This window comes from Streptomyces sp. AMJ-169 (genome assembly GCF_055597585.1).
Window position 1 is genome coordinate 1 of record NZ_JBVLTJ010000016.1, and the last position, 55,805, is coordinate 55,805.

The 55,805-nt window shown below is 70.1% G+C and carries 56 protein-coding genes and 2 pseudogenes (1 of these 58 running past the window's edge); 40 read left to right on the forward strand and 18 right to left on the reverse strand.

The annotated features are described in order from the left end of the window. The first annotated feature begins 1,139 nt into the window (after positions 1-1,139). Entirely contained in the window at positions 1,140-1,688 is a 549-nt protein-coding gene (locus ACYUD3_RS31650) for a GNAT family N-acetyltransferase (protein ID WP_470977395.1), read from the forward strand. 198 nt (positions 1,689-1,886) lie between these two features. Here the strand turns inward: ACYUD3_RS31650 and arfB are convergent, their stop codons facing one another. Next, on the reverse strand, positions 1,887-2,330 hold the full coding sequence (gene arfB / locus ACYUD3_RS31655; RefSeq protein ID WP_470977398.1) for an alternative ribosome rescue aminoacyl-tRNA hydrolase ArfB: 444 nt from the start codon (positions 2,328-2,330) through the stop codon (positions 1,887-1,889). Between the two features lie 197 nt (positions 2,331-2,527). On the opposite strand from arfB, the gene ACYUD3_RS31660 reads away from it, so the two are divergent. Then, positions 2,528-3,103: a TerD family protein gene (locus tag ACYUD3_RS31660; RefSeq protein WP_470977401.1), complete on the forward strand. Its 576-nt coding sequence runs from the start codon at positions 2,528-2,530 to the stop codon at positions 3,101-3,103. Positions 3,104-3,252: 149 nt separating this feature from the next. Here the strand turns inward: ACYUD3_RS31660 and ACYUD3_RS31665 are convergent, their stop codons facing one another. The 3 genes from ACYUD3_RS31665 to ACYUD3_RS31675 form a co-directional block, all read right to left on the reverse strand. After that, positions 3,253-3,462: a hypothetical protein gene (locus tag ACYUD3_RS31665; RefSeq protein WP_470977404.1), complete on the reverse strand. Its 210-nt coding sequence runs from the start codon at positions 3,460-3,462 to the stop codon at positions 3,253-3,255. A 329-nt stretch (positions 3,463-3,791) separates the two neighbouring features. After that, entirely contained in the window at positions 3,792-4,163 is a 372-nt protein-coding gene (locus ACYUD3_RS31670; protein ID WP_470977407.1) for a hypothetical protein, read from the reverse strand. Positions 4,164-4,244: 81 nt separating this feature from the next. Then, positions 4,245-4,679 carry a glycine-rich domain-containing protein gene (locus ACYUD3_RS31675; protein WP_470977410.1) on the reverse strand — a complete coding sequence of 145 codons (435 nt, stop codon included), beginning with the start codon at positions 4,677-4,679 and terminating at the stop codon, positions 4,245-4,247. 209 nt (positions 4,680-4,888) lie between these two features. Here ACYUD3_RS31675 and ACYUD3_RS31680 point away from each other — a divergent pair, with 209 nt between their 5' ends. From ACYUD3_RS31680 to ACYUD3_RS31690, 3 genes are read left to right on the forward strand one after another with little or no spacing between them, the layout of a single operon-like run. Continuing rightward, on the forward strand, positions 4,889-5,026 hold the full coding sequence (locus tag ACYUD3_RS31680) for a hypothetical protein (RefSeq protein WP_470977412.1): 138 nt from the start codon (positions 4,889-4,891) through the stop codon (positions 5,024-5,026). A 43-nt stretch (positions 5,027-5,069) separates the two neighbouring features. Continuing rightward, positions 5,070-5,531, forward strand: a complete 462-nt coding sequence (locus ACYUD3_RS31685) for a DUF6879 family protein (protein WP_470977415.1) — start codon at positions 5,070-5,072, stop codon at positions 5,529-5,531. Then, positions 5,528-6,376: a helix-turn-helix domain-containing protein gene (locus ACYUD3_RS31690; protein WP_470977418.1), complete on the forward strand. Its 849-nt coding sequence runs from the start codon at positions 5,528-5,530 to the stop codon at positions 6,374-6,376. The genes ACYUD3_RS31685 and ACYUD3_RS31690 overlap by 4 nt, the downstream gene beginning before the upstream one ends. On the opposite strand, the gene ACYUD3_RS31695 is transcribed toward ACYUD3_RS31690, so the two are convergent. Both ACYUD3_RS31695 and ACYUD3_RS31700 read right to left on the reverse strand, forming a co-directional pair. Continuing rightward, positions 6,348-6,536 (reverse strand): DUF397 domain-containing protein, encoded by a 189-nt coding sequence (locus tag ACYUD3_RS31695; protein ID WP_470977421.1) that lies wholly within the window; start codon positions 6,534-6,536, stop codon positions 6,348-6,350. The genes ACYUD3_RS31690 and ACYUD3_RS31695 overlap by 29 nt on opposite strands. A gap of 11 nt (positions 6,537-6,547) precedes the next feature. After that, on the reverse strand, positions 6,548-7,399 hold the full coding sequence (locus tag ACYUD3_RS31700; RefSeq protein WP_470977963.1) for a helix-turn-helix domain-containing protein: 852 nt from the start codon (positions 7,397-7,399) through the stop codon (positions 6,548-6,550). A gap of 227 nt (positions 7,400-7,626) precedes the next feature. Here ACYUD3_RS31700 and ACYUD3_RS31705 point away from each other — a divergent pair, with 227 nt between their 5' ends. The 3 genes from ACYUD3_RS31705 (at position 7,627) to ACYUD3_RS31715 (ending at position 9,645) form a co-directional block, all read left to right on the forward strand. Next, positions 7,627-8,061 carry an ATP-binding protein gene (locus tag ACYUD3_RS31705; protein ID WP_470977424.1) on the forward strand — a complete coding sequence of 145 codons (435 nt, stop codon included), beginning with the start codon at positions 7,627-7,629 and terminating at the stop codon, positions 8,059-8,061. Positions 8,062-8,105: 44 nt separating this feature from the next. Beyond that, complete coding sequence (locus tag ACYUD3_RS31710) at positions 8,106-8,750, forward strand: GNAT family N-acetyltransferase (RefSeq protein ID WP_470977427.1); 645 nt, start codon at positions 8,106-8,108, stop codon at positions 8,748-8,750. Between the two features lie 394 nt (positions 8,751-9,144). Next, positions 9,145-9,645, forward strand: coding sequence for a hypothetical protein (locus ACYUD3_RS31715; protein WP_470977430.1), 501 nt, complete (start codon positions 9,145-9,147; stop codon positions 9,643-9,645). Between the two features lie 249 nt (positions 9,646-9,894). On the opposite strand, the gene ACYUD3_RS31720 is transcribed toward ACYUD3_RS31715, so the two are convergent. The 5 genes from ACYUD3_RS31720 to ACYUD3_RS31740 form a co-directional block, all read right to left on the reverse strand. After that, positions 9,895-10,992, reverse strand: coding sequence for a hypothetical protein (locus ACYUD3_RS31720; RefSeq protein ID WP_470977433.1), 1,098 nt, complete (start codon positions 10,990-10,992; stop codon positions 9,895-9,897). A 4-nt stretch (positions 10,993-10,996) separates the two neighbouring features. Next, on the reverse strand, positions 10,997-11,665 hold the full coding sequence (locus ACYUD3_RS31725) for a pentapeptide repeat-containing protein (protein WP_470977435.1): 669 nt from the start codon (positions 11,663-11,665) through the stop codon (positions 10,997-10,999). Positions 11,666-11,899: 234 nt separating this feature from the next. Beyond that, positions 11,900-13,282: an NAD(P)/FAD-dependent oxidoreductase gene (locus ACYUD3_RS31730; RefSeq protein ID WP_470977438.1), complete on the reverse strand. Its 1,383-nt coding sequence runs from the start codon at positions 13,280-13,282 to the stop codon at positions 11,900-11,902. Positions 13,283-13,323: 41 nt separating this feature from the next. Further along, the gene (locus ACYUD3_RS31735) at positions 13,324-13,974 is read right to left on the reverse strand and encodes a rhomboid-like protein (RefSeq protein WP_470977966.1); all 651 of its coding nucleotides are present in this window, start codon (positions 13,972-13,974) and stop codon (positions 13,324-13,326) included. A gap of 169 nt (positions 13,975-14,143) precedes the next feature. Continuing rightward, complete coding sequence (locus ACYUD3_RS31740) at positions 14,144-14,341, reverse strand: hypothetical protein (RefSeq protein ID WP_470977441.1); 198 nt, start codon at positions 14,339-14,341, stop codon at positions 14,144-14,146. A gap of 135 nt (positions 14,342-14,476) precedes the next feature. Here ACYUD3_RS31740 and ACYUD3_RS31745 point away from each other — a divergent pair, with 135 nt between their 5' ends. After that, the gene (locus ACYUD3_RS31745; RefSeq protein ID WP_470977444.1) at positions 14,477-16,972 is read left to right on the forward strand and encodes a SpoIIE family protein phosphatase; all 2,496 of its coding nucleotides are present in this window, start codon (positions 14,477-14,479) and stop codon (positions 16,970-16,972) included. Positions 16,973-17,027: 55 nt separating this feature from the next. On the opposite strand, the gene ACYUD3_RS31750 is transcribed toward ACYUD3_RS31745, so the two are convergent. Beyond that, positions 17,028-18,860, reverse strand: coding sequence for a trypsin-like serine peptidase (locus ACYUD3_RS31750; protein ID WP_470977446.1), 1,833 nt, complete (start codon positions 18,858-18,860; stop codon positions 17,028-17,030). 304 nt (positions 18,861-19,164) lie between these two features. On the opposite strand from ACYUD3_RS31750, the gene ACYUD3_RS31755 reads away from it, so the two are divergent. The 3 genes from ACYUD3_RS31755 (at position 19,165) to ACYUD3_RS31765 (ending at position 22,052) form a co-directional block, all read left to right on the forward strand. After that, positions 19,165-20,379, forward strand: coding sequence for a cytochrome P450 (locus tag ACYUD3_RS31755; protein ID WP_470977449.1), 1,215 nt, complete (start codon positions 19,165-19,167; stop codon positions 20,377-20,379). Then, positions 20,376-20,570: a ferredoxin gene (locus ACYUD3_RS31760; RefSeq protein ID WP_470977452.1), complete on the forward strand. Its 195-nt coding sequence runs from the start codon at positions 20,376-20,378 to the stop codon at positions 20,568-20,570. Before ACYUD3_RS31755 ends, ACYUD3_RS31760 begins: the two co-directional genes overlap by 4 nt. 111 nt (positions 20,571-20,681) lie before the next feature. Then, positions 20,682-22,052, forward strand: a complete 1,371-nt coding sequence (locus tag ACYUD3_RS31765) for a cytochrome P450 (protein ID WP_470977455.1) — start codon at positions 20,682-20,684, stop codon at positions 22,050-22,052. Positions 22,053-22,069: 17 nt separating this feature from the next. Here ACYUD3_RS31765 and ACYUD3_RS31770 read toward each other — a convergent pair whose 3' ends face one another. After that, positions 22,070-23,005, reverse strand: a complete 936-nt coding sequence (locus ACYUD3_RS31770) for an oxidoreductase (protein WP_470977458.1) — start codon at positions 23,003-23,005, stop codon at positions 22,070-22,072. Between the two features lie 12 nt (positions 23,006-23,017). Continuing rightward, positions 23,018-24,730, reverse strand: a complete 1,713-nt coding sequence (locus ACYUD3_RS31775; protein WP_470977461.1) for a cholesterol oxidase substrate-binding domain-containing protein — start codon at positions 24,728-24,730, stop codon at positions 23,018-23,020. A 629-nt stretch (positions 24,731-25,359) separates the two neighbouring features. Here ACYUD3_RS31775 and ACYUD3_RS31780 point away from each other — a divergent pair. Together ACYUD3_RS31780 and ACYUD3_RS31785 are read left to right on the forward strand one after the other, a co-directional pair. After that, positions 25,360-26,235: a hypothetical protein gene (locus tag ACYUD3_RS31780; protein WP_470977464.1), complete on the forward strand. Its 876-nt coding sequence runs from the start codon at positions 25,360-25,362 to the stop codon at positions 26,233-26,235. A 146-nt stretch (positions 26,236-26,381) separates the two neighbouring features. Further along, the gene (locus ACYUD3_RS31785; protein WP_470977467.1) at positions 26,382-27,308 is read left to right on the forward strand and encodes a DUF5655 domain-containing protein; all 927 of its coding nucleotides are present in this window, start codon (positions 26,382-26,384) and stop codon (positions 27,306-27,308) included. A gap of 100 nt (positions 27,309-27,408) precedes the next feature. Here ACYUD3_RS31785 and ACYUD3_RS31790 read toward each other — a convergent pair whose 3' ends face one another. After that, positions 27,409-28,437, reverse strand: coding sequence for a hypothetical protein (locus tag ACYUD3_RS31790; RefSeq protein ID WP_470977470.1), 1,029 nt, complete (start codon positions 28,435-28,437; stop codon positions 27,409-27,411). 426 nt (positions 28,438-28,863) lie between these two features. On the opposite strand from ACYUD3_RS31790, the gene ACYUD3_RS31795 reads away from it, so the two are divergent. Beyond that, entirely contained in the window at positions 28,864-29,946 is a 1,083-nt protein-coding gene (locus ACYUD3_RS31795; protein WP_470977473.1) for a hypothetical protein, read from the forward strand. 98 nt (positions 29,947-30,044) lie between these two features. Here the strand turns inward: ACYUD3_RS31795 and ACYUD3_RS31800 are convergent, their stop codons facing one another. Then, positions 30,045-30,350, reverse strand: a complete 306-nt coding sequence (locus tag ACYUD3_RS31800; RefSeq protein ID WP_470977476.1) for a hypothetical protein — start codon at positions 30,348-30,350, stop codon at positions 30,045-30,047. Between the two features lie 218 nt (positions 30,351-30,568). On the opposite strand from ACYUD3_RS31800, the gene ACYUD3_RS31805 reads away from it, so the two are divergent. Further along, on the forward strand, positions 30,569-32,455 hold the full coding sequence (locus ACYUD3_RS31805; RefSeq protein WP_470977479.1) for an Hsp70 family protein: 1,887 nt from the start codon (positions 30,569-30,571) through the stop codon (positions 32,453-32,455). 56 nt (positions 32,456-32,511) lie between these two features. Here ACYUD3_RS31805 and ACYUD3_RS31810 read toward each other — a convergent pair whose 3' ends face one another. Then, the gene (locus ACYUD3_RS31810; RefSeq protein ID WP_470977482.1) at positions 32,512-32,994 is read right to left on the reverse strand and encodes a hypothetical protein; all 483 of its coding nucleotides are present in this window, start codon (positions 32,992-32,994) and stop codon (positions 32,512-32,514) included. 330 nt (positions 32,995-33,324) lie between these two features. Next, positions 33,325-34,071, reverse strand: a complete 747-nt coding sequence (locus ACYUD3_RS31815; protein WP_470977485.1) for a DNA-methyltransferase — start codon at positions 34,069-34,071, stop codon at positions 33,325-33,327. A gap of 580 nt (positions 34,072-34,651) precedes the next feature. Between ACYUD3_RS31815 and ACYUD3_RS31820 the strand changes: the two genes are divergently transcribed. The 24 genes and pseudogenes from ACYUD3_RS31820 to ACYUD3_RS31935 all read left to right on the forward strand — a co-directional run. After that, positions 34,652-35,794 (forward strand): C40 family peptidase, encoded by a 1,143-nt coding sequence (locus ACYUD3_RS31820; RefSeq protein ID WP_470977488.1) that lies wholly within the window; start codon positions 34,652-34,654, stop codon positions 35,792-35,794. Between the two features lie 89 nt (positions 35,795-35,883). After that, positions 35,884-36,192 (forward strand): DUF6112 family protein, encoded by a 309-nt coding sequence (locus ACYUD3_RS31825; RefSeq protein ID WP_470977971.1) that lies wholly within the window; start codon positions 35,884-35,886, stop codon positions 36,190-36,192. Continuing rightward, positions 36,192-36,881, forward strand: a complete 690-nt coding sequence (locus tag ACYUD3_RS31830; RefSeq protein WP_470977491.1) for a hypothetical protein — start codon at positions 36,192-36,194, stop codon at positions 36,879-36,881. Before ACYUD3_RS31825 ends, ACYUD3_RS31830 begins: the two co-directional genes overlap by 1 nt. A 27-nt stretch (positions 36,882-36,908) precedes the next feature. Further along, entirely contained in the window at positions 36,909-38,282 is a 1,374-nt protein-coding gene (locus tag ACYUD3_RS31835; protein WP_470977494.1) for an SCO6881 family protein, read from the forward strand. 136 nt (positions 38,283-38,418) lie between these two features. Continuing rightward, the gene (locus tag ACYUD3_RS31840; protein WP_470977497.1) at positions 38,419-39,891 is read left to right on the forward strand and encodes an SCO6880 family protein; all 1,473 of its coding nucleotides are present in this window, start codon (positions 38,419-38,421) and stop codon (positions 39,889-39,891) included. A 32-nt stretch (positions 39,892-39,923) separates the two neighbouring features. Further along, complete coding sequence (locus ACYUD3_RS31845; protein ID WP_470977500.1) at positions 39,924-40,376, forward strand: DUF6238 family protein; 453 nt, start codon at positions 39,924-39,926, stop codon at positions 40,374-40,376. 27 nt (positions 40,377-40,403) lie between these two features. Then, the gene (locus ACYUD3_RS31850) at positions 40,404-41,936 is read left to right on the forward strand and encodes an ATP-binding protein (protein WP_470977502.1); all 1,533 of its coding nucleotides are present in this window, start codon (positions 40,404-40,406) and stop codon (positions 41,934-41,936) included. A 3-nt stretch (positions 41,937-41,939) separates the two neighbouring features. Next, positions 41,940-42,404, forward strand: coding sequence for a hypothetical protein (locus ACYUD3_RS31855; protein ID WP_470977505.1), 465 nt, complete (start codon positions 41,940-41,942; stop codon positions 42,402-42,404). A 26-nt stretch (positions 42,405-42,430) separates the two neighbouring features. Then, positions 42,431-43,120 (forward strand): hypothetical protein, encoded by a 690-nt coding sequence (locus tag ACYUD3_RS31860; RefSeq protein ID WP_470977508.1) that lies wholly within the window; start codon positions 42,431-42,433, stop codon positions 43,118-43,120. A 154-nt stretch (positions 43,121-43,274) separates the two neighbouring features. Then, complete coding sequence (locus ACYUD3_RS31865) at positions 43,275-44,627, forward strand: hypothetical protein (protein WP_470977511.1); 1,353 nt, start codon at positions 43,275-43,277, stop codon at positions 44,625-44,627. Next, complete coding sequence (locus ACYUD3_RS31870; RefSeq protein ID WP_470977514.1) at positions 44,624-45,037, forward strand: hypothetical protein; 414 nt, start codon at positions 44,624-44,626, stop codon at positions 45,035-45,037. Before ACYUD3_RS31865 ends, ACYUD3_RS31870 begins: the two co-directional genes overlap by 4 nt. A gap of 68 nt (positions 45,038-45,105) precedes the next feature. After that, complete coding sequence (locus tag ACYUD3_RS31875; protein WP_470977517.1) at positions 45,106-45,813, forward strand: hypothetical protein; 708 nt, start codon at positions 45,106-45,108, stop codon at positions 45,811-45,813. A 26-nt stretch (positions 45,814-45,839) separates the two neighbouring features. Continuing rightward, on the forward strand, positions 45,840-46,337 hold the full coding sequence (locus tag ACYUD3_RS31880) for a hypothetical protein (protein ID WP_470977520.1): 498 nt from the start codon (positions 45,840-45,842) through the stop codon (positions 46,335-46,337). 166 nt (positions 46,338-46,503) lie between these two features. Beyond that, the gene (locus tag ACYUD3_RS31885) at positions 46,504-47,781 is read left to right on the forward strand and encodes a hypothetical protein (RefSeq protein WP_470977523.1); all 1,278 of its coding nucleotides are present in this window, start codon (positions 46,504-46,506) and stop codon (positions 47,779-47,781) included. Positions 47,782-47,869: 88 nt separating this feature from the next. Continuing rightward, on the forward strand, positions 47,870-48,532 hold the full coding sequence (locus tag ACYUD3_RS31890) for a hypothetical protein (RefSeq protein WP_470977526.1): 663 nt from the start codon (positions 47,870-47,872) through the stop codon (positions 48,530-48,532). A 107-nt stretch (positions 48,533-48,639) separates the two neighbouring features. Continuing rightward, the gene (locus ACYUD3_RS31895) at positions 48,640-50,427 is read left to right on the forward strand and encodes a type IV secretory system conjugative DNA transfer family protein (RefSeq protein WP_470977528.1); all 1,788 of its coding nucleotides are present in this window, start codon (positions 48,640-48,642) and stop codon (positions 50,425-50,427) included. Then, the gene (locus ACYUD3_RS31900) at positions 50,424-51,347 is read left to right on the forward strand and encodes a hypothetical protein (RefSeq protein ID WP_470977531.1); all 924 of its coding nucleotides are present in this window, start codon (positions 50,424-50,426) and stop codon (positions 51,345-51,347) included. The genes ACYUD3_RS31895 and ACYUD3_RS31900 overlap by 4 nt, the downstream gene beginning before the upstream one ends. A 29-nt stretch (positions 51,348-51,376) precedes the next feature. Then, entirely contained in the window at positions 51,377-51,616 is a 240-nt protein-coding gene (locus tag ACYUD3_RS31905; protein WP_470977534.1) for a hypothetical protein, read from the forward strand. Beyond that, positions 51,613-52,785 carry a DnaB-like helicase N-terminal domain-containing protein gene (locus ACYUD3_RS31910; RefSeq protein ID WP_470977537.1) on the forward strand — a complete coding sequence of 391 codons (1,173 nt, stop codon included), beginning with the start codon at positions 51,613-51,615 and terminating at the stop codon, positions 52,783-52,785. The genes ACYUD3_RS31905 and ACYUD3_RS31910 overlap by 4 nt, the downstream gene beginning before the upstream one ends. A 125-nt stretch (positions 52,786-52,910) precedes the next feature. Beyond that, positions 52,911-53,012, forward strand: a pseudogene (locus ACYUD3_RS31915) (DNA cytosine methyltransferase); the annotation flags it as partial. A gap of 121 nt (positions 53,013-53,133) precedes the next feature. After that, positions 53,134-54,036 (forward strand): annotated as a pseudogene (locus tag ACYUD3_RS31920) (DNA cytosine methyltransferase); the annotation flags it as partial. A gap of 93 nt (positions 54,037-54,129) precedes the next feature. Next, the gene (locus tag ACYUD3_RS31925; RefSeq protein WP_470977540.1) at positions 54,130-54,735 is read left to right on the forward strand and encodes a DUF4913 domain-containing protein; all 606 of its coding nucleotides are present in this window, start codon (positions 54,130-54,132) and stop codon (positions 54,733-54,735) included. Then, positions 54,732-55,499 (forward strand): glycosyl hydrolase, encoded by a 768-nt coding sequence (locus tag ACYUD3_RS31930; RefSeq protein ID WP_470977543.1) that lies wholly within the window; start codon positions 54,732-54,734, stop codon positions 55,497-55,499. Before ACYUD3_RS31925 ends, ACYUD3_RS31930 begins: the two co-directional genes overlap by 4 nt. Continuing rightward, a protein-coding gene (locus ACYUD3_RS31935; protein ID WP_470977546.1) for a hypothetical protein crosses the window boundary here: on the forward strand, positions 55,496-55,805 show its 5' portion. It continues 167 nt past the right edge of the window; only the first 310 of its 477 coding nucleotides appear in the window; the start codon lies at positions 55,496-55,498; the stop codon falls past the right edge of the window. The genes ACYUD3_RS31930 and ACYUD3_RS31935 overlap by 4 nt, the downstream gene beginning before the upstream one ends.

Consider the following 55,805-nt stretch of genomic DNA (forward strand, 5'->3'; position numbering starts at 1 on the left):
GTCAGGGGACGGGGGCGGGAGACGGGGGTCGGGGGTGAAAGGGGGCTGGGGCAAGGGGTGTTGGAGTGGAGGGGGTTTCGAGGGGGGTGGGGTGAGAGGGCTTGGGTGAGGGGGTTTCGAGGGGGGCGGGGCGAGAGGGCTTGAGTGAGGGGGGGTCGAGGGAAGCGGAGTGAGAGGGCTTGAGTGAGGGGGGTTCGAGGGGGGGGAGTTATGAGGGGCGGGGTGAGCATTTGCCGCCCCGGCGGGGCGGGGAGGTTGGAGGGGGCTTGCGGGGTGGGAGGGGCGCGGAGTGGAGGGGGCGCGCTTCTGTGGGGGTGGGGTTTGGGGGACGGCTGGGTTAGGGGCGGGCGGATAGGCGGGGCCGGGGAGAGGGGCGATCCGGCGGGAGGCGAGCGGACAGACTGCCGGCCGGATAGGGGGCGGACGGTCAGGGAGACGGGCGGGGAAGGCAGGGCCGGAGAGTGGGGGGCCGGAGAGTGGGGCCGGAGAACGGAGGTGTGGTGATCCTGAGGGTGACTCCGGGGGTGGTGGTTTCGGGGGCGACAGCTTTGAGGGCGTCGGCCTTGAGGGCGTCGGCCTTTGGGGCGACGGCCTTGAGAGCGACAGCTTCGAGGGCGACGGCCTTGAGGGCGACAGCTTCGAGCGCGACAGCTTCGAGGATGCCGGTCTCGGGGGTGACTCCAGAGGGGGCTGGTTCGGGGGCGGCGAGAGATGGGGAGCAGATCCGGGGTAGAGGTGCGGGCGGGGAGGCAGGCCGTATCCGCAGAGCTGCGGGTGAAGAAGTTCTGCCGAGGCACGGCTACGGATGGAGAGGCCGTATCGGAGCAGAACTGCGAGCGGAGTAGCCGTACCGAGGCGCAGCTACGGGCAGAGAGTCGTACCGCAGCAGAGCCACGAGCGGGGATGCCGTACCGGAGCAGAACTTCGGCCGGGGAGGTCGTACCGCACGGGGCGAGGAGTCGTACCGGCGCTGGCGCCTGCCGGAGGTGCCGGTTCCCCTTGAGCCAGCGGTCACGCTCACGCCGGCCTGCCCCGCCAGGGGCGAGATGCAGGATCTGTTCCGGAGACCCCGCCGCCCTTCCCCCTCCCTCAGGGAAATTCCCTCGCGGCCCGCCGGAACGGATACCTAAGGTGCGCCCATGAACACCCCGCACCTCGCCCCGATAACCCCCGCGAACATCGAGGCAGCGCTGAAAATCAAGGTCGCCCCGGAGCAGGAGTTCGCGGTATCCCCGGTGGTGAAATCACTGGCAGAGGCATACGCGCACGGCGAGACAGCCTGGCCCCGCCTGATCCTCGACGGTGAGCGGCCCGTCGGATTCCTGATGGCGTTCCTGGACATCGACTGGTACGCCGACGGCGGCTCCGTACGCCGCTCCGGCCTATGGCGACTGAACATCGCCGCCGGCGAACAGGGAAAGGGCTACGGCCGTTTCGCGGTGAAGTCGGTGACGGAGGAACTGCGGCGACGGGGGATACGGGAGTTCTACGTCACCTGGCACACCAGAGAACAACCACCCCGCGTCAGCCGGGCCAAGCCGAAAGCAGCCTCAGCGCATCAGCCGGGCCAAGCCGGAGGCAGCCCCACCCCACCAGCCGAACCCGAACCGAAAGACAACCCCACCACCTCAGCCGAACCGGAAGGGAAAGCAACCCCACCACCTCAGCCGGGCCGAACCCGCAGATGACCTCACCACACCTCAGCCGGGCCGAACCCGCAAATGGCCTCACCACATCAGCCAGCCCGCAGCCGGGAAGCACCCTCACCGCCCCCGCAACTGCCCCACCCCCCTCTGGCCACCCACCCCCTACAACCACCCGCGCCCCCCAAAGCCACCCCACTCCCCGAGCCCCCAACTACCCCGCCCCGCCCGCCGCAGGCGCCCTCACCAATCCCGCCCCCCATGCCCCCCACGCCCCCTCTTCGTCTCCGACCGCTGCTTCTTCTCCCGCAACCGCCGCTCATTGATCCCCCGCGGCACCCGAGTGGCCCGCCGGGGCTTCGGCGGCGGCGCCGTCGCCTCGGCGAGCAGCGCGGCCAGCCGCAACGCCGCCGCCTCCCGATTCCGCCACTGCGAACGATGCTCGGAGGCCCGTACGACAAGAACCCCGTCGACGAGCCGGGACGCCAGCCGCTCCAGCGCCCGCTGCTTCCACACCGGCGGCAACGCCCCCGTACCGGCGAGGTCGAAGCGCAGCTCCACCTGCGTGTCACTGGTGTTGACATGCTGCCCACCCGGCCCGGACGACCGCGAGAAACGCCACACCAGCTCGGCCTCGGGCAGGGAGACGGAGCCTCGGACGGGATAGGGACCGGACATGTGTTCCATGGTGAGGGCAGCGGCGGGGCACGTCACGCGATTTACGCACGTACGGACTCAACTTACGCCGGACTTACACCGAGGCGGCAAGGTAAAGAAAGTAAAGATGGTGGGCCGGAGCTGGAACCTTCGCTGTGGCCTGCGCGTTCCTAGGGATAACGACGCACGAAAACGCACGTCAGACGACAAGGGAAGGACTCCCAACCATGGCTGTAAGCCTGTCCAAGGGTGGCAACGTCTCGCTCACCAAGGAGGCACCGGGCCTGACCGCCGTCACCGTGGGCCTCGGCTGGGACGTCCGTACGACCACGGGCACGGACTTCGACCTCGACGCCTCCGCGATCGCCGTCAACCCGGCGGGCAAGGTCTACTCCGACGCCCACTTCGTCTTCTTCAACAACAAGCAGACCCCGGACAACACCATCGTCCACACCGGCGACAACCGCACGGGCGAGGGCGACGGCGACGACGAGTCGATCAACGTCAACCTCGCGGGCCTCCCCGCCGACGTCGACAAGATCGTGTTCCCGGTCTCGATCTACGACGCCGAGAACCGCTCGCAGAACTTCGGCCAGGTCCGCAACGCGTACATCCGCATCCTGAACCAGGCCGGCGGCGCCGAGATCGCCCGCTACGACCTCTCCGAGGACGCGGCGACGGAGACGGCGATGGTCTTCGGCGAGCTGTACCGCAACGGCGCGGAGTGGAAGTTCCGCGCGGTGGGCCAGGGTTACGCCTCCGGCCTGGCCGGCATCGCCCAGGACTTCGGGGTGAACGTCTGAGGGTCCTGAGGGAGCCGCGCTCGCCCGCGGCCCCCTGACCTGAAGCGGCAGAACAGACCCCGGGACCGTCCCTCCTGGGGTCTGTTCATTTCCTGGGGAGGTGCGGTGGTGGGCGTGGAGGGTGACGGCTCAGCGGGGCGGTTGACGTCTCAGGCCGCTCGCCTCCCGTGGCCGAGGGCCTCGGCGATCAGCGCCTTATCGGCTTCGCCGTGGGCGGCGGCCCGGCTGAACCCTTCGAACGCCTTGAGGTGGAGGGCCACTTCGGCGGGGTCGGTGATGTCGACGCCGGCGGAGACGAGCTCGTACGTGCCACCGCTGTCGTCGTAGACATTGAAGCCCCGCCCCGGCAGGACGCTCATCTCGGCGGCGCGGGGAAGAACGGCGAGCTTGAGCGAGGGGGGCCGAACTCGGCCGGCAGCCCATCCAGTTGGCCGCGCATGACGCCCGGTCCGCCGATGTCTCGTGCAGAGCGCCTGCTCCCCGAGGACGACTTCATAGCTGTGCTCCCGTCGTAGAGCACCTGCCGGCGTGCCATCCGCTGGGCCACTCCGGCCGGTACGCCGTCCGACACCTCAAGAAAGCCGACGACCCACCGCAGGACCGCCGTCGCGTCATCCGGTCTCCCTGCGGGGCCATGGAGTTCTCCCTCCGGAGCAGGCAAGTGCCGTGCGCACCCTGCCCACCGGGCTCAGCCGCCGAGCAGGGTCATCCGGCCGGTCATCAGTACGTCGTGGTTGGCGTAGAGGGTGGCGAGGGTGTGGCGGCGGTGGATGGCGGCGGTCCAGGGGGTGCGGGGGTGGTCGCCGGTGGCGGTCATGCGGGCGCGGGTGGCCTGGGTGAGGAGCCAGCGGGCCTGTTCGTGGGGGGTGGTGCGTCCGCCCAACTGGTCGGCGAGGTACCAGAGTTCCTCGCCGTCGCTGCGGTCGGTGCCGAGGACGGCGACGACCGCGATGTCGCCCAGGTCGCGGAGGTCGCTGGAGCGGGTGGTGTAGGCGACGGAGAGGGCGTTGAGGGGGAAGAGGGTGACGCGGGTGGTGGCGGCGAGTTCGAGGAGCGGCACGGCGGGGTTTTCCGTTTCCGGGCGCGGACGGGGGCGGCCCGGCGGGGGGTGGCCGGGCCGCTGTGAGGAAGGGGGTGCGGGTCAGCAGCAGGGGCCGTCGCCGCAGCAGGAGGGTGCGTTGCAGCCGGCGGCCGTCCCCCAGAGGCGTTCGTCGACCTCGAAGCCGGCGGCACGGAGCCTGGTGGTGACGTCGGTCATGAGACCCCGGGTGCGGGTCTTGCTGTTGGGGGCGTGGTGGAGGAAGTAGCCGAACTGTTCCTGGCACCAGGCGGCGTACCAGTCGGTGTGCAGGATCAGCGTGTGCCAGCCAGGGTCGACCTGCCGGGAGGGGGCCATGTCGGCGCCGGCGCGGGTGGTGCCCATGACGTGGACGAGAGCCAGGGCCTGGTCGACGACCCGGTCTGCGACGGTCCGTTCCAGGCCGTACTCGCCGGCGCAGAACGCGGCCAGCGTCTCGAAGTCGGAGGCGGGGACGAGGGAACGGCCGGTGCGGGTGTGGAGCGTTGTGGTGGTCATGCGGGCCTCCTTGCGGGTCGTCCGCTGTGGGTGGGACGAACGTAGGGAGGCGGGGGAGGGCAGGGCTATCAACTTGCGTCTGTTTATGCGGGGTTCACTCCGGTGGCGAGAGGTAAGGGTTCCCCTCTCGCAAGTTCGCGCAAGTCGGTGGCTACAGCGGGTTGTTGGGCGCGAGACTGAGTGTCAGGTCTGAACAGAGGAGGCTGGCTTTGGCGCTGATCAGGTTCGCCCCTGAGCGGCTGGCGCAGATGGACATCCCCGAGCACGAGACGGTGATCGAATTCCCGCGCCGCATGATGCAGTTCTTCCCGGAGGTGACCGGCAATGGCGTCGGAATCGGCAATTAACGATCACCTGCTGGCCTGTACCCGTTCAGCCATCCATCTGGAGATGCGCGACGGCTACATGGAGTCCGACCCCGAGTTCATCAAGTGGAAGAACGGCGTCCGGGATAAGCCGAGCACCACCGACCCGGACTACCTCTCCTGGATGGAGCTGGTCTCCGGCATCAGGGCGAAGGGTGTCCAGCTGCGGCGGGCCCGCATCTTCTCGGAGCCCGCGTCGGAGTACATCCGGTTCGAGCACCATGTAACGGTCAACAACGTGGCAGCGGGCGAACAGGTCCGCTGGCTGCCACGCCGTCAGGCCTCCCGGCTGACGCTCCCGGGGAACGACCTCTGGCTCTTCGACGACAGCGTCGTCCTCTTCCTCCACTTCGCCGGTGACGGGGAGTTCGCCGAAGAGGACCCCGTAGAAATCATCGACGACCCGGCGGTCGTGAAGTTCTGCGTGGACTCCTTCGAGTCCGTCTGGTCCCTGGCCACCGACCACGCGGAGTTCACTCTGCGTTGAGCAGCACCTCGTCCAGCGTCGCCGAGGCCCGCCGGGCACTCGGCCAGCGCCTGCGCGAGATCCGGAAGGATTCGGGTCTCACCGCGCGGGCGCTGTCCGCGTTGGCGGGCTGGCATGAGTCCAAGTGCAGCAGGATCGAGAACGGCCGGACGATACCGTCGGACTCGGACATCCGCTGCTACACACTGCACTGCGACGCCCAGCCCCAGACCGCCGACCTGATCGCCACCGCACGTGCCGTGGAAGGCATGTACGTCGAGTGGCACCGCATCGAGCGCTCGGGGCTCAAGCACGTCCAGCAGTCCGTGGACCCTCTCTTCGAACAGACGCGCCACTTCCGGGCCTACTCAGGGTCACTCGTCCCCGGACAGCTCCAGACCCCCGCGTACATCGAGGCCCTGCTCAGGTCGATCCGCGACAGGCGGACGGTGCCGGACGACGTGGAAGAGGCCGTGCGGGTCCGTGTGGACAGGCAACGCTTCCTGTACAGGGGTCCGCGCCGCCTCGCGGTGGTGCTGGAGGAAAGCGTGCTGCGCCACCGGATCGGCGGGGCCGCGACGATGGCCGGACAACTCAGCCATCTGCTGTCCCTGTTCGCCCTGCCGAACCTGAGCCTGAGCGTGATCCCCTTCGCCGCCGACCGCACCACGCTCTGGCCGGTCGAGAGCTTCTGGCTCTTCGACGACGCCCAGGTCAATGTCGAGTTGGTGGCGGCCTACCTGACTGTCACCCAGCCGCACGAGGTGGCCATGTACGCCAGAACCTTCGCCCAGCTGTCCTCCCTCGCCGTGCGCGGCGAGGACGCCCGCGCCCTGATCAACGCAGCGATCGACGCTCTTCGGTAAGAGGGAGAAAGCCGGCCCAGCTCAGGGGGGAGACGGTGAGGTGGGGTGCGGCTGGAGTTTTGGAGTCGCGGATGTGGAGGTGGGCTGGAGTGGGGGCGATCTCAAGGCAGTTGGCGCCTTCAGCGCTGTAGGAGGACTTATGCCAGACGAGATCGGACATGGCGGTGCTCCTCAGAGGTCTCGGGCGATGCGATGGATGAGGTCACGAGACTTCGCCTCAGGAAGGGCACGGGACTCCATACGATCGAGCACGGCCCGATAACGCTCCAACTTGGCCTCCGCATCAAGGAATTCACAGCCATGATCGGTGTCCAGGACGACGGTGTCGAGTTGCGGAGCCGCACCGGCCACATAGGTGATGGGCTGACCGGCGGCAGGGAAGCCGGTCTGGCCGAAGGGCAGGACGAGCATCGTTATCGTCGGCCGCTCGCTCATCTCCAGGAGATAGCCGAGCTGGGCGCGGGCCACCTCCGGTCCGCCGAAGCCCATACGCAGGGCAGCCTCGTGCACGACGGTCGTATAGGGGGTCGGGGCTTCCTCGAACAGCACGGCCTGCCGCTTGACCCGGCAGGAGACACGGTGCTCCATCTCGTACGCGCGCAGCGGCACCACGTGCTCCCGCATAACCGCCCTGGCGTGCTCCGGTGTCTGCAACAGGCCAGGGATATGGACGGTGACGCCCACCCTCAGGGCCGTGGCGTGATGCTCCATCTCGGCCAAGTCCAGCTGGACAGCGGGGACATGCTCACGGTCCGCCTCCCACCACCCCCGGGGCCGTCGCCCGGTCATCGCCACCAGCGCTTCGGTCAGCACCTCGTCCGGGCAGTCGTACGCCAACGCCATCGACCGGACCAGATCCGCGCTCAACGCACTCCGCCCCGTCTCGATCATGCTGACGCGCCCTTGGTTGACGCCCAGGTGCGGCGCGGCCTGCGTCACGGTCAGCCCCGCGCGCTCGCGGAGTTTGCGCAGCTCGATGCCGAGGCGTCGTTGGCGATAGCTGGGATTGCTCGTGGGCGGCACGGCACCTCCTGTCGGGCCGCAGAGCGGCGTTCGTGTCACTCACACGAGGGAAAAGAAGGTAAGTCTCCGGAGTTTGGAAGATAAATCTCCCGAACGGCTCTACCGTAGTGCACACCCCGCCCAACTCGCCCCACCCACAAGCCGGAAGCGCACCACCCCAGGCAACGCCACCGCAGGGAACGCCAGTTGAGCGAGCCGACGCTGCTCCTTCCTCCCGGAGGTACCCCATGAGCACCGTATCCCCGTCCAGCGACTGGACCTACGCCCTCCGCCTCCCCCGCACCCCCAAAGCCGCACACGTCGCACGCATGACCGTACGGACCATCCTCACCGCCCACGGCCTGCCCGACCTCCTCCACCCGGTGGAACTGCTGACCTCCGAACTCGTCACCAACACCTACCTCCACACCAAAGGCCCCTCCTCCCTCCGCCTCACCGCCCCCGCCCACGGCGGAGTACGGGTCGGCGTCTGGGACACCCACCCCCACGTCCCCGCCCCCTTCACCCACCCCACCCCCCTCCCGCCGCCGGAGGCGGAAACGGGACGCGGCCTCTGCCTCCTCCAGGAGTACGCCGACGCCTGGGGAGGCTGGTCCCTCGGCCACGACCCCGACGTCCCCGCCACCGGCAAACTCCTCTGGTTCGAGATCAAACGCCACTGACCGCACGGCCGCCCCACCCGTCGTCCTGCCTCTACCCTGCCCCTGTGCGCCTGGACCCGATCCCCCTGACCCCCGACCACGACATCCCGGCCCCCCTCCTCACCGAACTCACCGCGCTGTACGCGGCGAACGCGGAGTTCCACGCCCTGAGCGGCGACTTCCCGGACCCGGAGAACATCCGGCCGGAGCAGGTGGCGAAGGAGCTGGCCAACGACCTCGCCCACCCCGGCACCGAGATCCTGCTGGCCCGCAGCGAGGGGAAGCTGATCGGGATCGTGATCGCCCTCGCCCGCCACCCCGATCCGGCGGACCCGGACCCGTGGATCGGGCTGCTGATGATCCACGCGGGGGCGCGGCGGCAGGGGTACGGCCGCCGGATCGCCGGGGCCGTGGAGCACCGCTTCCGGGAAGAGGGCCGAACGGCCGTACGGCTGGCGGTACTTGAGAACAATCCCAAGGGGATGGCGTTCTGGACGGCACTCGGGTACGAGATCCTCGACCGCCGCAGGGACAGGCAGGGGGGCCGCCCTTGTGTGGTGCTGCGGAAGCGGTTGCCGGCCAGTGCCGGGCGGGGTCTAGAGCGACGGCAGCTGCCGCTGTTAACGGGGCTACCGGGGCTACCGGGGCTACCGGGGCTACCGGGGCTACCGGGGCTACCGGGGCTACCGGGGCTACCGGGCGAGGTCTAGAGCGGCTGGGTCTGCCGCTGCTGCCGGGCGAAGCTTGAGCGACTGCGTCTGCCGCTGCTGCCGAACGAAGGCCAGAGCGGCTGCATCTGCCGCCGCCGGGCGAAGCTTGAGCGACTCCACGGGAAGCCGCTCGGGAAGCCGCCCGAGGGAGACATCCCGGCAGCCCCAGCGGACGCCGACCCAAAGCTCGCCCCGCGCGTACCCGCCGCACCCGCCGCACCCGCCGCACCCGCCGCACCCGCCGCACCCGCCGCACCCGCCGCACCCGCCAAGCCCACCCCCTCCCCAAGCCCCGCCCAACAACCCCACCTCCCCGCACCCCCTCCCCATCCCCTCCCCTCACCGCCCGGCCCCCACCCTGCAAGCCCCCCACCCCCATGCGACCATCACCTACGTGCTCGACATCGGATACGCCCTCTCCAACCGCTTCCCGGACCCGCCCCAGATGGACTACCGCAGGGCGGACACCCGCACCCTGCGCCACGACCTCTTCTGCGGCGACGTCTACCTCGCCGACACGAAGGCGGACCGGGAGTTGTCCACAGCCTGGGGATGGGTGCCGGTGCTGGACTTCGCGTGGGCGCTGTGCGACATCGTCGAGCAGCTGGACCAGGACCCGGCGGGCTCCCGCGCCGCCCGCCCCCAGTACGCGGAGCTGGACTTCACCGAGTCCACCGACCGTATGCTCTTCGAGCGCCGCTTCGGCTGGGTGGACGTGGAGGCCGACTGGATGCCGGCGGAAGAGGCCCCCCTCTCCTTCTCCCACTCCCAACTCCGCCGGGAATCAAGGGACTTCCTCCACGACCTCCTGTCGGACCTGACCGACCTGCACGAGGACCTGGCGGAAAACCCGACGATCTGGACCCTCCAGGCGAAGTTCCCGAGAATCGACTGAACGGGGATCCGGGCGCCGAGGAACCCTGGGCAAGGCGGGCCCCCTCGACGGAGTCCCAAGCTACGGAGTACGTTCCCCCGGCGCACGGAGACGCCCACCGGACCGACGAGTCGGACAGCCGTCGGCAAGTCGGACGGCTGATCAACAGGCCCGTTCCCCCCGCCCCCTGAACCCGCCGCCCCCCGCCCCCTCCCTCCCCAGCAGCGGCTTCGACACATACCCCGTGCCCGCCCGCCGCTCAACACCCCCTCACAACGTCCCCGCCGGCGCACCCCCCGCCCAGAACGTCGCCCCGCCCAGCAACCACAGCTCCGTCAGCGCAGTGCCCGGCGGCAGATACCCCTGCGACAACGCCCCGTACCCCGTGTTCAGCCGCGGCGCCGCCAGCCCGAGCAGCGCCATCACGTCGTAATGCTGGGCGTCGGCGAAGACGTACCGCCCGTTCTCCCCGTCCTCCCGCGCCAGCGGCACGCACCGCAGGACCGACTCCAGGGCCATCAGGTCGACCGGCGCGGCGGACAGCGGAAGGAACGCCGCCGGATCGGCCCCGACCGGCTCCGGCCGGGATCTGGTCCAGCGGTCCGAACGCTCCCACCGCCCCGTCCAGTCAGCCTGGCCCCCGCCCCCGTCCCGACCCTCCCAGTCGGCCCGCCCACCTCCGGCTTCACCCCGGCCCGCCCAGTCCGCCCGGCCGCCCCCAGCTCCGTCCCGACCCGCCCAGTCGCCCCGCCCACCCCCGGCCTCGTCCACCCCGGCACTCCCGAAACCGGCCCCCCTAAGGTCGCCGCCCTCGAACCCACCCCCTCCGGAGCCACCCCCAAGACCGGCACCCTCAAAGCCACCGCTCCCAAAGCCGGCCCCAAAGCCGCCACCCTCAAAGCCACCGCCCCCAAAGCCGCCCTCCAAGCCGCCGCCCTCAAAGTCGGCGCCCCCGAACCCACCACCCCCGGAGTCGCCCCCGGAGTCACCCCCAGAGCCACCCTCAGGATCACCACCCCCACACTCTCCGGCCCCCCACTCCCGGCCCCCGCTCTCCCCACCCCCGAAATACCCGGGATACGAGTCATACAGATGCCGCAGCTCCCCCTTCTCGTACACCTGCATCACCAGCACATCCGAGTCGAACAGGTACATCCCCAACGTCGGCGCCGAAAGGCGGCGGCTCACCGACTCCGCGAGGGTCAGCGCCTCCGTCTCCTCCGCCGGATGGATCACGGTGTGCCGTGGCCCCACCGCGAGGGCGTACCCGCGGACCGGCGGACGCCCCCCGGCAGCGCTCTCCGTCAGCTGCGGCACCACCTCATGGCAGGCCCTCGCGACCAGTACGTTCCCGTAAAACGTGCCCATCCCGTCATTCCTCCACCCTGATCCCCAGTTCCCCCGCCAGCACCGGCGCCAGATCGACCAGTTGTGCCGCGCTGATGACCGCGCCGCGCAGCCGGTCGACGCCGCCCGCGATCCCCAGTTCCACCGCTCCCCTCAGATCGACATCCGACAAGGCCGCCGCGCTGAAGTCCGCCCCCTTGAGCGAGCAGTCGACGAACTCCACCCGTTCCATACGAGCGCCCGCGAAGTCCGGTTCGACGAGAACGCAGTTTTCGAAGACGACATCACGCAGCCGGGCCTGCCGGAGGTTCAGGTAGTCGATCTTCCCGCCCCGCACGACCACCCGTTCCAGCACGCCCCCGTACAACTGCGTACCCCCGAGCCGCGCTTCGACGATCTCCACGTCCCGCAGCGTGGCGTCCGCGAGGTCGGTCCCCACCCCGCGCGGCGCCGTCAGCCGCGAATCGAGGAAGCGCGCGTTGCGCAGCCGCGTCCCGTCCAGCGCGCACCCCGTCAGCGCGCAGTCCATGAACCGCGCCCCGGACCCGTCCTGCCCGACGAAGTCCAGCTCCCGGAACTCCAGCCCGTCGTAATCCCCGTCCGGCTCCAGCTCCCCGCCCCCGAACGCCCCCAGCTCCGGCAACCGCACCTCCGGCCGCCGCGCCGCCTTCACTTTCGCCTTCGTCCTCGCCATGCCCCCATCCTGCACCCCACCACTGACAATGCCCCTGACCAGCACCTTTCCCCTGCCCAGGCCACCCGAACCGCCCCCGCCGAAGCCCCCGAACCACCCGAGCGGCCCGCACAGCTCAAGCGCCTCGCCCCGCCCGAGCGACCCGCACAGCTCAAGCACCTCACCCCACCCGAGCCCCTCGAAATCGCCCCTCCCCCACCCCGCGAAGCCCCCTCCCCCCAAACCCCCCTCCCCCTACCCCCTCCCCGCCACCAAATCCGCCACCCGAGCCACCCAAGCCGACCCCTCGCTCCCCCGCGCCCCCTCCCACCGATCCGCCGCCCGGTACACCGCGTACAGCCCCCGCACCCCCACCCACCGCAACGGCTCCGGCTCCCACCGCCGCACCCGGTGCCCCACCCACGGCAGCCCGGTCAGCGCACTCCCCCGCTCCAGCACCAGATCCCGCAGCGTCCGCCCCGCGAGATTCGCCGTGGCCACCCCCGACCCCACGTACCCCCCGGCCCACCCCAGCCCGCTCCCCCGGTCCACGGCCACGCTCGCGCACCAGTCCCGGGGCACCCCCAGCACCCCGGACCACGCGTGCTCCACCCGCACCCCCCGCAGCGCGGGAAAGAAGTCCGTCAGCACCCCCCGCAGCGCCGCCACGGTCCCCTCGGCGGTCCGCCCGTCCACGTCCACCCGGGAGCCGAACCGGTACGGCACCCCGCGCCCGCCGAGCGCGATCCGCCCGTCGGCGGTCCGCTGCGCGTACATGTACGCGTGCGCCATGTCCCCGAGCACCTGCCGCCCGTCCCACCCCAGGGCCGCCCACCGCTCCTCGCCCAGCGGCTCGGTGGCGATCATCGAGGAGTTCATCGGCAGCCAGGTCCGCCGCTGCCCGGCGAGCCCGGCGGTGAACCCCTCGGTGCAGCGCAGCACATAGCGCGCGCGTACGGTCCCGTAGGGCGTGACGGCGTGCCCCGCGCGGATCGCGGTGACCGGCGTCGACTCGTAGACGTCCACGCCGAGCCCTACGACGGTCCGTGCGAGCCCCTTGGCGAGCTTCACGGGGTGCACGCGCGCGCCGTGCGGCGTCCAGCTGGCGGCGAGGGCGCCGGCGACGCGGACACGGGCGGCGGTCTCGCCGGCGTCGTACCACTCGCGGTCCAGCTCGTCGTAGGAGCGCTCGTGGGCGTGGAAGGCGCGCAGGCGGGTGAGCTGGGCGGGGGTGCGGGCGAGCTCCAGGACGCCGCCCTGGTGGACGTCGGCGTCTATGGACTCCTTCTCCAGGACCTCGACGACCTCCTTGACGGTGTCGTTCATGGCCTTCTGGAGGTGTACGGCGCAGGTGTGGCCGTGCACGCGCGCGTAGCGGTCGCGGCCGGCGATGCCGTTGTAGAGCCAGCCGCCGTTGCGGCCGGAGGCGCCGTAGCCGCAGAAGCGGGCCTCCAGGAGGGTCACCTTCAGGGAGGGGTCGGCCTTCTTCAGGTAGTAGGCCGTCCACAGGCCCGTGTAGCCGCCGCCTACGATCACCACGTCCGCCGTCGTGTCCCCGGGCAGCGGGTCCCGGGTCGCGGGCAGGCCTTCGCCGGCCCACCAGAAGGACACCCCGCCGTTCATCACACCGGTGCTCATAGGCGGACGTTAGCCCGTACGGGTGAGCTGACCAAGGGTCCCTAGGAGATGCCCTCCACAGCTCCCCTGGGCCGCCCCCTGGTGAGCGGATACGCGGCGAGCCCCAGGAGCACGGCCACGAGGTGCCCGAAGTCCGTGAACGTCGGCGACCAGAACATCGGCGCCCCGAAGAACACCAGGACGGCCGCCAGGTACGCCCACCGCCACTTCGGCCGCCGCACCCGGTAGGTGAGCACCCCCACCACCCCCGCGAGCCCGTAGCTCACCCCCACGTCCAGCGTGTCCGCCATCCGCGCGGGCGCGATCCCGTCCCGGATCGCCATCAGCAGCGCCCCCTGGCTGATCAGCGTCGCCAGCACATGGACGCCCACGCACACGACCAGCCACCGCAAGGTCCCCAGCCAGCGCTCCGCGCGCGCGTGGAACACCGTGTACAGCACGGCGTACGGCGTCCACATCCCGCCGTCGATCCACATGGCGCTCACCAGCAGCACCCGCACCGGGTTGTCCGACAGCTCATTCAGATTCGTCGACCGCTGCCGCAGGAACTCCGTCTCGAACTCGGCCGACATGTGATGCAGCGCGACAGTCGTGAAAAAGAGCACACCGAGCCAGAGGTAGGTCCCGGGGGCACTGCGGACATAAGCCCACACCACCCTCACCCCACGCCTGACCCGTTTCCCCGGGGACATGAACTGGTGCACATACGCAAGTATCATCCGAGCCCTGCCCAATGCCCCCACCGGGTGGCATCACCCCCACCGGACCCGTCAACCCGCACCACCCCCTCCCCCCCCATCGCATGAAGCCAATCGGATTTAAGTGTCCGCCCAGCCCCCACCCCCGTTGATGAAACGGCATTCACCCCTTCACGGCCGCCAGGACCGCGAGGCACAGGGTGAGGCCCGTCGTGAAGGCGACGCCGCTGTGGGAGAGGGCCTTCGGGAGGGTCGCTCCGTCCCAGCGGGCCAGCGCGAAGGCGATCGCCGCGGCGGCCAGGGAGAACAGAACGGCCACCGCCAGTGCGAGGAGAAGGAGCGCTGGGGAGGTCTTGCTCATCGGGGCACCGCCGGGATCAGGTCGTACGGACGAGGAGGTACGACGATCTCCGAGCGCAAGCCTCCGCTGGGCCGGGCGGGCGTTTCTCCCGTGACAACACCGGGTTGTCCGGCGGACAACCCCAGGGGAGGTTGCGTGGGCTCCGAGGGAAAGCGGTCCGGGCGGCCGTGGGCGGCGCCGCAAGGACCGTCCGCGGAGATCAATCAGCTGGTCGTACTGGTGCGGTCCTGGCTGGCCGGGACGTCCGTGGCCCAGCTCCACGCGCGGCTGACGCCGGACCACTTCAGCGCCGGGGCCGTACCCCATCTCCGCCGCCTGCGCGACCTCCTGAGCGGCAAGGCCCTGGAATGGGACCTGGTCGAAGCCGTCGCCGACGTCTGCTTCCCCGACGAACCCGCCGACAGCTGCGCGCTGCGGCTCAAGGAGGCGCGGGCACTGTGGGACCTCGCGCAGTCCAGCCCGACCCCGGTCGAAGGGGCGCAGGAACTCGCCCTGACACGGGAGTTGCTGGCCGCCAAGGACCGCACGATCGAGGCCTACCAGGAGATGCGGATCGTCCGGCAGGCGTACGAGACCAGCGAGCGCGGCCGCCAACAGGCCCTGCGCATCGCGACGTTGCTCTTCGCCATGCTGGGCCAGGCCCAGGCGGACACGGCACGGCTGCGCCGCCGGGCGGACGCGTTACCCGAAGCCGACGCGCGGCAAGGCGGCACGCTGGAACGGTCGTTGCAGCGCGCACAGCGGCAACAGGCGGAACTGAGCGAGCAGTTGGACCGCGCCGAGCGCGACCGGGACGTGGCTCAGCAGGTCGCCGATCACGCCGCCCGCCGCATCCAGGAACTGGAGACCGAGCTGGCCGCGCTGCGCGTCCGCACGGGCCACCCCGCCGAGCCGTACCCGGACCACGCCCCGGAGCCGGACACCCGGGTGCCCGGTCTTCCTGACACGGCCCCCGACGACGTCGACCGAGCCCTGCGCAGGGCGTGCCAGGTGCTGGACGCGGAGCACGAGGCGGTACGGCAGGCCGCCGCCGACGTGGGCTACCGGACCCGGGTGGACGTCGTGCCCGGCAAGGTGGAGTCCTCGCGGACGGAAGCCGCCCCCTCCGGCCTGTCCGGCGACCGGCTGGGCTATGTGGTGTCGGCCGCCCGGCGCATCGCCCGGGGCCGCGACCTGGACGAGGTCGTCACCGGGCTCTGCCGGGCGGCCGTGCCGGCGTTCTCCGACCGCGTCCTCGTCTATCTGCGGGACCCGGGGGATCAGGTGGTGCTGCGGCTGCACCGCGTCGGCCGGGTCCGGACCCCGGCCGAGGGCCACCCCGGCCGGACGGCGGCGTACTTCCCCGAGCTCGGCCGGGCCGCGGCCGTCCCCCGCCCGGTACGGCCGCACAGCGCGCTCGCCCAGGCGCTGACCGGGATCCGGATGGTGGACACCCTCTCGGCCCGCACCACCCTGGAGGAACTGCTCGGCGCCGAGGCCGCGGCGGAGGTGCCGGCCGGCCGCCGGTCGGTCCTCGCCCCGCTGCGCAGCCGCAGCCGGCTGATGGGCGCGGTGCTGTTCCTGCGCGAGCCGGCCCGTGCGCCCTTCGAGCCGGACGACGTCCTGGTGGCCGCCCAGCTCGCCACCCACAGCGCGCTCGGCATCGACAGGGACACCCGCCACAGGCCAAAACTCGTGACGCCCGACCCGGACGGCGTCCGGCTGGCGGCCCGCGGCGGGGGGCGCCCGGAAGGGGCCTGGTACGACGTGCTCCAGCTCCCCGGCGCCCGCGTCGCGCTGCTCGTCGGGGACACCACGGGCCGGCTGCGCGACACCCTCACAACCGCCGCCGCCCTGGACCTGCCCCCCGCGCAGGTGCTCCGGCAGGCCGCCGACGGCAGCGGCGCGGCGGCCTGTCTGTACGCCGTCTACGACCCCGTGGCCCAGCGCCTCACCCTCGCCGGCGCGGGCCATCATCCGCCGCCGCTCCTCCTGCACCCGGACGGCACCGCCGAGGCCGTCCGGGTACCGCCCGGCTTCGCGGCCGTCACCCTGGAGGCACCCGCCGGAACCGCCCTGTTCCTCTGCACGGACGGGTTCTTCCCCTTCGGGCACGACGACGCGCGGACCGGCGTGGAGCGGCTGCGCGCGGCTCTCTCCGCGAGGTGCGCGGGCGCGGACCCGCCGTCGCCGCAGGCGCTGTGCGACGCGGCTCTGGCCCTGCGCGGCCCGGACGACGCCGCGCTGCTCGCCGTGCGCTTCGAGGGGATCGCGCCGGGCGACGTGGCGTACTGGTTCCTGGAGCCGGAGGACCGATCGCCCGCCCGCGCCCGCCGCCTGACCCGCCGCACGCTGTTCCGCTGGGGCCTGGAACACCTGAGCCACCTCATGGAACTCCTGGTCAGCGAGGTCATGACCTACGCGGTCCGGTACGCCGCGATCCCGGTCTCGCTCCATCTGCGGCGCGGCGAGGTGGTCCGCTGCGAGGTACGCGCCAACGTCCCCGCCATCCCCCGCCCCGACGAGACCCGCACCCTGCCCGACGAGGACGAACTCCGCTGGCTCCTGGTCGACGGCCTGACCACCCGCTGGGGAGCGCGGCCTCTGGGCAGGAGCAAGCTGATCTGGTTCGAACTGGAGCTGCCGGGGTGAGACCCGCCCGCTCTACCGCCGCTAGGCGCCGCCGCCCGGACGCGGTTCAAGCGGATTACCGGCTGAAGTGTTCGAGGGGTGTCTCGTGCCGGAGGCCGTCGGTGTCGGTCGTGGTGAAGAGGGTGAGGCGGCCGTCGGTCCAGCGGACCAGGAGGTCGTCGGGGGTGGTCGTGGTGAAGGCGCCGGCGGTGATGAGGGAGGCGTTCTTCCAGGTGGGGTTCGGGGGGCGGAGGGTGGTTTCGGGGGGCAGGCCCTGGGCGGTCGGGCGGGGGTAGAGGGTCGTCTCGCCGTCGTCCCAGCGGACGACGATGTCGTCGGTGGCGGTGGTGTTGGTGAAGGAGCCGGTGGTGAGCTGGGCGGCGTGGGGCCAGGTGGGGTTGGGGGCGGTGAGGCGGGTCTGTTTCCTCAGGCCGTTGGCGGTCAGGCCGGTGTAGAGGGAGACGTGGCCGTCCTTGAAGGTGACGAGGAGGTCGTCGCGGTTGCCGCCGGGGGTGAAGCGTCCGCCGGTCATGAGCCGGGCGCCGTCGCGCCACAACGGGGTGCGGGGCGGGGCGAGTTGCCTCTCGCCGTGGAAGCCTTTGGTGTCGACGCCGGGGTAGAGCGTCATCTCGCCGTCGCTCCAGCGCACGGCGAGCCCGTCGGTGGCGGCGCCGGTGTCGACGGTGGTCGCGGAGACGGCTTTGGCCCAGATGCTGCGGCTGGGGGCGAGGCGGTACTCGGCGGTGAAGGGGCGGGCGGGGTCGCCGGTGTCACCGCCCTGGTAGAGGGTGACCCCGCCGTCGTCCCACCGCGCGATCAGGTCCATGTGCCGTGTCCCGCCGGCCGCCGGAGCGGCGGTGAAGTAACCCGCCGTCAGACCCACCGCGTGCCGCCAGGTGGCGCGGTCGTAGACCGGCGGCGGCAGGTAGGGCGGTCTCGGGCCCACCGCGCGGTGGGCGGCGGCGGCGTCGAACAGGTCCTGGGCGTCCTTGCCGTAGAGCGGCGCGTAGGACACCCAGTCGTCATTGGTGTCGTTGCCGCCGCCGTTGTACCCGCCGGTGCTCCCTACGACCTTGCCGGTGCCGCGGACAGGGTCGTAGTCCTCGATCCAGGGGCCGCCGGAGACGCCGCCGGAGAAGCCGGCGCAGGTCATGCTCAGCTGCCGGAAGCCCGGCAGCCGGGTGGTGGTGACGGGGCAACGGACCAGGCTGTGCCGGGGGTTGGCGCTCTCGGCGCTGGGGTAGCCGAGGACGGTGACGCGGCGGGCGTAGCCGGCGGTGGGGGTGAACGTCAGGGCTCCGGTGACCTCCTCCACCTCCTTGCCCCGGCTGCCGGGATCGGTCTGCGCGAAGGCCAGGTCGAGGTCGGAGACGGGCTTCTTGGTGTTCGCCTCGTAGCGGGGGTCGATGTACACGCGGGTGACCGGGAAGACGCCGTAAGGCTGGCCCGCGGCGGGTCTGCCGCTCGTGTACTGCGGCACGAAGATGCGGTGGGCGGCCTTCGCCAGGCCCAGAGCGCAGTGTCCGGCGGTCAGGACGATGTCCTTGGCTGCCGTGTGGACGACGCTGCCGGTGCAGAACGTGCTCCGGCCGCCCAGCGGCCTGCTGTCGAAGAAGAACGTGCCGACCGTCGGGTGACCCGCGAAGTGTTCGGGGGCGGGGGTGCCGGCCGGCGGTGTCCGGCCCTTGGCGGTCATGTCGGTGTGCGCGTGCGGCACGGCGTGCGCCGCGGTGTCGCCGGGGACGGCGTCGGTCATGCGGTCCGCCGTCCAGTACCGCTCCTCCTCACGCAGACCCGGCGGCGCCGAGGGGGCGGGGGCCGCCGGTACGGCGAACGCCGGGCCGGTACCGGGCGTCCCCGCGCCCAGGGCGAGCGCGAGAACCAGGAGCCATCCGTGTCTGGAACGCAAGAAGACGTCTTTCTGCTGGGGAGAGGGCACCGGACAGCGAGCGCGGCGAATTCTCCGGGGGCGCATGCCGGTTCGATACGTCAGATCGCCTCAAGGAATCAGTAAATATATGCAGGGGCGAAGCGGTGCTGGTGGCCGGGGGAGCCGGGCGGGCCGGAAAGCCGGCCGTCCACGCCGACATCACTCACCGTTCACCAAAGAGAACCCCGACGAGACATCCCGTTCCGACGCAATCCCCCACCAGGCAATTCGACGACGCCACCTGACCGCACAGTTCGCTCACAGCAATTGCTACCGTCGCGCCGTGAGCACTGCTACCGAACGTCCTCAACTGCCGTTCGCCAGGCCGAATCCCCTCGGTCTCGCCCCGCTCTACGACGTGCTGCGCAGGAAGGCACCGATCGCGCCCGTCATCACGCCGGCGGGTGACCCGGCCTGGCTCGTCACACGCTACGAAGAGGTCCGCCTGCTGCTGGCCGACAAGCGGCTCGGGCGCTCCCACCCCGAGCCCGAGCGGGCGTCGCGCCTCTCGACGGCCGCTCTGCTGGACGGCCCGACGGGTGAGTACGAGACCGAGGAGGCCGACCACACCCGGGTGCGCCGACTGCTGACGCCCGCGTTCTCCGCCAAGCGGATGCGGACCCTGTCCGACCGCATGGAACAGCTGGTCGACGGCTATCTCGACCGGCTCGCCGAGGAGCACGAGGCCAACGGCGTGGCCGACCTGCGCGCCACGCTCGCCTACCCGCTGCCGGTCGCGATGATCTGCCTGCTGCTCGGCGTGCCGGAGGCCGACCACAAGCTGTTCGCCCGGCTGTCCGAGCGCATAGCCGACGCGACCATAGGCGAGGAGTCGGGCCAGGCGAACGAGGAGTTCTTCCGCTACATGGTCGGACTCATCGAGACCAAGCGCCCGCGGCTCGGTGAGGACGTGATCTCCGACCTGATCCGCGCCCAGCACGAGGACCCGTCCTACGGCTACGAGGAGATGGTGCAGCAATGCGTCGGCCTGCTGTTCGCCGGCCACGAGACCACCCTCAACCAGATCTGCGTCGGCACCCTGTTCCTGCTCGCCAACCGCCCCCACTGGGAGGCGCTGGTCGCCGACCCCGAGGGCCGGGTCGACGCGGTGGTCGACGAGGTCATGCGGCTGGGCCTGTCCGGCGAACTCGGCCTGCTGCGGTACGCCCGGGCGGACATCGACATCGCCGGCGTCACGATCCGCGCCGGTGACGCCGTACTGCTGTCGGTCATCGCGGCCAACCGCGACGCGGACGTCTACGGCGACGCCGAGTCGTTCGTCCCCGGCCGCCCGGAGCGGACGCACCTCGGCTTCGGCCACGGCGCGCACTTCTGCATCGGCGCCTCGCTCGCCCGCACCGAGCTGCGGGTGGTGTTCACGGCGCTGGCCCGCCGCCTGCCCTCGCTGCGACTCGCCACGGAATTCGACCAGTTGCAGATCCGCATCCCCCTCACCGGCGGGGTCACCGAGCTGCCCGTCACCTGGAGTGCGTCATGAAGATCGTGGTGGACCGGGAGAAGTGCGTCGGGGCCGGACAGTGCGCGCTGACCGCCGACGACGTGTTCGACCAGCGCGACGAGGACGGACTGGTGGAGCTGCTGGACGCCGCTCCCCCGGCCGCCCGGCTGGCGGACGTCCGGCACGCCGCCGCGGTGTGCCCGGCGTCGGCGATCACGGTCGAGGACTGACCCGGCCGAGGCGCCGATCTGTTCTCGTGGAACCAGCCGAACAGACACTTTTCTGAAAGTCGGTCAACTATATGATCATGCCTGGAGTTTGCGTCCCGGACGGGGGAGAACATGTCCACTGACCTCGACGTGACCGGTCTTGAGCCACCGGCACTGCCCGGAGGGCTGCCGGGTCTCGGCCACACCGTGGCCTTCGGCACTGATCCGGTCGCCTTCCTGGTCAAGGCGCGGGCGAAGGCCGGCGATGTGTTCACGGTGCGGATCGCCGGCCGGAAGTTCACGGTCCTGTGCGGCCCGGCCGCCAGCGACGCCGTCTTCCGCGCCCCCGACCACACCCTCGGCCGCCGCCGCGCCTACGAGTCGATGACCCCGGTCTTCGGCGAGAACATCCTGTTCGACGCCCCGCCCGAGCTTTTCGACGAGCACATGACGATGATGCTGCCCGCCCTGTCGGGCAACGCCGTCGGCGGGTACGCCGAGGCCATGGCCGAGGAGATCGACCGGTTCCTCGACGGCTGGGGCGACGCCGGGACGGCGGACCTGCCCGCGGTCATGAGCGAGCTGTCCGTGAACATCGCCGCCGCGTGCCTGATCGGACCGGAGTTCGGCCGGCTTGTGGGGCGTGATCTGGTCCGGCTGTTCGACGACCTGAAGGCGGCCGGAAGGCTGGCCTGGCTGCTCGGGCCGAACCTGCCCATCCCCGCCTTCCGCCGCCGGGACCGGGCCCGCCGCGAGCTGGTGGAGGTGATCCTGTCCGCGGCCCGGAAGATCCGCGAGGAGAGCCCGGACGGTGAGCGCTTCGTCGTGTCGCTGCTGGAGTCCCGCTACAGCGACGGCCGTCCGCTGCCGGAGGAGGTCGCCGCGTCCCTGCTGCTGGCCATCATCGTCGCGGGCGAGCACAACACCGCGGCGCTGGCCTGCTGGACGGGGACGCTGATCCTGCAACACCCGGAGACGGCGTCCGAGGTGATCCGGGAGCAGGACGCGCTGGCCGCGCAGGACGCCGGTCCCGCGGTGCCGGACGTGCACCGGATGAGCGCGTTGCGCAAGTGCGTCACCGAGGCGGAACGCCTGCACCCGCCGACGACCGTGCTGCTGCGGGACGCGGAAGAGGACTTCACCTACGGCGGGTACCGGATCGCCCGCGGCAGCAGGGTGATGATCTCCCCGGCCGCCTCGCACCGGCTGCCCGGGACGTTCACCGAGCCCGACCGCTACGACCCCGACCGCTTCTCCCCGGACCGCGCCGAGCACCGCGGCACCCCCAGCCCGCTGTCCGCCTTCGGCGGCGGCAAGCACCGCTGCACCGGAAAAGCCTTCGCCTACCAGGAGATCATGCTCATCTGGAGCCGGATCCTGAGCCGCTTCGAGATCGAGCTCGTCGACACCGCCGTACGGCCCGACTACGCGGCGCCCGTGGCCGTGCCGCAGACGCCCTGCCGTATCCGCTACCGGCGGCGGACCGGGCAGGCCGGCGGCTGAGTCCCCCGCCGCCGGCCTCAGCGGTGACCGGCGGCGGGCGACAGCGGGACGCGCACCCCGGTCAGCCGCTCCGACTCCGCCCAGAGCCGGCGGCCCACCTGGTCGTCGCGGGCCCAGGGAGCACGCCACGCCGACGCCGACACCCCCGGGCCGATGACGCGCGGCCCGGCATAGGTGTCCGGCGCGACTCCGGGCGCGCAGGCGGCGTACAGCACCGGGAGTGCGCCGCCCTCCGGCGAACCGGCCACGAAACGGTTGCCGACCCTCAGCATCCGGTCGATCAGGTCGGGGCCTTCCGGGCCCACGGCCTTGGCTTGCAGGTCGGTCGCCACGTAGCCCGGATGCGCGGCGACGGCGATCGTCGCGGCCTGCGCCTCGGAAAGCCGGCGGGCCAGTTCCCGGGTGAACAGCAGCCCGGCGGTCTTGGACCTGCCGTAGGCGGTCCACCGGCCGTACCGCCGCGGTGCGGAGAGCCGGCCCGGGTCGACCCGGGCCAGTGCGTGCGCGGCGCTGGAGACGCCCACCACGCGCGAACCGGGGGTGGCGGCCAGCCGGGGCAGCAACAGGCAGGTCAGGGCGAAGGTGCCCAGGTGGTTGACCCCGATGTGGGTCTCGAAGCCGTCCCTGGTGCTGCCCTGCGGCGCGCCCATCACCCCCGCGTTGTTGATCAGCAGGTCCAGCCGTCCGGTGTCGAGGCCCTCGGCGAAGGACCGCACGGACGACAGATCGGCCAGGTCGACCAGCCGGCAGTGGACGTCCGCCTCCGGTGTCTCGGCCCGGATCCCGCGTACGGCTTCCGCGCCGCGCTCCGCGTCGCGGCAGGCCAGCACCACACGGGCGGCCCGGCGGGCCAGCTCGCGCGCGACCTGGTAGCCCAGGCCGCTGTTGGCGCCGGTGACGACAGCGGTCCGTCCACTCTGATCCGGCATGTCGTCCAGTGACCATTTCGGCATGAGCTTCCCCCTTCAGGTCAGCAGGCTGTCGAGGAAACCGCTGCTGAAGACGCCGGCGGGGTCGAGAGCGGTCAAGGTCCCGATCGCCGTGTCCCAGTCGTCGTGCGGTTCCTGCCCGGCCCGGTACGAGTCAGGGATGACGCCGGCGGTGACCCCGCTGTCGCTCCACGCCGCAACGCCGGTGCTGGCCCACTCCTTGGGCCATTCCGCGCGCACGGTCGCGTAGGGCTCGGCGAAGGCGGACCGCATCGACTGCTCGACCTCGGCGTAGAAGGCGTGGCAGTCGGGCGTCGCCGGCATCGTCGTCATGTCGAACCAGACCGCCACGTCCCACTCGGGGTGGTCCGGGCGCGGGCGCAGCGGGGACAGCTGCGCGCCGAGCGCGCCCTCGACGCCGCAGTCGGCCGGCCGGTCCAGGCCGGTGACCCGGATCTCCAGGGGCCCGTTGACCGGGTAGCGGCCCTGGGCCCGGTACCGCTCCAGCAGTTCGGTGTAGAGGGCGTAGAAGCGGCTGACGACCTGCTGGAGGCGGGACCGGCTGGTCACGACGTTCCAGCAGGTCGAGGTGATCCGCAGGGTGGTCGGACGGACGTTCAGCAAAGTGTCGCTCGACCATCCCCAGATGTCCCGCGCCCGGGACAGCCGCAGGCCGGCGCGGACGGCGCCCAGCTGCGCCCGGGTGAGCCGCGGTGTACGCGCGCCGGCGCGGGCCGCGATCCCGCCCAGCATCCCCGAGACGGCCTTGGGGACCATGTCGTTGAACGCGAAGGCGTACGGCCGGGTCACCTCGCGGGACCGCGCGGGCTTGGCCGGGGCGGGGGTGAACACCCGTAGCCAGGGTCGGGTGGTGTAGGGGAACCACAGGCACACCACCCGGCCGGAGCGCTCCACATAGGAGGCCAGCGACTGTTCTCCGGCCGTCTCGGGCGGCGCGAAGAGCGTGTCCGCGCCGATGTCGCACCAGCTCTGGCAGCGCAGCCGCCGGTCCGCGCCGACGCGCAGCGTGACCTCGGTGACGAACGCGCGGCCGAGGTTCACCAGCAGCGCCTGGATCTCCGGGTCGCCGCGGTGGAAGGTGCGCAGCGCGTAGCTCTCCGTGGCCGGGTCCCACACCACGGCGGTGAGGCCGGTCACCAGGTTGGCCACCGACCCGTACGTGTGCCCGGCCGGCGGCGTCTCTCCGCGCGCGGGCACCCCGGTGCCACGCCCCCCGGTCGCCAGCACCCCGCCCAATGTCGCCGCGCCGAGCACGGGAAAGGCGGTGAGCCCGTATCCCGCGGCTTTGAGGGTGCCGAGCAGGTCGTCCATGGTGACGCCCGGCTGCGCGGTGACGCTCGCCGGGCTTCCCGGCCGCACGGTGACGGCGGTCAGGTGCGCGGCGGTGTGCACCAGCAGCACCTTGGCGGGCTTCCCGGAGGGTTCGACGAGCGGCGCCCAGCTGAAGCCTCCGCCGTACGGCCGCAGCCGCCAGCCGTTCGCCCGTGCCCAGTTGGCCAGCGCGACGACCTCGTCAGGGCTGGCCGGCGCGCACGTCCACACCTCCTCGACCGCCACGGTCCCCGACCAGTTCGTGAACGTCTCCTGGCGGGCCCGGATGCCGCGGGGCAGGCTGGGCGGCGGCTCGACGACGGCGATCCGCCGCCGGGGTGACTTCCCCCGCGCCAGGCGTGAACTCCCCACAGCACTCCCGCCGTTCAGACCGTTTCCGAGATCGACTCGCATCATGGAGAAACCCCAAGCCGAAGACTCGACCCGGGGTTTCACCGCGGAGCCCCCTGTCGGGTTCGAACCGACGACCCCCGCTTTACAAGACCGTGAGCGATCGTGCCATGTAGTGTTCCGTCGTGCTACCTCATGACGTTTTGCCTGATCAGAGCATGTGTGGCGGGTTGGGCAGTGCCGCCCTGTGATGTCCCGTCCAAAGGCGTCCGTCCACCGGCTGTCCACCGGCCCGTCTCTCCGATCACCGCACAGTAAGCGCCCGCTGGCTCACTGACACCACATGGGCAAGCCCGGCCACCCACCCTTACACACTTGTCGAGGCTCGACAAACGCCCTCTATATTGGCGATCCACGCGGGGCCTTTCTTGACAGCCAAACTGATGGTTCGACATCGCCCAGTCTGTATCCAGAGTCTCCCTCGGCTTGGCGTGTCCCCCAGTGTGATACTCCGTGGCCCGATACGGTGGGCCCGCACAGCCGCGGAGACCGGCTGGCGGTCGAGGACTCTCTCCCGGAGGGGGTCCGCTACGGGCCAAAGGGTGCGATACCTCGTCTCCTCTCGACGCTCATTACAGCCAAGACGGCTTTCCTCCTGCTGACCGGGCAGCACCCCATTCGAGGAGAGATCCGTCATGCCCTACGCCAGAGACAAAGCCCGCCGTGCGGAATGCCGCCGACTGCTCAACCTGAGCGCTCACGATCTGAAGCCTCTGCTCGATCCGGCCGGACGGATTCGTCTGGACACCCGCGATCCGTCCCAGCAGCTCTTCCGAGCGATGCTGCAACTCTGTCTGTTCAGCCGTCACCGTGAGCACCCTTTCGACCGCATGGGCGGGCGCGCCTTCCCGGATTTGCTGTCGTACTACAGCGTCGTGCTGCCGCATCCGGACCGGCTTGTTCTGCGTATGTCCTGTGCGGCCCGTGTGGCGCTCTACCTCCTGCCGACGCTGACCACCGCATCGGATATGCCCGCCGGGCTTACTGGAATTCCGGGCCTTCGCCTGGAAAAAGTACAGGGCCGTAGCCTCCTGATGCATCACCTGCCCACTGGTGGCCGTCTGGAGTTCCGGGACAGCCGGACCTCGTTGGACGTATGGGACATGAGGCTGCTCAATGAGGCCGAGCGGGGACAGCAACTGCTGAAGGACGCCCCACGCATCACATCGGCCGAAGAAAGTTTTGCCCACTACTGGGCCCCGACCTCCTGTACGGCCTTGCGCAGCGCCCTGATCACTCGCGGACGTCTGTGGTGGTCCACCTTCACGCACAACGCCGTCACCGAGTACTCGCGCCGTCCCGGCGGCCGGTACCGCATCCGTTGGACCGAGGGCTACCCGGTGAACAAGCTCGGTGAGCTGTTGACCGAATCGGCCATTGCCATCCCCGGCGCCTCTTACACCCCTGCGGCCTGCCGAGGTGACGCCAGCCTCCTCCGCCTGGCCGACGCCATGGTTGAGCTGGAGGGCCCCCACACCGACGACGAAGCCCAGCAAGACGCTGACAACTGACACGCACCTGAGCTTTGACAGTCACCCTGGTCCGCAAGAGGTGCGCCCCTGGGAGCTGGACAGACATCTGTCTTGTCGGCCCGTAGGCGGAATACCCGGTGCCCTCCGTCGATTGGTCTTCTTGCAGAGATCACGGGAGGGCACCGATGGCCGAGCTGATGTTGTTCCGGCAAGACGCGAACGGGCAGGACATCGAGCTGCCCGGTTCGACAGTGGCGTTGGAGGTGGAGCTGCAACGGCGGGTCGAGGCCGGTCTGGAGCAAATGCTTGGCATCCGGTTCCTGGCATCCGAGTACCCGACCGGTCCGTGGCACCGGGGCCGGATCGACACCCTGGGGCTGGACGAGAACGGCAGTCCGGTGGTGATCGAGTACAAGAAGGGCTCCGACAACGGCGTGCTGTCGCAGGCCGTCTCCTACCTGTCCTGGCTGGAGTCGGCGCGCCACGAGGTCGAGGCGCTCGTACGGAAGGTACTGGGCCCGGATGCGGCCGAGTCCATCGACTGGCGCCGGCCGCGGATGGTCTGCATCGCGGCCGGCTTCTCCCACCATGACCGCGTGGCGGTTCAACGGCTGCCCGAGCGGATCGACTTGGTGCGCTATCGCGTCTTCGAGGGGGGCTTGCTGAGCTTGCTGCTCGTGGACTCCTCGCCCGGGTCGCCGAGCACAGTTTCGGCGCGGCGGAACCGGGAGCGGGAAGCGGCGGACGACAGGGTGGCGGCGGTTCCGGCATCGGTGGGGCCTGTCCTTGTCCCGGACTGCCTGCGGGACCTGTACACGGAACTGGACGACACCCTCACAGCGTGGGGCGAGGTCGAGGTGGCGCCGCTTCGGCACTACATCGCCTACCGGCGGCTGGTGAACGTGGCGTCGGTGATCTTCCGTCCGAAGCACGAGGCGATCCTGGTCTACCTCAGACTCAATCCGGGCGCGGTCCCGCTGGAGGAGGGCTTCACCCGGGACATGCGCGGCATCGGTCACCTCGGGACAGGCGACCTGGAGGTGCGCATCTCGGAGGCAGCTGACTTGGAGAAGGCGGGTCCGTTGATCCGGCGGGCATTCGAGGCCGCCTGACACACCGAGCCGTACCAACCTCAGAAGCAGTCGCCTCGTCACCATTCGGTGCTGCCGCCCGGTCATGTGGTGGCGAGGGCCGTCTCCTGGGTGGGCACACCTACGCTGCCCCGAGGCTGCACAGACCCGCGAGGACGCTGGGGGACAGGCTCTCTGTGAACCCCGAGCCGGGCAGCCGGCGCAGGATCGTCTGCCAGAGGCCGGACTCCATCATGGAGGAGGGTGACCGCTCTGATTCAGCCTGAAGATCGAGGATGACCGTCTTGGCGTGGTCTCCCAGGACGAACTGCTGGTCCTTGCCGTAGCTTTCGTCGGTGTCTCCGCTGAACCGCTTGAGGTGGAGGGGGAGACCGAACGCGGGGTCCACAAGTGCGGCGACGATGTTGTGCGGCCCAGGCCCCTGCCCGCGGATGTGGGAGGAGCGCAGTACCAGTCGTACCGCATCGGCGGCTCCGCCCCGGTAGCCGTCGGCAAAGAAGGTGTTGGACACGGTGTGCAGGAGGGCGGCTCGGCGCAGCAGTCCGCTGCCCAGCCAGGCGCCGCGCTTCTGCACTCGTGTGAAGGGGTCGTCCGCGTCCTCCCACTGAGCATGGTGAGCGCGCTCCGTATCGGTCCACGCTTTCGGTGAGGACTGCCAGCGCAGGCGGGCGGGGTCGGGGTCGGTCCACTCGTCGAGCGTCCTGGCGATGGCGTTGCGCCAGAGTGTCGACGGAAGGCCGGTCAGACGCAGCTTGGTGGGTTCGCCGAGCACACGCAGCTCGATCGCCGTGCGGTCGCGCCGTGTGATGCGGAGACCAGGTACGCCGTGGACCTCGTGGTCCGAGACGTACGTGGGCAGAAGGTTGAAGAGAAGCTCGGCCGCCCGCTCTTCGCTCTCCACCCGAAGGGCGATGCCGTCCCGGTCCGGGTGCACCGAGGTGATGCCGAGGGGGTATCGGGTGTACAGGTTCCGGAACTCCAGCAGGCTGACGAACACGCGTGCTTCCAGGAGCTGCTGTGCCTGCGTAGAGGCCGGGGGGATGGGCGGTGTGCCGGTTTCCAGCCGGTCAACCGCACGGCGGGCCTGTTGGACGCTCTCGCCGGTGTAGAGGCGCCGGAGCAGGGAAACGCTTTGCCGCATCGTGCTCATGAGTCTCTCCTGAACGTCTCGGCCCGGGACGTGAGGAATGCGAGATCCGAATGGATGCGTAGAGGACTCGTCGGAGACCGGTTCACCCGAGCTCGGAGGATTAAGGGCCGATTAGTCTCCGGGGAGCGGTGGTCAGCCGCGCCGGAATCTTAGCAAGGGTCACGCCCGAAGGAATCCCTTCCGGGAAAGTAGAGGAATCATTCACTCGGCCGAGTGAATGATGCTTGGCGTATACGCCAAATCCTGGTTATGGTCTGCCCCGGGTTTGAGGGAACCCTCGTCGTGCGTCTGTCCGGATCGATGGCGCAGCGTGTCGAAAGCCCCAGGCGCCCTCGCGCTTTCACTAACGCATCCGCAAGACCACCGTTCTCGCAGACAGCGCTTCTTTCCCGTGCTGAGATCCGGCAGCACACGGAGGAGCCTGCTGTGCCCAAGAACGATGTGATCGCCATGTGCCGCCGCTATACCGGGGAGACATGGTCCGGCGCGAAGGAACGTATCGAGCGGCTTCCGGCGAGCAGCCCGCCCATTCCTGCTGCGCAACGCGAGCAGGCGGTCCTCGAAAGCCGGGTGCTCCGGGCCCTGCTGGATTTTCCCACCACGTACACCACGAGGCCGCTGCGTATCGTGCGCGTCATTCCGGCTGAACAGCATGCCGTCATCCGCTTCGCGGCCGACGCAGACCCCGATGGCCTGGCCTCACTGATCGCCTGGGGATTGTTCTCGTCTGGGGGCAAGGGCGGCCTGCGCGGGATCTGTGGTCTGCGTGTGCTCAAAGCCGGGCATGGGAGGCTCGACGTCGGGCTTCACGGAACTGCCGCGCGTCTTCGGCTTGAAGGCATTCCAGACCGGGCCTGGGCACAGGCTGAGGAGTTCCGGAATCTGGCTGCGGCCGAGGTCGGCGAGCAGTCACCGTGTAAGCACCAGGGCCTGACGCCGGCGGAGCGGGCCTTCGCTCACGAGCACGGTTGGTTCGAGGAGGCGTGGCACGAGACAGCAGCCTTCGGCAGCGCCCTGCTGCGCAGGCTGCTGATCTTCCGCTCGGGAGCAGACTGGCTGGATATGGCTGGCTTCACCAAGCACACCAGCACGTACGGATTCCGGCTGACCTTCGCCAAGACGCGCTGGACGGACCACGACCTGCTCGTCGAACACCTCACCGATCCTCTTTGCGGAATCGCTCTCAGGGAAGACATGCGCACCTGCTCCTGCGCTCACGGAAATAAGAGCTGTCGTCTCTGGTTCGATGGGCCCGAACACGCCCCCGGGCGGCTCGACTTGCAGATGCTCGATGCCGGTGCGGAGTGTCAGGTCGCCGAGTACAACCAGACGCTCGCCCTCATGGGGAGCCCGAGCGACGACATCACGCGAGTGACGGGGAATCCACCGGGGATGACCACAGACTGCGCTCCGATCCACCGCCATCGTCACGACATGATCCAGCGCTGTCGGCGTATCTCCGAAGCTCGTAGCAGTGAACTTGATCGCCTTCGACAAAAGGTTCACTGACGGAGCCCCTGACAGGTCGGTGACGATTCCATCGCTGCCTGGAACAGGGACACGGAGCGGGCAGTCGGAGCCTCGGTTTCTTCGAAGCTTCAGCCGTCTTACCGTTTCCCCAGGACCGTACGGACAGTGGTACGCGAGTGCCCCATCAAGCGGGCGATGAGCGCCTCTTCAATCTGCCGGGCTTCAGCTTCACGGATCAAGTCGTCGCGGCTTGCCTTCATCTGGCCGTAGGCGCGTAGCTTGCCGAGGATCCCTTCATCACCTTTCTCGCCTTCCTTCTCGGTCGTATTTCCGCCGTGGCTCTCGCTGGGGAGAGCCACGGAAACCCTCGTAAAGAATCCGCTTCCCTGTGCTTCCGGTTCACCTTCAGCCAGCCACATGGGAGAGGTCGAGTCGTCACACATCTACACCTCCATGATCTTCCCAGAAATATACATGCCCAATTTTGGGACCCTAACCGGTCGTATTGAATTACCAATGTCGGCCATCTTGGTGTACTAGAGGCCGGTTATGCGGCGGGTTCAGCCCGATTCGGAAAACTGGCGGGCACTGTTCTTGTGAAGCAGGGCGTCGTCAGCGAACCTCTGGATGGCTTCGCAGCCCTGATCTCTTTGGGAGAGACATGTCCAAACCCCTGGTCGTCTGCGGTATTGACCTCGGTACACATGCCACGGGATTCGCCTGGGCCGTCATCGATGAAGAGAACGACGACGCCGAGCGTCGCCGCATCCACTTCTTCACGCAGTGGCCGGGACAGCCAGTAGCGGCCGTCAAAAACCTCTCGGCCCTGTTGCTCGGCGAGGGTGACAAGGTCCTCGCCTGGGGATACGAAGCCCGACGTCAGGCGCTGAGTCTTCCCAGCGGCGGCACAGGTCACAGGTATCGCGCAGCGTTCAAGATGGACCTGATGGTGGCATCGCCGCGAACCGCCACTGCGCGTGGGCGAACTGGGCGCCGTGAAGAGGCAGCCAGTTCACGGGCCTCCGCGACCGGTGATGACACCACTGCGCCACCGGACCAGGAGAACCACGGAAGTGCGGACACTCCCGTCGAGGAAGGCAACGAGACCGCGAGCGATGACGACGGACCGCGCCTGCAACTGGTCGAACCGCTGGGCGAGGCAGAACGGTTGACGATCGAGCTGCTCTCTCGCATACGTGAGACGGCGTTGGCACAGATCACCAGCAGCGGCTACCTAGAGGAGGACATCCGCTACTGCATCACCGTGCCAGCGATCTTCAGCGACTGGAACAAACAGTCAGTCAGACGGTGCGCTGCCACCGCAGGATTCCCCGCTGAAGACGGCCGGCTCATCCTTGCCCTTGAGCCCGAGGCAGCAGTCCACCACGCGCGTACTCGCGGCGCCAAACCTCCCGGGGAAGGCGATCAGCCCTCAGCGGATCTCTCAGCCCCAGGCCGACGCATCCTGGTGGTCGACAGTGGCGGCGGCACTGTCGACCTGGCCGCCTATATGAACGACGATGATGGCCGCATGGTCGAGATCGGCCTGGTCAACGGCGGGCGACACGGCTCGAACGAGCTCAATCATCGCTTTGAGGACCGACTGCTGGCCGATCGCTTCGGCAAGCCGGAACTCGTCAAACAGCTCCGCGAAGAAGTACCCGAGGCGATGCTGGACCTGGTGGAGGCGTGGGAGCGCCACAAGCTGTCCTTCGGACCGAACACCACGGCGCCTGTCCCCCTGCCCATCCCCACCGCGATCGACCGGAGGCTGGGCGCCGCAGTACGAAAGCGGCTGGCTCGCAAACAGCACGGGGTAACCGACTCCATCCTCATCACTCCCGAGGAGATGCAGGACGTCTTCGACACGGTCGTACCCGATGTCCTGGACCTCATCGACGAGCAGCTGGCCGAGGTGACCGGCCCGAACCTCCCCCCCGGCTCACCCATGCCGGTGGTCCTGATGGTGGGTGGTTTCAGCAACTCGCCTTACCTCCAGGACGCGTTCAAACAACACCTCAAGGGTCGCGCCCACGTCCTGGTACCGCCGGACCCGAGCTCCGCCGTACTCTACGGCGCCGTGCACTTCGCCTACAGCCCGCAGACACGAGCCCGTCGCGCCCGCTACACCTACGGGGTCGATTGCTGCGCCCCCTTCGAACCCGATGTGGATCCCGAGAAGCTGCGCTACACGGCATCAGACGGCATTGCCCGCTGTCATAGACGGTTCGCCAAACTGGTGACCGTCGGCGACGTAGTAGATACGGCCGCTGAAATCAGCGGCGTCTTCCTGCCTGTTGAGGGAGACAACACGAAACTGGACTTCGATCTGTACACCACCCCTCACAAGGCACCCCGCTACGTGACGGAACCGGGCTGCGAGAAAATCGGCACCGTCACCGTCGCACTGAACATGCGCGACGCCATCGACGACCGACAGGTGCGGCTGCATCTGCGGTTTGGCGAGACCGAGATCAAAGTGCGCGCCGTCGTACTGAAGACCGGGGAAGAAGTCGCCACCACCGTCCACTTCTCCTCCGACTACTGACTCGCCGAGGACAGCTCGTGAACTCCGACCCCTGCTTCTCGGACCTCCCCGAGGCTTCATGCCCCCACACACAAGTGCCCCAGCAAGACCTCTCGCCCTGTGCTGGCGAGGACCCTTTCCGCCTCCAGCGTCAACTCGACGCGGGCCATCAACGGCTCTCCGCCGTGGAGAGGGACAACCAGGATCTGCGACAGAAGCTTGCCCAGACCAGCACCCGGATGGACCGGTTGGAGAAAAGGCTTTCCGCCATGCTGGCCGCGCAGACCCGTCAGCGTAGAGATCTGCCCTCCAACGCTCACGTCGACCACCAGAGCATCGCCCGCGACTACCAATCCCTGGTCGAGCACCACCTTGCGACGCTGGCGCTCTCCGCCAGCACAGCAAGCACACTTCAGCCAGCCTTTGAGCCTGCCCACTTGTGGTTCCTTGGCGAGCTGACCGGAATCCTCTTCCAGGCTCCCCCTACGGCCGGACTCATTGAAGGCGCTCTCGGCCTGCACGTGGACGGACCGGCACAACTTGCCGTCGGAATCGGCCATGCCCTAGTGGAAGCGCAGGCACTGTGGCGACGGGCTACGCACACTGCGTTGCCGTTCCAGTGGGACTTCGACCTACTGCCTGGGACCAAGCTCAACCCATCGCGGCAGACCCCTTGGCTCTCCTGCGATCCCGTTCTCCCTGTCCAGTACGTGATCGCCCCGGGCTACGTCGTGGAGCAACAGGTCTTCTGCTTGCAGCGGGTCCTAACCGGGCCGTCTTTCTAGAACGTGGTTGGCGCCGTGCACAACACGGAAACAGCGGTGGGCGTTCGGAGCATCGATGCTGCGAACGCCCACCGCTGCATGATCTGCCGGGGCGAGGTTGGGAGCTCACACCTCCGGCCCCGCCAGCACGAAGTCATCCTGATTCAGCTCTGCTTGGAGCCTTCGCTCCGCGACGTTCGCGTAGTGCGCCGACAGCTCCACCCCCACGAACCGCCGGCCTTCGCGCAGGGCGGCGACGCCGGTGGAGCCGCTCCCCGTGAAGGGATCGAGGACAACTCCCCCCTCGGGGCAGATCTGCACGAGCTGCTGCATGATTTCGACGGGCTTCTGGGTGATGTGCACCCGGTCCTTGCGCGGCTGGGAGGCAACGAAGTGGCCGGGCAGGTACAGGTCCCGGTCCTTCGCCAGGCTCCCCTTGACGCCCCAGGTGATGAACTCGGCCGACTGCTTGAACCCGCCCTTGCGAGGCCGGCTGGCGGGCTTGATCCACGGGATGGTGCCGGACCAGGTCCAGCCCGCCATCTGGAGGGCGTCGGACGTGGTCGGCTCCTGGCGCCAGTCCGAGAAGACGAGGGCGACCGCATGTTCGGTGGAGGCCCGGTACGCCTCGGTGAGCAGGGCGGTCAGCCAGCTCCGGTAGCTCCGCTGGTCGCGGTTCTCGCCGGGGAAGTTCTGGAGGTCGTGCGCCGATCCGCTGGTGACGTACTTCGCGCGGGCGGTGCGGGCGGTGCGGTCCGAGCTGGTGCGTCCGCCGGAATTGTACGGCGGGTCAGTGATGACAGCGTTGACGCTCTCGTCCGGAAGGGTCTTCAGTACGGTGAGGGCGTCGCCTCGGTGCAGCGTGTAACTCATGCGCGGGGCCTCTTTCAGGGCGCAGCGGGGCTGGACCCGCTCCGGACAGCACTCAACAGCGGTCGTTCCGAGCGGGGTTGCGCCGGAGGTTAGCCGCGTTTTCCGGCCGCGCCCAACGAGCCGCGTCATGATCGCGGGCCGGGTCCGGGAGCCGTTTGGTGCGGCCGGGATCCGGGTCTACTGTCTCGCCGTGTCACCGGGACGGGCTCCCTGATCCACCCCGGTTGACCTGTGCTTATTCGTGCTGCCTGGTCCAAGGGAGCAGCACGGAGAGCCCGTTGCCTCCTCGTCCCCGAAGCCGTGAGGAACACCCGTTGCACTGCCTGAGATTACGAGCGCGGCTGGCTGCCGCGCGTGACCCGAGACCGGCGTCCGGGAGCTACCAACTCCTCTGATCCGGGCCCGCCCTGAGCGGCGGATTCACATCGGCGCGGTGCCGGCGGCTTTGCACGAGAAGTCGGCACCGCGCCTCCTACGAACGGCAAGGAGCCGCTGCGATGCAGCACGCCCTGATACCTCGGCGCCCCCGCTCGACACCATCACCCGGCCGGCATCACCGGCCGGGTGAACGGCAGCGGCGATGAAGAAGACCGCCGGAGCTGTCGTCGGTCTCGTCGCGTCCGGCCCGCTGCTGCTGGCCGTTCCGGTCCTCGCTGTCGGTGCGAGCACAGCCACCGCCTCCTGCTCGACCGGCGGCGCGCAGGCCCTGGATACCGCGGCGGTCGCCACTCAGGTGAAGGCCGTCCTGGGCGGCGGCAAGGGGACGGTCTCCGTTGCGGGGCTGGACGATCCGGCCGAGCAGGTGCCCAATGCCAAGACGATCCAGGCCACCGGCGTCGCGATGAACATCCCGGCCCGGGGGCAGATCGTGGCCCTGGCGACAGCCTTGCAGGAGAGCGGCCTGCGGAACCTGACCTACGGCGACCGCGACTCCCTGGGACTGTTCCAGCAGCGCCCGTCGCAGGGCTGGGGCACCGCGAACGAGATCCTCGACCCGGTGCACGCCTCGACCGTGTTCTACGAGGCGCTGGGGAAGGTCTCGGGCTGGCAGTCTCTGTCGATCGCCCAGGCCGCTCAAGCGGTCCAGCGGTCCGGTTTCCCGGAGGCTTACGCCAAGTGGGAGCCGCTGGCCACCGCCTTGCAGAAGGCCATCGCGCCCCTGCTGTCGAAGTCCGGCGGCGCGTCGCCGAGCCCGTCTCCGTCTGGCTCTGCTGACACCGGAACCGTCCCGTCGGATACCGCGGGCGGTTGTACGACCGGTGGGGACGGAACCGACTTCGGGACCATCCCGGCGGGCGCGGTGCCGGCCGGTTACAAGATCCCGGCCGATGCCCCGTCGAAGGTCCAGGCAGCGATCCGCTGGGCTCTCGGCCAGCTCGGCACGCCGTACCAGTGGGGTGGGAGCTGCACCGACTCCCACGGATCCGACCCCATGGGCCGGTGTGACTGCTCCTCCCTGATGCAGCAGTCGTACAAGGCCGCCGGGGTCACCCTGACGCGGACGACGTACACGCAGGTCAAGGAGGGCAAGGCCGTTTCGGTGGACGCTCTCCGGCCGGGTGACCTCGTCTTCACCGAGGGGACGGCCGAAGTCCCTGAGCACGTCGGCATGTTCATCGGCCAGGGCTTGATCGTCAACGCCCCGCACACCGGCGACGTGGTCCGTGTCGCGACCCTCGCGTCCTGGAAGCCGCAGATTCTCGCGGCCCGCCGAGTCGTCTGACCGGCGCGCTCTCCCTACCTTCTCCCCTCTCGCACCGCTCCTCCGCCCGAGCCGGTTTCGGCATGCGGTCAATCGAACTGAGGTTCTCCATGTTTCTCGCCGACAAGGTCGTCCAGCTCGCCTACGACCCCGGGATCAAACCGAACGAGGGCGGGCTGCCGGGTCTCGCCGTCCTCAAGGAGGTGATGGGTTCCATCAACCTCTTCGGCATCGTCGCCGTGGTCGGCGCGCTCGCCGTCAGCGCCGGCGTGTGGGCCTGGGGCCACCACTCCGGCGGTCACCAGGCCGAGGCCAACGGGAAGAAGGGCGTGCTGGTCAGCGCCGGCGCGGCCCTCCTGCTGGGCGCGGCGAACGGTGTGGTCGCGTTCTTCAGCACGTTGGGGACGCAGGTCCACTGATGCCTTCTCACTCCTCGAACCCCGGCGGCGCGTCCCGCGTGCGCCGCCGGGCGCTGCTCGGCGCCGCCGTCCTGGTGGTGCTCGTTGCCCTCGCCGGCTTGATCGCCTACCTCACCCGCGATGGCGGGGAGTCCTCCAACGCCCATTCCTCAAGCGCGAGTTCGGGCTCTCCTTCCTCCTCGGCCGCTTCGCCGTCCGGGCCGTCCGCGCCGAGCGCACACCGTTCCGCCCTCCCGGTCCCGCCGGACACCCACGATCCGATCGCGTTCGGGAGGGCAGCCGCCGCAGCGCTGTGGTCCTACGACACCCGCGCGTACTCCCAGGCCGAGTTGCTGACCGCCCTGCACGGTTGGCTGACCACCGAGACCAAGTACGCCGACCCTGCTTCGGTCGACGCGGTCGTTCCCTCGCGCGCGCTGTGGAAGGAAATGGCTGCGAACAGCCAGTTCGCCACCGCCAAGGTGAACGAGGGACACTTCCCCGACTCGTTCACCCAGGCTCTCCAGGCGAATCCCGGAACGATCACGCAGGCGTACGTCTACGCCGTGACCGTCTCCGGCAAGCAGTCGATCTCCTGGAAAGGCTCCCCTGCCGGTGGTGCGGAGAACCGCGTCACCACCCTCGCGGTCCAGTGCCGCCCCTCTCACTCCTGCGCCCTGGCCGGCGTCATGCCGTCCGTCGCGCCCTGACACCCGATCCAGGAAGGAGGTATCGCCATGGGAGTCTGCGACTTTCCGCTGATGGACAAGGTGTGCGGCGCTGTCGACTTCGCCGCCAACCCCGCCGGGAGCGTCACCGACGGCATCGGAGCATGGATCGCGAAGTCGTCGGGAGAACTGGCCGCCAGTGCGGCGGATCTCGCCGCGAAAGCTGTCAACGAGACCACCGCCATCGATCTCAACGCCGGTTGGTTCCGGGACAACTACGAACTGCTGCTGCCCATCGGGCTCGCGCTGACCGTCGGCACGTTCTGCATCCAGTTGATGTCCGCGGCCTGGCGGCGGGACGAACGCGCCCTGGCCCAGGCCGCCATCGGCACCATGATGGGTGTCCTCTTCAGCTTCTGCGCCGTCTCCTTCACCTCCGTCGCCGTCACCGTGGTCGACGCCTTGTCCGACGGCCTGTTCAAAGCGGCCAACAGCTCGGTCGACGACGCGATCCGCCGTGTGGTGAAGGTCAGCGAACTGGGGACGATGTACGGACTCGGCTGGGGCGTCCCTTCTCTGGTCGGTCTGGGGTGCGCGATCGGCGCGTTCATGTACTGGGGAGTGATGGTCGCCCGCAAGGTGGGCGTGTTGGTGTTGGTCGCCCTCGCCGTCTTCGCCGGAGCGGGCGGAGGCTGGGAAGTCGCCAAGCGGTGGCGGCGCGGCTGGATCGAGGCCACCGCCACGCTGGTCGTCTCGAAAGTCCTGATGACCATCGTCCTCCTCATCGGTGTCTCGGCGATGGGCAAGTCGGACGTCCACGACGGCATGGCCGCGCTGTCCGACGCGTTGGCGGGCATCGTCGTGATGGTGCTGGTCCTGCTGTGCCCGTACGCCACCTACAAGTTCGTCCACTGGGCCAGCGACGGCGGCGGCCACGACGATCTGCACCGCACCGGCGTCGCCGGGATGGCGGTCGCGGCAGGGGCCGCGAAGACCGCGGGCAGCCTGGCGATGCAGGCCGGCACCGGCACGCCCGCACCTCAGGGTCCGAGCCAGGTTCCCGGCGCCGGCTCTGACGGTGTCGCCTCCGGCATCAACCCCTCCGGCGGCAATCTGAGCAAGGAAGGCATCGACGCCGGACCGCCCAAGCCGCAGACCCGCTTCCGGTACGGCGAGGACCCGAACGCCTCCGGCGACAAGGGACGGGCCCTGATCCAGCGCCCCGGCATCCCGCCGCTCATCACCCGGCCGGACGAAGGCGATGCAGGGGGTGCCACCCCGGGTGACCAGTTCACCCGCGTGCCGGCTCTGGGCGGCAGCATGACCCGGGCCGGTGCCGCGGCGCCAGCGGCCCCTGCGGCGTCCACCACTGGGCCTTCGGCGACCGGTTCCCCGACTCCGGCGAACTGGGTGTATCCCAGCAAGCCGCCTTCGGGTTCCTGACCAATCGCATCCGGGGGGTGGGCTACAGCCGCAGCCCGCCCCCGCACCACCGATCACCGGAAACGGAGCCCCGCCGTGACCTCCAGAAGAGCGCCGCGCGCCCCGCCCCCGCCCGCTCCCACCGTCTGGAACCACCATGTCCGACAAGCCCCAGGCCGAAGTCGCCACGGCCACCGTGAAGTTCCCCCACCGCAGCAGGCGCGGCATCCTGCTCGGCCTGACCGCCCCGCAACTGATCGTCGTCAGCCTCACCGGCCTTCTCCTGCTCGCCGTGATCCTCACCCATGGCGTGGCCGGGGCCCTCGAACTCATCCCGCTCTGGGCCGCCATCGCCCTCCTCGCCTTCGTCCGCCACCGCGGCCGAGCCCTGGCCGACTGGACTCCGATCGTCACCCGGTACTTCCTGCGCCGGATGCGAGGCCAGCTGATCTGGCTCACCCGGCCTTCCCGCCGCCCGGTCCGCGAAGGGCTTCTCCACCTGCCCGGAACCGCCGCCAGCCTGCGCGTGGTCACCGCCCCCGACCGCCGGTACGGCGCGGTCCACAACCCCCACACCGGCACCCTGACCGCCGTCGTCAAGGTCTCCTCCCTTGCCTACGCGCTGCTCGACCCGGGCACGCAGAACGCCAACGTCAACGGCTGGGGACGTGCACTGGCCGCGCTCGCCCGTACGGGCCAGGTCGCCCGTGTCCAGGTGATCGAGCGCACCGTCCCGGACTCAGGCGACGCGCTGCGCCGGTACTGGGAAGAGCACGGGCAGCCCAACGCCCCCATGGCCGGCGCGATCTACAGCGAGCTGATCCAGAGTGCCGGACCGGCGGCGGCACCGCACGAGGCGTACGTCGCGGTGTCCCTGGACGCCAAGGCCGCACGGCGTCTGATCAACCAGGCCGGAGGCGGTCTCGCCGGGGCCTTCAGCGTGCTGGCTCAGCTGACCTCGACCTTCGACCAGGCCGCGCGGACCGCCGGGCTCAACCCCACCGGCTGGCTCAACGCCCGCGAGATCGCAGCCGTCGTGCGCACCGCGTACGACCCCAAGGCCCTTGCAACGCTTGACCGTTGGTCCACGGCAGGGCATCCCGAGGCTGAGCCCGCTGCTGCCGGTCCGGTCGTGGTCGTCGAGAAGGCCGACCACATCGCGACCGACTCGGCCGTGCACGCCACGTACTGGGTGGAGAACTGGCCCCGCATCGAGACGTCGGCGGGCTTCCTGCACCAGCTCCTGTTCACCGCCGGAATCCGGCGCACGCTGTCGCTGTCGTACGAGCCGAAGGGGCTGGACGCCGCTCTGCGCGACGTCCAGCGCAAGAAAGCCAGCGTGATCGCCGACGCCGCCGAGCGAGCCCGACGGGGCCAGGTCGACTCCGAGGCGGACTCGATCGAGTACCAGGACATCAAGTCCCGTGAACGCCAACTCATCGCGGGCCACGCGGATGTCGCTCTGACCGGTCTGCTGACCGTCTCGGCCGATTCCGAGGAGGAACTCCGTTCCGCTTGCGCGGCCGTGGAGACCGCGGCCGTCGGCGCCCAGCTCGACCTCCGGCCGCTCACCTGGCAGCAGGCCGAAGCGTTCACCGCCGCCGCCATGCCGCTCGCTCTCGGCGCCTGACGCCGGTCTTTTCCCCCTCGAAAGAGCACCCCATGTCCCGCACCGCCAGCCCGACCGCGCAGGACTTCGTGCCCTTCGCCACCGCCGCGCTCGACTTCCACCGCGCGCTCAACATTCCTGGTGGCCCTCTCGTCACCACGCGTGCCGAACTGGACGCGCTGCACTCCCATCTCGTCTCGCTGTACGGCCTGTTCGACGCCCATGCCGCCCGCACCGGCCGGCTCGTGCCGGTCGAAGGTGACGAACTCCGCGCGGCTCGCACCCGGATCTGGCAGGCCGCCGACCACGTACACGCCGCGTATCACGGAGCACCCCGGACGGGCTCCGGCGAGGTGCCTGGACGTGAGCAGTGCCAGTCGGGCCTGCCCGAAGGGGCACCAGAGCTGACGATCTGCCAACGCCACCAGCGAGCCGCCCGCTTGGTGCGCCGCCGTACCACCCCGGCCGATCTGCACACGCCGTTCACCGGCCTCGTCCGCCGCTGACCCGCCTCCCGTCTGGAGAAATCACCCATGCCCCGCACCCGCGCCAACGCCTCTCCCCTGTTCGTTCCCCGCAAGGCATCACGCGCCGAGCAGCGAGCCGCCCGCACTGGTCTCGCCAAGGCCCGCCGCCAAGCCCGCCTCGCCGGAGCCCCGCCGAAACACCGCGCCGAGGAGACCCACGACCCGGAACTGCGGCCGACCTACCCGCCGTCCGGGCGCCCCGGTTCCTCCTCGGCCCGGGGCGGCAAGCTCAGCCTGCCCGCCCACCGGATGACCACCGCCACCGTCAGCGGCGCCTACCCGTTCCTCGCGGAGGGCGGCCTGGGCGCGGAAGGCATCTTCATCGGCCGGGACGTGCACGCGGAGGCGGCGTTCTGCTACGACCCGTTCTCCCTGTACAGCAGCGGACGGGTCGAGGGCTTCACGAATCCGAACGCCGTCCTGGCCGGGATCATCGGCATGGGCAAGTCCGCGCTGGCCAAGTCGATCGCCACCCGGGCGATCGCCCACGGCTACCGGGTCTACGTCCCCTGCGACCCCAAGGGAGAGTGGACGGCCGTCGCGCAGGCACTCGGCGGCTACAGCATCGCGCTGGGACCGGGCCTCCCGGGCAGGCTGAACCCGCTGGACGCGCCGGCCCGGCCCGCCTCGGTGAGCGAGGACGACTGGGCGGCCGAGGTCCGCAAGCGCCGCCTCCTTCTTCTGGCGGGTCTGGCGCGCACCGTGCTGAAGCGCGATCTCCTGCCGATGGAGCACACGGCTCTGGACCTCGCCCTCGACCTGGTCGTCGCCGGGGCCAAGGCGGCCGGCACGGTGCCGCTGCTGGGCGAGATCGCACACGTCCTGGGCTCGCCGGAGCGCCTCGACCGAGCCCTCGGCGACCAGGCCGGACGCATGGGGCCCGCCGCGCAGGACCTCGCGCACGCCCTTCGGCGCCTTGTACACGGCGACCTGAGCGGCATGTTCGACGCTCCTTCGACGGTGGCCTTCGACCCGACCGCCCCGATGCTGTCCATCGACCTCTCCCGCCTCGGCGGCTCCGGCGACGACACCGCCCTGGTCCTGGCCATGACCTGCGCTTCGGCGTGGATGGAGAGCGCGCTCGCCGACCCTGACGGCGGCCGGCGCTGGGTGATCTACGACGAGGCGTGGCGGGTGATGCGGCACGTCGGCCTGCTGGAGCGGATGCAGTCGCAGTGGAAGCTCTCCCGCGGGCTCGGCATCGCGAACCTGATGGTGATCCACCGCCTCAGCGACCTGCTCAGCGCGGGCGATGCCGGATCACGCGGCCGGGTGCTGGCGGAGGGCCTCCTGGCCGACTGTTCCACCCGCATCATCTACCGCCAGGAACCCGACCAACTCTCGGCCGCAGCATCCCTGTTGGGACTGACCGGAGTCGAGACCCAAGCGGTGTCCGCCCTGACCAAGGGCCGGGGCTTGTGGAAGGTCGCGGGCCGCAGCTTCATCACCCAGCACATCCTGCACCCTGCCGAGCGCGAGCTGTTCGACACCGATGCTCGCATGTCTCACCCCAACTTGCCTTACAGCAAGGTGAGTTGATCGATGTCGTCAACGGTAGCGCGGCCGGAACCCGGAGTCCACGGAGAAGCCCCCGCCTCCCGTCCCGGCGTCACCGCTCCGGCTGTCGACTGGAACGACCGTCTCGGCGCCGCCCTGCCGGAGGAGTTCGCCGAGCTGTTCCACGAGGCGCTGACGGACGACTTCGGTGCAGTGGCCCGGTTGCACCAGCTTCTCGAAACCACCTCGGAGTGGTGCCGTTCCCATGGCGCCCGAAGCAGCGCCACCGAGCTGGACGCCCTCGCCGGCCGCCTGACCGACCTCGGCGAGGAGCTGTATCTCGTGCGGGAGGGCGTGGACCAGGAAATCCGCTCCCGCTCGCTCCGAGCGGCGGCAGCCGCCCGTGTCTCCCCAACGGTGTCCGCCCGGAACTCTTCCGCCGTCCGGCAGAGCGATGCTCCCGCCCGCCGGCCAGCACCCGCCAACCGTTCGCTGCCGCGTTCGCGGTGAGCACCAGCGCAGAAACGAGGACCCCCGTGCCCGATTCTCCCGCTGCCCGTGGAAACCGGTCACCGGCGGCCACCGAGCACCTGACGTGGCGGCAGCACCTCCCGGCACTGGCCTCCGCCGCCGCGGGCATCACGAAGGCATCCGACGACTGGGACGCGGTCTCGGACTCCTTCTGCGACGACGACGGCTGGCCCGTCGATGAGGAGGGCTATGCGGACGGCAAGGTGAAACGTGACGCCGAGGCGTGGAAACACGTCGAGGTCTTCCTCGCCCACGGGCCCGAAGTCCTGGCAGGCGTCCGCGCCGCGGCGAGTGGTGCCGACTACGCCGAGGGGCCGGTCAGCGAAGACCTCCGACGGCTCCGCGGAATCGACACCGTCCTGGAACGGGCAGGTCAGATCAGGCGGGAGTGGGATCAGGTCATGGCGCTCATGGACGCCTCGCTCCCCGGCTCGCGGGAGATCTACGCGGACCGGGCACGGGAGGTACGCAACTCCGAAGGCTGGCACTACGCCGACGAGTTGTCCTTCCAGGGCCGGGCACTCGCTCGGGCCGGCGACCACCTGGCCAATCGATCGGACCCAGACCAGCCCGTGCAGACCGAACGCGCCCAGGCGGCCCTCGCCCGGTCCGCCTCCGGTGACCGTGAGGCTTCGCCCGCTTCGTCTTCTGCGCCGTCCGCGCCGAATACGACAGCCCGGCGCCGTTCCCGCTGACGCCCCTAGCACCGAGTTCCGGCCGGACCAAAACGGCCGATCTCCGGATCCTCGTCGAACGCCGCTTTCCCGCTCCCACCCGTGACTCGCGTCGATGGCGGAGCTCAGCGGCTCACCAACACCTGCTCCCGTTCTTCTGGAGAAGAAACGTTCCATGCCTTCCGACCTCACCCGTTTCGCCACCGCTCTCGCCGATGAGCTGGGCTGGACCACCGCTCCGGCCCAGCCGGACGGACACCCTCTCTGGGAGCACAGCACTCAGCTGCGGGACGCCGCGCAGAACGCGGCCGAAGCAGCCCTGTTGACCGCTCCCGGCCGCGCTCAGTTCCTCCTCGTCCCCCGCGCCGACCCGGACTCCCACCGCTACCTCGTCGGCCCCCTGCGCCCCACCGACCTGCCCGCCAACGCCACTGGAGCACTCCAGGACCTGCTCACCCCGGAGGTCACCCTCAGCGCTGCCTCCACCAGCGTCTTCGCCGCCCAGCGCATCGCGTTGTTCTACTCACGCTGGGACGAACACCTCACCCGCACACAGGCCGCGCTCCAGCCCGACGAAGCCGCCCGCCACAACCAGGCTTTCACCGCCTACGCCTCGGCCATCGCCGACGGCCTCCCCGGCCACTGGGAATCCGTCCGCCTCGACCTCAACTCCCCCGCCCACCAGGGTCACTTCGACAACTTGTGGTGCGCCGGCCCCGACACGGGCCGGGCGGCCCTCGCCACCGCTGCCCGTGCCGCCCTGCTGACCGGCCCCCGTCACACCCTCACACTCATCCAGGAAACCGGCCCCTACCAGGACATCACCGCCGCCGCCCTGTTCCCTCAACACCCCCTCGTCATCCAGCACAGCGCTCTCCCCGGCCCTGCCCCACTTCCTCTGGCCACGGACGCCGTACAGGCCGTCCACGAGATCCGCACCCGTCTCCTTCCGGCCTGGGACCGCGGCATCTGGTCCGCCCGCATCGGCCTCCTCGCCCACGCCACCGTCGAACTCCAGCAAGCCCTCGACTCCTGGGAAGCCGTCGCCGGCTCATGGGAGGACACCTCCAGGACGGAAACCGGCGCGGTGCTCCACGAGGCTCGCGCCTGGGACGCCGTCGGGGTCTACCTCACCCACGCCCCCGCCGTGCTCGACGGCATCGACTCCGTGAGCACCGGCAACGACTATCTGACCGGCCCGGTCAGCCGCGCCCGCCGCAGCATGGGCACCGTACGCGAGCACCTGGAACGCGCGGACCGGCTCAACCGGTCGTGGGACGAAGTCATCCTGAACGCACCCGCCGAGGATCATCAGGACTACATCGCGGACCGCAACTTCGAGATGTGGCAGCACGCGCTCGTCCTGGGCGACAACGGCGAAGCCGTTCTGCGCGCCGCCCGCCACGTCACCGACCGCATCGGCAATACCCCGCCGCCCTCGGCACCGGTCCGTATCCGGCGCCCCGCGCCGGTGCCGCCCCCGCCCGCGTCCCGGGCCGGCGCCCCCACACAGCGCAACGGCCGATGAAACGGGACATCCAGAACCTGTACGCGCACGTCACCGGCCCGCTCACCGCGCGCGGCCTGACGTGCACCGTGGAGTACGGACTCTCGGACTGGATCATCCACGCCGAACTCTCCGACGGCTCCTACCTCATCGTCTCGCCGCCCCAGGAACCCCCAGAGGACACCCGCCCGGCCGTCCCGACTCCTGGATCGCCACCTGGAACCGCGAGGAGAGCCCGCCAGGACACCGGCTCCTCTACGACTCCGAACCCGGCGGCCCCGACGAAGCCCACCGAGGCGATGTCCTCCCGCTCCTGCACGCCATCGACGCTCACCTCGACAAACTCGGCGTCACTTCCCGCAGCACACACACCGCCCGCACCACCTCACCGGCCGCCCAGCGCCCGCCCCCGGCAACCTCACCGGCAGTGACCCGACCCGCCGAAGCCCGGCCCTCCCCCTCGCGCCCGCGCCCGCGCCGCTGAACCCCAGGAACCGCCATGCCCTCCGCCTCCGAGCCCGATGTCGTCGTCGGCCACCACCCCGACCACGGCATCGTCGCCACCAACCCCGCCCAGCACCACCTCGTCGACTGGTACCTCGACCACCTCGGCTTCCAACACGTCCCCGGCCACCCCTTCCTCTACTCCCTCTCCACCCCACCCGAGGACGCCCCCGCCCGCGCCACCGTTGCCACCCGCACCATGGAACGGGCCGGACTCACCGTCCACACCACCTTCGGCACCCCACCTACGCCCCGACTCGCCTCACCCGACGTCGCGTTCGCCGAGCACCCCCAGCACGGCATCGTCGCTGCCACCAGCACCGGTCCCGACAGCCGTGAGGACCACGCCCTGCGCACCTTCGGCTGGGAGTACCAACCGGGCCAGGACATCTACACGCTGCCCGGCCAGCTCAGCCGGGACACCGCCCTGACCGTGGTCTCCGGCACCGTCAGGGCCCTCCAGCAGACAGGGCAAACCGCCGCAGTCCACCCAGCCCTCGCCGAGGCTGTGACCCGCCACCGTGCCCCCGGACCACCCCCCGCCTCAGCTCCGCCACACCGCCCGGGGAGCCCTCCGATGAACACGGTCGCCCGCTCGACCAGCCCGGCCCGCTCCGGCATCACCACCCAGCCGCACGCCCCGACGCCGGCCACCTCCGCCGCACCGGCGCGACCGCACCCGACGGCCACCCGAACCCGCTGACCCGCCCTGCTCTCCCGGAGTCCCTCGTGCCCGTTCCGACCACCTGGACTATCACCCACTCCTGCGAACACACCACCGAACGCGACCTGTCCGACCGCCCCGCTGACCGTCGCGCCGGTTTCGCCGACTGGCTCTCCCGCAGCCCTTGTACCGACTGCTGGCGAATCGCCCAGGAGAGCGACAAACAGAGCAAGACCGCTTGGCTGGAGGCCAAGAGGGCCGAAGAGCAGGCCGAGTCCCAAGCCTGGTCGGAGAAATACCGGATGCCTCCTCTGGAAGGAACCGAACGAGCCGTCGCCTGGGGTGTGCGCTGCCGCCACCAAATCCTGGCCGCCGCCTACACCGCCTTGGTCCTCGAAGGGGAGACAAGCGAGACCGAGTGGGAGGAGATCGAGGAGACCGCGCGCACTGTGACCCGCGCGGGGTGGTGGCTCGACCAGCGTTCCTCCGAGCCCGATGACCTCCCCGAACTGCTCCAGGCCGCCACCGAGACCGACCGGCCCACCGAGAACCCCCACTTCTGACCGCACAGCAGCCCGCCTACGACCACGGTCTCAGTGGCTCCCCGAGCGAGCGGCGGCATCTATCAGTGATCTCCGGCCGCGCCAAAACGCGGATTCCTCGGATTCTCTCTCCTGGCACCCCGAACATCTGGGCCGCTGTTCTCAACCCCCCTTCGAGGTACACGCCGTGATCCCCCACTTGCATCGCGCCGGGAACACCGCCAGCCTGCTTTCGTACCTGTATGGGCCGGGTGAACGCGGTAACCACACCAACCCCCGGTTGATCGCAGGTGCCGCCTACGGCGCCCCGATCGAGCTGCTTGCCGTGCCTGACTCACTGCCCCACCTGGCCCATGCCCTCGATGAACCCGTCGAACGTCTCGGGGCCCGTGCGCCTGAACGACCCGCATGGATCTGCTCAGTTCGTTCCGATCCCGGCCAGCCTGACCTCACCGACTCTCAGTGGGCGACCGTCGCCCGCCGCTTGGTGGCCGCCACCGGCATCGCCCCGCACGGCGATCCGGATGCCTGCCGGTGGATCGCCGTGCGCAACCAGCCCCGGCAGGTGCACATCGTGGCGACCCTCGCCCGTGAGGACGGCGGTCTGCACAACGCCTACCGCGACGCCTACCGCGTCCAGACCGAATGCCACCGTCTCGCCGCCGAGTTGGGTCGCCTGCCCGCCGCATCCCGTCGGACACCCCACACCCAGGAGACCCAGGTGCCTGCTCTCTCCATCACGATCACCACCGAGCCCAGCGGCAGCGTCCTGGCCAAGGGTGCCCGCGACGACCTGTCCGCCATGCTCCTCAAGCACGCCGGCTTCCAGCAGATCGACGACTGGTACGGCCGACGCCATCGTCTTCCCACCACCACCCCGGCCGCTGATCGCATGGCCATCGCCAGCCGCGCAGCCGAGATGCTCCGCGCCGCCCGCTACGGCGTCGAACTCGACCCCGCCCTCGACACCCCGCAGCCGTCCGCCCAGGCAAATCCGCTCGGGCCCTACACCGCCGGTGCGGAACTCCTGCATCTCACCGATCGGATCAGGGGTGCCCAGAACGGTGAGGGCCTTCGGCAGGCGGTCGACCATCTCCTTCATCCCGAACACGGCGCGCTGGAACGCGTCCGGGAGGCGCTGGAGGCGGTGAGCGAGCAGATCAACGATCTTGACAGCTGGAAGTACCGGCTCGCCGACCGGTTCGGTGACGCTGCGGATCTCGTCAGCGCGGCGCAGTCGGAACTCGTCGGAGCCGACGCGGACTTGAGCCACATCGGCCCCCCGCCGCAGTTCCACGCGGAGTCACGGACGCACTCTCCAGCGCTTCCGGATATCCGAAGCACCGCTCTCGCCTCATCGCCCGCGGCGGTGGAGGCCAAGGACTCCTCAGCTCTCGGCCCCGGGGCGGGGGATGCCAGCGCGGCTGTCCGTCCGCCGCAGGCTCCCGGTTCTCGGACACGGTGACGCAGACCCGCATCTGCCCGGTGGGGAGCGCGCCCGCTGCGTGCGCCTGCCCAGTCCGCACATCCGGCACCACGACCGAGGAGCAACCGTGCCCGAGTCCTATTCGAGCATCGGCGAGGCAGTCAGTGCCGCGATGCAGCACAACATCCGGCTCGCCCACGGCGGTGGGACGGTGGGCTCCGGCAACCTGCCGCAGGTCCGTCACCTGCCCCATCCTTCCGCCGACCCGCACTCCGTCCCCGGGATGATCGCCAGGCTCACCGAGACCACGGCGCCCGACGAGGTGGCCGAAATCATCGAGGAGGTCGGCGGAGCGCTCGTCGGAGTTCTGCCTCAACTGACCGAACTCGTCGCCGCTGCCGCCGACTGGACCCGTGTCCGTCTGGCCTTCGACGACCCGCACCACAACCCTGTTTTCGAGACCTGGACACGGCTCGCCGCCGCCCGCGGCCTGCTCCAGGACGTCCAGGAGCACTTGGCCGTCGCCGAAGAGGGGATCGCCGCGTGTCCCGCCGGGCGCACCGATCCCAGGAACCACAGGATGGTGAACGTCCTGCGGACCAGGGAACTGCTCAGCGATGTCCTCGGCGCTGGAGTTCAGACGCCCGCCGATGGCGATCCGGAGGCGAACCGGCAACGCGCTGCTCGTACCGCCTCGCCGAGTGCCGCCGCCCAGCTCACGACGTCCCCGGCGAGTTCCACAGAGGCAGCGGTGAGCGCTGCGAAACCCCGGGCCCCTCGCACCCGATAGCCCGACCGCCAACTCCCTTCCCGAACAGGAGCTTCGTTGATGTCCAGCAGAAGAGCGCCCCGTGCCCCGCCTCCCCCTCCCTTGCGCTCACACTCCCGGGACCTACCATGCCCGCACCACGTACCAGCGCGCCCTCGACCACCACCGGGTCAGACGCGCTCCTCTACCTCCTCTTCGGCGTACTCGGCGTCGCATTCACCTTCGGTTCGCTGGCCTGGCTGAGCGGCAACCTCACCAACTCCCTGTTCGGGAGCGGGCCTTGGTCTCCGTTCCGGGCCTTCGACGCACTGCTTCACCCCGATACGCTGTGGCCGCGCCTGAGCCCCACCACCCTGCTGGTCGGCGCGCGGATCATCCCCGGCGTGCTGTCCGTCTGTCTCTCGGTCCTCGGCCTGGTGCTGTGGATGCGGCTGCGCGGCGGCTCGAAGAACGGCCTCGCCCGGAAGGCCGACCTCGCCCCGCTGCTGGACAAGGAGATCACCGCCAAGGCGAGGAGCCTGCGGCCGTCCTTGAGCGGCCCAGAGTACAAAGAGGTCGCCCCCGCTGACCGCGGCATCAGGCTCGGCGCCCTCTCCCCGGGGCGGGCCGATGTCCGCGCGTCCTGGGAGGACGTGATCGTCGCGATCATGGCTCCGCGAAGCGGCAAAACCTCCGCACTGGCGATCCCGGCGATTCTCGCAGCACCCGGCCCGGTCCTGCTGACCAGCAACAAGGCCGCGAACGACGCCTTCACCGCGACGGTGGACGCCCGCGCGGAGGTCGGCACGGTCTGGACTCTCGACCCCCAGCAGATCGCCCATCACCCACGTGAGATGTGGTGGGACATCCTGGCCGACGCCCGTGATCTGGCCGGAGCGAAACGTTTGGCCGGGCACTTCGTCGCCGCCAGCGTGGACGAGTCGAACGGCTCCGACTTCTGGTCCACCGCCGCGAGCAACACGCTCGGCGCACTGTTCCTCGCCGCAGCCAACCACCGGCGTCCGGTCACGGACGTCCTGGCCTGGCTCGCCTCCCCCGCCGACCGGACCCCGGTCGACCTGCTCACCGACGCCGGCCACGACGCGGTCGCCGCCCAGCTTCAGGGCACGGTCTCCGGCGCGACCGAGACCCGCGACGGCATCTACGAGACCGCGAGGCAGTACGCGAGCTGCCTGCTCGACCCGGGCGTCGCCGCCTGGGTCACCCCCGCCGAGAACCTCCCCGAGTTCAAGCCCTTCGACTTCGCCACCTCACGCGACACCTTGTACCTCCTCAGCAAGGACGGCGGCGGCAGCGCCAGCGCGATCATCGCCGCAGCGGCCGACGCCGTGATGCGCGCGGCCGTAGTCGTCGCCGAGCGCTCCGGGGGGCGCCTCGACCCACCCGCCCTGTGCATCCTCGACGAGGCTGCCAATGTGTGCAAGATCAGTGATCTCCCTGACCTGTACAGCCACTTGGGCAGCCGGGGCGTCATCCCGATGACGATTCTCCAGTCCTACCGGCAGGGCCAGCGGTGCTGGGGCGAGGCCGGAATGGATGCTCTCTGGTCCGCCGCCACCGTCAAGATCATCGGCAGTGGTATTGACGACGCCGACTTCGCCGACCGGCTCAGCAGGCAGGTCGGTGACCACGACGTCCAGACCACCTCGGTGTCGACCAGCGACAGCGGCAAGTCCACTTCGGTGAGTATGCGCACCGAGCGGATCCTGCCGCCCGACGCGATCCGCGCGCTTCCCAAGGGCAAGGCACTGCTCCTGGCCACCGGTATCCGGGTGGCGATGCTCGATCTGCGGCCCTGGTACAAGGAGCCTTCCGCCAAGATGGTCGGCCCGGCCTCGGCCCGTGCGACGAAGGCCATCACCGAGCGGGCCCTCGCCAAGTCCATGGGTCACGACGACTTCGGGCTGTCGGCATGAGCGCCCCGACACTCAAGGTGCTCTCGCTCGGCGCCGGGGTGCAGTCGACCTGTCTGCTGCTCATGGCAGCCGAGGGCCACCTGCCCCGCCTGGACGCGGCGATCTTCGCGGACACGGGCTGGGAGCCCCGCGCCGTCTACGGCCATCTCGACCGGATCGAGCGGGAGATCGCCGAGCCCGCCGGCATCCCGGTCCTGCGGGTGTCCGCCGGCAACATCCGGTCCGACGCGCTCGCCCCCTCCAAGCGCTTCGCGTCGATGCCGTTGCACATCCTCAACTCCACTGGCAGCCAAGGGATGTCGCGGCGCCAGTGCACCGGCCAGTACAAGGTCCGGCCCATCAAGGAGAAAGTCCGCGAGCTGCTCGGCCATCCCCACCCACATCGCATCCCGGCCGGGACGTTCGTCGAGCAATGGATCGGCATCTCGGTGGACGAGTTCACCCGGGCAAAGGACGCGGACGTCGCCTACATGAAGAACCGGTTCCCGCTGATCGAGGCCGGGTTCTCCCGCTCGGACTGCCTCCGACTGCTTCGATCCCGCGGGTTCGGCCAGACCCCGAAAAGCGCGTGCCTCGGGTGTCCTTACCACGGCAACGCCCAGTGGCGGGCCCTGCGTGACAGCTCGCCCGAGGAGTGGCGTGACGTCGTGGAGTTCGATGCCGCGATCCGGTCGGGCAACGCACGAGCGACCGCGAAGGGCACTCCGCTGCTCGGTCAGGCGTATCTGCACCGCAGCCGCCGGCCTCTGGACCAGGCGCCGATCGACCGGGTCACCGCCCACGAGTGGTCCGGACGCCAGGGCGACATTTTCGACGCGCTCGCGGACGCCGAGCTGGAGAACGGCGAGCCGGACGGCTGCTCGCCCTGGTCCTGCCGCTCAGGTGCTCCTGTTCAGGCCGATTTCGGCCTCGCGACTTGATCTTCCCTCCTCCCTTTCAGGAGTCCTCCGTGCTTGCGTCACCGTCTCCGTTCCAATCCGAACGACGTCCGGCCTGGTCACCGGCGATCCGGCGCGATGGCCAGTGGCGGCTGGCCGCCGCTTCCGGCTCGGTCCTCGTCACCGATCCCGCGTTCGTCGGCGTGCTGGACGGCTTCGCCCAGGCGATGGCCGCCGCCGACCACGCGGTCGCCGGCCTGCGCGCCCGGCTCGGCGAACCTTCCGCTTCCGGCGCGGGAGGTCGGCGATGAACCCGCTGCTGAGCGCCGAGCAGGCGGTGCTCGGCTCCGTTCTGCGTGATCCGGGCCAGCTCAGGCACCTTGACTGGCTCGTGCCCGATCACTTCTACCGGCCGGTCCATCAGGCGCTGTTCGCCGCGCTGCGCAAGCTCCGAGACGACGGCCACCCCGCACTGGCGGCCAGGGAGTCCGTACCTCTGTCATGGGTGAACGACTCCGTCGCCGAGGCCGGCCGCCACGTACGGGGGCTGACCGCGGTGTACGCCCACGCCTTGGTCCAGACGTGCCCGCGTTCCGCGCACGCTCCGGTGTACGGACGCATGGTGCTGGAGGGCGCGATCCACCGCGGCATCGCGAAGCACGCGATCCGTCTCCACCAAGCTGCTCGTGCCGACGCCGTGCAGGGCGAAGTCGAGGAAGCCCTGCGCTACGCGGACGTTCTCACCGAGGTGCTCAATGATCTTGCGCGTCGGTGGGGAACCGAACCCCGCCCGGTCGCGCCCGCGGCTTCGCCGGCCACCATCCCCGTCACGCCGCTGCCGGTCCGGGCCGACCGGGACGCCGAGGACGAGCGGTTTCTTCTGGCCGTCCTCGCCGAACAGCCGAAAGCCATGGACGAGGTGGTCGGCTGGTTGCGGCCGGGCGACTTCGCCGATCCCACTCATGGGCAGCTCTACCGATGTCTCGGCGCGCTGCACCACCGAGGCGAGCCCATCGACCGGATCACCTTGCTCTGGGAGGCCCAGCGGCGCGGCCTGCTGGCCGACGGCACGCTCTCCGACGGCCAGCTCACTGCCATCTGCGACGGTCTGGGGGCCGGCAGCGCCGATTGGCTCGGCGAGCTGGTGATGCGCTCCTCGGTCACACGCACAGCGGCAGCTTCTGCGCGCGCAGTCCGAGCCCTGGCGGAGGACTCGGCCCTGGCCCCCGGGCGGCTCATCAACCACGCCCTGCACGCGCTCGGTCCACTTGACGAAGTACGGGCCCGCTGGCAGGCCGCGAGCAGTCATCCAGCTCCGACGCCGACGGCCCAGGTTCCTTCGCCTGCTGAGCCTCCCCCCGCGCAAGCGCACGCCGCCCTCGCCCGCAGCACGCCTCGCCCGGTCTTGCCGTCCTCCGACCAGTCCAGGGCCGCGCCCGGTCTGGCCTCTGCACGGCCGCCCTTTCGCGGACACGGCTGACTCCTTCCCCGACCGTCGTTCGTCCTCTCCACCGGAAATTCGCTGTGAACAACACCCTCGTCTCCGCCCCCGCCCACCCGTTGATCGGCTCGCTCTGTTCCGGCTACGGCGGGCTGGATCTCGGAGTGCTGACCGCCCTCGGCGGCTCACTCGCCTGGCACGCGGAGATCGATCCGGCTGCCTCGCGCATCCTGGCCCGGCACTGGCCCGGGGTGCCCAACCTCGGCGACATCACGACCGTCGACTGGTCCACCGTCCCCGGGGTGTGCGTCCTGACAGCGGGCTTCCCCTGTCAAAGACGTCTCGGTCGCCGGCCGTCGAGCCGGACTCAATTCCCAGACCCGTTCAGGGCTGTGGCTGCACGTCGCCCGTGCGGTCGAGGCCCTCCGACCCTGCCTGGTGGTGATCGAGAATGTGCGCGGCCTCCTCACCTCACCCGCCGGTTCCCCTGGCGACGTGGAATTCTGCCCGTGGTGTCTGGGAGACACCTCAGGTCAGCCTCCTCTGCGAGCACTCGGCGCCGTACTCGGCTCCCTGGCCGACATCGGGTACGACGCTCGGTGGCTCGTGCTTCGCGCCTCCGATGTCGGAGCCCCTCATCGTCGCGAGCGGGTCTTCCTCACTGCCTGGCCCGCCGAGCACTCTGCTCAAGACCCCAACGAGCAACATCGGCAAGAACGGCGGCTCCCAGCACCCGTCGAAACGGAAAAGCGGCGGCCACGGCCCGAACCTGGCCGACGAGGTGGAGTGGCTGCTGCCCACCCCGAAGGCGTCGGACGGGGCCAAGGGATCGCCCAACCAGCGGCACGGCAACGGGGACATGACCCTGCCGAGTGCGGCGGCGTCGCTGCTGTCCACGCTCCGGTCCGCCGGCCCGAGCGCCCCAGGGCGTCGGCCCGGCAACGAGCGGCACCCTCCCCTGCCATCAGTGGTTCTGCCGCTCTGGACGGAACCGGACCCGGAGGGAGGGGAGCAGACCGGCGATGGGGACCGTACACAGCCGCCATCACCCGATGGGAGACGCTCACCCGCCCCGCGCCGCCGCCCACCGACGCGGCCGGACGGCTCCGTGCCGACTTCGTGGAGTGGATGCAGGGCCTGGAACCCGGCTGGGTCACCGCCACTCCAGGGCTCGGACGACCAGCTCAGCTCACCGCGCTCGGCAACGGTGTCGTTCCTCAACAAGCCACTCGGGCCGTGCAGTTGCTGGCCCCGCTCTTCCCGCTCTGCTCTGGCTGCACGTCGGCGTAGCGCCTCTCTAGCGGGTTTTTGCGGCCGGACCAAACCGCGGTTTCTCCGGATCCTCCTTCCCATGTCGCCGTCCCACAGATGGAGCGCGCCTTCATGTCCGACATCAGCAAGATCCCCTCCACCCCTGAGCCGTTCCGCGTCCCCGACGGGGACCTCGATGACCTCGCCAGCACCCTCGCCAAGACGATGGCCGAGGTGAGGCAGCACGGCGTCATCCTCGACCGTCTGGGCTCCGAACCGACTTCCGCCTCCGCCGCGTTCCAGCCGGCCGACGGCGTTCCGGCGGCCGGGGCCACCGGCTCCGAGCAGGCGGAGGGCCCCACTTCGGTGTTCATCCTCGCCCTGGGCAGCGAGGCGTACGCCATCGAACTCGCCGCCCTCACCGACTGGGTGAACTACCTCCTCCTCCCGGTGTACGGCCGGGAGATCAGCACGACCCGGCCGTGGTGCACGCAGTGGCACGAGCACCCCGAGGCCGTCGCCCGGCTGCACGCTCTCTGGCTCGCGTGGCAGCAGCTCACCGACGCCGAGGCCGGCCTGTCCGGTCCTTCGGCGTGGCACCGCGACCACCTGGACCACACGCTGGTTCAACTCCGTGCTCCCGACGGCCCCTTCGCCGCGTGTACGACAAGCCCGGCCCGGCCCAACCATCGTGTACTGGCCACCCCCGCCCCTGAGCACTTGGGGCTGGCGGCATGAGCACTGGACTCGATTTCCGTCTGGACGAATTCGAACCCGCCGACGCCGACTCGGAGTTCGCGGAACAGCGGTTCTGGGGCAGCGACTTCACCGTCCTGGCCGAGCACCACACCACGCCCAACGGCGCCCACAGCTTCGTCGTCGCCCACGACGGCTCGGCCACCTGGGGAGTACCAGGCCAACCCCAGATCGTCGCTGTCAAGGTCGCACGGGACTTCCACCAGAACACCTTCACGTTCGAGTCGGCCTCTCACCCCACGGTGTCCTTCGCTCAGAACTGGCTGATCGAGCGCGGTTGCCCGCCGGAGCGGATTGCCCGAGTCGGCGACGACTTCATGAAACCCGCCGACGATCTCACCTCACGTATCGAGCAGCGGCTCCGCACGTCAGGCGATCGGTACAAGGTCCTCGACAGCTGTACCTCGGACTTCGACCCGTGCGAGACATGGACGTTGGCCTGCGACTCCGCCGCTTCCCAGGCACCGGTCCGAGTCTTTCTCGAAAAGGGGGATCTCGACGCGCGCACGTACACGATGCGCGAGGGTGCCTTCGCCGACGAAGACGCCGCCCGGAGCTGGCTGGACGCCCGCAGCAGCCCATTGCCCCGGCCGCCGGAACACCGAGGTGGCACCGCTGCCCTCCGGACCCGTGCCGCCCTTACCCGGTCCGCCGACGTCTCCGGGACGCCGAAGGCCAACTGCGATGCTCCGAACGCACCGTCGGCAGGAACGATTCAGCGACCGAACTCCGGGCGGTCGGTATGAGCCGCGCCCGCTTCGCTTTCGCCGCTCACCCTGACGCCATTGCCGATCTGCGGGAACTCCCGGACGAGATACGCGACTTGGCACTGTTGGAGCTGCAAAACCTGGTCCACGGCAGCGACGACTGCCTGCCGCTGAAGGGTCGCCTCGCGGGCTTTCACAAGGTCTACGTCGACCCGTCCGTCTCCCACCGGATGGTCATCCAGTTCCGGCCGGCGCCACCTACCTCGCACCATAAACGCGAGATCTACCTCGTCGCCGCCGGGACGCGGAAGGACTACGCCGTCTACCGCGCCGCCCAACTGCGCA

Bases quoted from the DNA above. Each gene is read 5' to 3' on its own strand.
- ACYUD3_RS31650 (WP_470977395.1), top strand. From the start codon at position 1,140: ATGAACACCCCGCACCTCGCCCCGATAACCCCCGCGAACATCGAGGCA.
- arfB (WP_470977398.1), bottom strand. From the start codon at position 2,330: ATGGAACACATGTCCGGTCCCTATCCCGTCCGAGGCTCCGTCTCCCTG.
- ACYUD3_RS31660 (WP_470977401.1), top strand. From the start codon at position 2,528: ATGGCTGTAAGCCTGTCCAAGGGTGGCAACGTCTCGCTCACCAAGGAG.
- ACYUD3_RS31665 (WP_470977404.1), bottom strand. From the start codon at position 3,462: ATGAGCGTCCTGCCGGGGCGGGGCTTCAATGTCTACGACGACAGCGGT.
- ACYUD3_RS31675 (WP_470977410.1), bottom strand. From the start codon at position 4,679: ATGACCACCACAACGCTCCACACCCGCACCGGCCGTTCCCTCGTCCCC.
- ACYUD3_RS31685 (WP_470977415.1), top strand. From the start codon at position 5,070: ATGCGCGACGGCTACATGGAGTCCGACCCCGAGTTCATCAAGTGGAAG.
- ACYUD3_RS31695 (WP_470977421.1), bottom strand. From the start codon at position 6,536: ATGTCCGATCTCGTCTGGCATAAGTCCTCCTACAGCGCTGAAGGCGCC.
- ACYUD3_RS31705 (WP_470977424.1), top strand. From the start codon at position 7,627: ATGAGCACCGTATCCCCGTCCAGCGACTGGACCTACGCCCTCCGCCTC.
- ACYUD3_RS31720 (WP_470977433.1), bottom strand. From the start codon at position 10,992: ATGGGCACGTTTTACGGGAACGTACTGGTCGCGAGGGCCTGCCATGAG.
- ACYUD3_RS31725 (WP_470977435.1), bottom strand. From the start codon at position 11,665: ATGGCGAGGACGAAGGCGAAAGTGAAGGCGGCGCGGCGGCCGGAGGTG.
- ACYUD3_RS31730 (WP_470977438.1), bottom strand. From the start codon at position 13,282: ATGAGCACCGGTGTGATGAACGGCGGGGTGTCCTTCTGGTGGGCCGGC.
- ACYUD3_RS31735 (WP_470977966.1), bottom strand. From the start codon at position 13,974: ATGTCCCCGGGGAAACGGGTCAGGCGTGGGGTGAGGGTGGTGTGGGCT.
- ACYUD3_RS31740 (WP_470977441.1), bottom strand. From the start codon at position 14,341: ATGAGCAAGACCTCCCCAGCGCTCCTTCTCCTCGCACTGGCGGTGGCC.
- ACYUD3_RS31760 (WP_470977452.1), top strand. From the start codon at position 20,376: ATGAAGATCGTGGTGGACCGGGAGAAGTGCGTCGGGGCCGGACAGTGC.
- ACYUD3_RS31765 (WP_470977455.1), top strand. From the start codon at position 20,682: ATGTCCACTGACCTCGACGTGACCGGTCTTGAGCCACCGGCACTGCCC.
- ACYUD3_RS31770 (WP_470977458.1), bottom strand. From the start codon at position 23,005: ATGCCGAAATGGTCACTGGACGACATGCCGGATCAGAGTGGACGGACC.
- ACYUD3_RS31775 (WP_470977461.1), bottom strand. From the start codon at position 24,730: ATGATGCGAGTCGATCTCGGAAACGGTCTGAACGGCGGGAGTGCTGTG.
- ACYUD3_RS31780 (WP_470977464.1), top strand. From the start codon at position 25,360: ATGCCCTACGCCAGAGACAAAGCCCGCCGTGCGGAATGCCGCCGACTG.
- ACYUD3_RS31785 (WP_470977467.1), top strand. From the start codon at position 26,382: ATGGCCGAGCTGATGTTGTTCCGGCAAGACGCGAACGGGCAGGACATC.
- ACYUD3_RS31790 (WP_470977470.1), bottom strand. From the start codon at position 28,437: ATGAGCACGATGCGGCAAAGCGTTTCCCTGCTCCGGCGCCTCTACACC.
- ACYUD3_RS31800 (WP_470977476.1), bottom strand. From the start codon at position 30,350: ATGTGTGACGACTCGACCTCTCCCATGTGGCTGGCTGAAGGTGAACCG.
- ACYUD3_RS31805 (WP_470977479.1), top strand. From the start codon at position 30,569: ATGTCCAAACCCCTGGTCGTCTGCGGTATTGACCTCGGTACACATGCC.
- ACYUD3_RS31810 (WP_470977482.1), bottom strand. From the start codon at position 32,994: ATGGCCGATTCCGACGGCAAGTTGTGCCGGTCCGTCCACGTGCAGGCC.
- ACYUD3_RS31815 (WP_470977485.1), bottom strand. From the start codon at position 34,071: ATGAGTTACACGCTGCACCGAGGCGACGCCCTCACCGTACTGAAGACC.
- ACYUD3_RS31820 (WP_470977488.1), top strand. From the start codon at position 34,652: ATGAAGAAGACCGCCGGAGCTGTCGTCGGTCTCGTCGCGTCCGGCCCG.
- ACYUD3_RS31825 (WP_470977971.1), top strand. From the start codon at position 35,884: ATGTTTCTCGCCGACAAGGTCGTCCAGCTCGCCTACGACCCCGGGATC.
- ACYUD3_RS31830 (WP_470977491.1), top strand. From the start codon at position 36,192: ATGCCTTCTCACTCCTCGAACCCCGGCGGCGCGTCCCGCGTGCGCCGC.
- ACYUD3_RS31835 (WP_470977494.1), top strand. From the start codon at position 36,909: ATGGGAGTCTGCGACTTTCCGCTGATGGACAAGGTGTGCGGCGCTGTC.
- ACYUD3_RS31840 (WP_470977497.1), top strand. From the start codon at position 38,419: ATGTCCGACAAGCCCCAGGCCGAAGTCGCCACGGCCACCGTGAAGTTC.
- ACYUD3_RS31845 (WP_470977500.1), top strand. From the start codon at position 39,924: ATGTCCCGCACCGCCAGCCCGACCGCGCAGGACTTCGTGCCCTTCGCC.
- ACYUD3_RS31850 (WP_470977502.1), top strand. From the start codon at position 40,404: ATGCCCCGCACCCGCGCCAACGCCTCTCCCCTGTTCGTTCCCCGCAAG.
- ACYUD3_RS31855 (WP_470977505.1), top strand. From the start codon at position 41,940: ATGTCGTCAACGGTAGCGCGGCCGGAACCCGGAGTCCACGGAGAAGCC.
- ACYUD3_RS31865 (WP_470977511.1), top strand. From the start codon at position 43,275: ATGCCTTCCGACCTCACCCGTTTCGCCACCGCTCTCGCCGATGAGCTG.
- ACYUD3_RS31870 (WP_470977514.1), top strand. From the start codon at position 44,624: ATGAAACGGGACATCCAGAACCTGTACGCGCACGTCACCGGCCCGCTC.
- ACYUD3_RS31875 (WP_470977517.1), top strand. From the start codon at position 45,106: ATGCCCTCCGCCTCCGAGCCCGATGTCGTCGTCGGCCACCACCCCGAC.
- ACYUD3_RS31895 (WP_470977528.1), top strand. From the start codon at position 48,640: ATGCCCGCACCACGTACCAGCGCGCCCTCGACCACCACCGGGTCAGAC.
- ACYUD3_RS31900 (WP_470977531.1), top strand. From the start codon at position 50,424: ATGAGCGCCCCGACACTCAAGGTGCTCTCGCTCGGCGCCGGGGTGCAG.
- ACYUD3_RS31910 (WP_470977537.1), top strand. From the start codon at position 51,613: ATGAACCCGCTGCTGAGCGCCGAGCAGGCGGTGCTCGGCTCCGTTCTG.
- ACYUD3_RS31925 (WP_470977540.1), top strand. From the start codon at position 54,130: ATGTCCGACATCAGCAAGATCCCCTCCACCCCTGAGCCGTTCCGCGTC.
- ACYUD3_RS31930 (WP_470977543.1), top strand. From the start codon at position 54,732: ATGAGCACTGGACTCGATTTCCGTCTGGACGAATTCGAACCCGCCGAC.